General features: G+C 74.4%; 46 protein-coding genes (1 of these 46 running past the window's edge). 29 read left to right on the forward strand and 17 right to left on the reverse strand.

The genetic code is table 11. From position 1 onward, the window contains the following. Window positions 1–285: 285 nt before the first annotated feature. Complete coding sequence (locus WMF28_RS17865; protein ID WP_437603445.1) at window positions 286–3156, reverse strand: serine/threonine-protein kinase; 2871 nt, start codon at window positions 3154–3156, stop codon at window positions 286–288. A gap of 232 nt (window positions 3157–3388) precedes the next feature. After that, complete coding sequence (locus WMF28_RS17870) at window positions 3389–4867, reverse strand: hypothetical protein (RefSeq protein WP_437603446.1); 1479 nt, start codon at window positions 4865–4867, stop codon at window positions 3389–3391. Between the two features lie 498 nt (window positions 4868–5365). Between WMF28_RS17870 and WMF28_RS17875 the strand changes: the two genes are divergently transcribed. Then, window positions 5366–6100 (forward strand): hypothetical protein, encoded by a 735-nt coding sequence (locus WMF28_RS17875; protein ID WP_437603447.1) that lies wholly within the window; start codon window positions 5366–5368, stop codon window positions 6098–6100. Window positions 6101–6121: 21 nt separating this feature from the next. Here the strand turns inward: WMF28_RS17875 and WMF28_RS17880 are convergent, their stop codons facing one another. Together WMF28_RS17880 and WMF28_RS17885 are read right to left on the reverse strand one after the other, a co-directional pair. Then, window positions 6122–7177, reverse strand: coding sequence for an outer membrane protein assembly factor BamB family protein (locus WMF28_RS17880; protein ID WP_437603448.1), 1056 nt, complete (start codon window positions 7175–7177; stop codon window positions 6122–6124). A 520-nt stretch (window positions 7178–7697) separates the two neighbouring features. Next, a complete protein-coding gene (locus WMF28_RS17885) occupies window positions 7698–8324 on the reverse strand; it encodes a CDP-alcohol phosphatidyltransferase family protein (RefSeq protein WP_437603449.1) in 627 nt (208 codons plus the stop codon). Window positions 8325–8556: 232 nt separating this feature from the next. Between WMF28_RS17885 and WMF28_RS17890 the strand changes: the two genes are divergently transcribed. Beyond that, complete coding sequence (locus tag WMF28_RS17890; RefSeq protein ID WP_437603450.1) at window positions 8557–10977, forward strand: PQQ-binding-like beta-propeller repeat protein; 2421 nt, start codon at window positions 8557–8559, stop codon at window positions 10975–10977. Between the two features lie 46 nt (window positions 10978–11023). Here the strand turns inward: WMF28_RS17890 and WMF28_RS17895 are convergent, their stop codons facing one another. Both WMF28_RS17895 and WMF28_RS17900 read right to left on the reverse strand, forming a co-directional pair. Beyond that, the gene (locus tag WMF28_RS17895) at window positions 11024–11596 is read right to left on the reverse strand and encodes a septal ring lytic transglycosylase RlpA family protein (protein WP_437603451.1); all 573 of its coding nucleotides are present in this window, start codon (window positions 11594–11596) and stop codon (window positions 11024–11026) included. Further along, complete coding sequence (locus tag WMF28_RS17900) at window positions 11596–12141, reverse strand: hypothetical protein (protein ID WP_437603452.1); 546 nt, start codon at window positions 12139–12141, stop codon at window positions 11596–11598. The genes WMF28_RS17895 and WMF28_RS17900 overlap by 1 nt, the downstream gene beginning before the upstream one ends. A gap of 363 nt (window positions 12142–12504) precedes the next feature. On the opposite strand from WMF28_RS17900, the gene WMF28_RS17905 reads away from it, so the two are divergent. The 3 genes from WMF28_RS17905 to WMF28_RS17915 all read left to right on the forward strand — a co-directional run bounded on the left by WMF28_RS17905 (window position 12505) and on the right by WMF28_RS17915 (window position 16569). Beyond that, window positions 12505–13146 (forward strand): RNA polymerase sigma factor, encoded by a 642-nt coding sequence (locus WMF28_RS17905; RefSeq protein ID WP_437603453.1) that lies wholly within the window; start codon window positions 12505–12507, stop codon window positions 13144–13146. Between the two features lie 61 nt (window positions 13147–13207). Then, window positions 13208–14095 carry a hypothetical protein gene (locus tag WMF28_RS17910; protein ID WP_437603454.1) on the forward strand — a complete coding sequence of 296 codons (888 nt, stop codon included), beginning with the start codon at window positions 13208–13210 and terminating at the stop codon, window positions 14093–14095. Next, window positions 14083–16569, forward strand: a complete 2487-nt coding sequence (locus tag WMF28_RS17915) for a hypothetical protein (protein ID WP_437603455.1) — start codon at window positions 14083–14085, stop codon at window positions 16567–16569. Before WMF28_RS17910 ends, WMF28_RS17915 begins: the two co-directional genes overlap by 13 nt. On the opposite strand, the gene WMF28_RS17920 is transcribed toward WMF28_RS17915, so the two are convergent. After that, window positions 16570–17355, reverse strand: a complete 786-nt coding sequence (locus tag WMF28_RS17920; protein WP_437603456.1) for a sigma factor-like helix-turn-helix DNA-binding protein — start codon at window positions 17353–17355, stop codon at window positions 16570–16572. It lies immediately after the preceding gene. Window positions 17356–17594: 239 nt separating this feature from the next. After that, window positions 17595–18092 (reverse strand): MerR family transcriptional regulator, encoded by a 498-nt coding sequence (locus WMF28_RS17925; protein ID WP_437603457.1) that lies wholly within the window; start codon window positions 18090–18092, stop codon window positions 17595–17597. A 374-nt stretch (window positions 18093–18466) separates the two neighbouring features. Here WMF28_RS17925 and WMF28_RS17930 point away from each other — a divergent pair, with 374 nt between their 5' ends. From WMF28_RS17930 to WMF28_RS17940, 3 genes are read left to right on the forward strand one after another with little or no spacing between them, the layout of a single operon-like run. Continuing rightward, window positions 18467–19360 (forward strand): alpha/beta fold hydrolase, encoded by an 894-nt coding sequence (locus tag WMF28_RS17930; protein WP_437603458.1) that lies wholly within the window; start codon window positions 18467–18469, stop codon window positions 19358–19360. After that, window positions 19357–22047: an ABC transporter substrate-binding protein gene (locus tag WMF28_RS17935; RefSeq protein ID WP_437603459.1), complete on the forward strand. Its 2691-nt coding sequence runs from the start codon at window positions 19357–19359 to the stop codon at window positions 22045–22047. The genes WMF28_RS17930 and WMF28_RS17935 overlap by 4 nt, the downstream gene beginning before the upstream one ends. Window positions 22048–22100: 53 nt before the next feature. Continuing rightward, entirely contained in the window at window positions 22101–23153 is a 1053-nt protein-coding gene (locus WMF28_RS17940; RefSeq protein ID WP_437603460.1) for an ABC transporter permease, read from the forward strand. A gap of 19 nt (window positions 23154–23172) precedes the next feature. Here WMF28_RS17940 and WMF28_RS17945 read toward each other — a convergent pair whose 3' ends face one another. The 3 genes from WMF28_RS17945 to WMF28_RS17955 all read right to left on the reverse strand — a co-directional run bounded on the left by WMF28_RS17945 (window position 23173) and on the right by WMF28_RS17955 (window position 29418). After that, entirely contained in the window at window positions 23173–25998 is a 2826-nt protein-coding gene (locus tag WMF28_RS17945; RefSeq protein ID WP_437603461.1) for a response regulator, read from the reverse strand. A gap of 181 nt (window positions 25999–26179) precedes the next feature. Next, window positions 26180–27718 (reverse strand): serine/threonine-protein kinase, encoded by a 1539-nt coding sequence (locus WMF28_RS17950; protein WP_437603462.1) that lies wholly within the window; start codon window positions 27716–27718, stop codon window positions 26180–26182. Window positions 27719–28185: 467 nt separating this feature from the next. Beyond that, window positions 28186–29418 (reverse strand): SPFH domain-containing protein, encoded by a 1233-nt coding sequence (locus tag WMF28_RS17955; protein WP_437603463.1) that lies wholly within the window; start codon window positions 29416–29418, stop codon window positions 28186–28188. Window positions 29419–29765: 347 nt separating this feature from the next. Here WMF28_RS17955 and WMF28_RS17960 point away from each other — a divergent pair, with 347 nt between their 5' ends. Then, window positions 29766–30884 carry a hypothetical protein gene (locus WMF28_RS17960; RefSeq protein ID WP_437603464.1) on the forward strand — a complete coding sequence of 373 codons (1119 nt, stop codon included), beginning with the start codon at window positions 29766–29768 and terminating at the stop codon, window positions 30882–30884. Between the two features lie 130 nt (window positions 30885–31014). Beyond that, complete coding sequence (nikR, locus tag WMF28_RS17965; RefSeq protein WP_437492845.1) at window positions 31015–31446, forward strand: nickel-responsive transcriptional regulator NikR; 432 nt, start codon at window positions 31015–31017, stop codon at window positions 31444–31446. A gap of 29 nt (window positions 31447–31475) precedes the next feature. On the opposite strand, the gene WMF28_RS17970 is transcribed toward nikR, so the two are convergent. Then, on the reverse strand, window positions 31476–32303 hold the full coding sequence (locus WMF28_RS17970) for an SPOR domain-containing protein (protein WP_437603465.1): 828 nt from the start codon (window positions 32301–32303) through the stop codon (window positions 31476–31478). 333 nt (window positions 32304–32636) lie between these two features. On the opposite strand from WMF28_RS17970, the gene WMF28_RS17975 reads away from it, so the two are divergent. The 4 genes from WMF28_RS17975 to WMF28_RS17990 all read left to right on the forward strand — a co-directional run bounded on the left by WMF28_RS17975 (window position 32637) and on the right by WMF28_RS17990 (window position 36980). Beyond that, window positions 32637–34040, forward strand: a complete 1404-nt coding sequence (locus WMF28_RS17975; RefSeq protein WP_437603466.1) for a hypothetical protein — start codon at window positions 32637–32639, stop codon at window positions 34038–34040. Between the two features lie 207 nt (window positions 34041–34247). Next, window positions 34248–34865 (forward strand): DUF47 domain-containing protein, encoded by a 618-nt coding sequence (locus tag WMF28_RS17980; RefSeq protein ID WP_437603467.1) that lies wholly within the window; start codon window positions 34248–34250, stop codon window positions 34863–34865. Between the two features lie 92 nt (window positions 34866–34957). Further along, window positions 34958–35302, forward strand: coding sequence for a hypothetical protein (locus WMF28_RS17985; RefSeq protein ID WP_437603468.1), 345 nt, complete (start codon window positions 34958–34960; stop codon window positions 35300–35302). A gap of 43 nt (window positions 35303–35345) precedes the next feature. Next, the gene (locus tag WMF28_RS17990) at window positions 35346–36980 is read left to right on the forward strand and encodes an amidohydrolase (protein WP_437603469.1); all 1635 of its coding nucleotides are present in this window, start codon (window positions 35346–35348) and stop codon (window positions 36978–36980) included. A 219-nt stretch (window positions 36981–37199) separates the two neighbouring features. Here the strand turns inward: WMF28_RS17990 and WMF28_RS17995 are convergent, their stop codons facing one another. Beyond that, a complete protein-coding gene (locus tag WMF28_RS17995) occupies window positions 37200–38249 on the reverse strand; it encodes a helix-turn-helix transcriptional regulator (protein ID WP_437603470.1) in 1050 nt (349 codons plus the stop codon). Window positions 38250–38436: 187 nt separating this feature from the next. On the opposite strand from WMF28_RS17995, the gene WMF28_RS18000 reads away from it, so the two are divergent. Next, window positions 38437–39390, forward strand: coding sequence for an SDR family oxidoreductase (locus WMF28_RS18000; protein ID WP_437603471.1), 954 nt, complete (start codon window positions 38437–38439; stop codon window positions 39388–39390). 55 nt (window positions 39391–39445) lie between these two features. Here WMF28_RS18000 and WMF28_RS18005 read toward each other — a convergent pair whose 3' ends face one another. Genes WMF28_RS18005 through WMF28_RS18015 form a run of 3 tightly spaced genes read right to left on the reverse strand, consistent with a single transcriptional unit; the run spans window position 39446 to window position 42189 of the window. Further along, entirely contained in the window at window positions 39446–39883 is a 438-nt protein-coding gene (locus tag WMF28_RS18005; RefSeq protein ID WP_437492872.1) for a 23S rRNA (pseudouridine(1915)-N(3))-methyltransferase RlmH, read from the reverse strand. Between the two features lie 6 nt (window positions 39884–39889). After that, a complete protein-coding gene (gene rsfS, locus WMF28_RS18010; protein WP_437603472.1) occupies window positions 39890–40819 on the reverse strand; it encodes a ribosome silencing factor in 930 nt (309 codons plus the stop codon). A gap of 59 nt (window positions 40820–40878) precedes the next feature. After that, a complete protein-coding gene (locus WMF28_RS18015) occupies window positions 40879–42189 on the reverse strand; it encodes a glutamate-5-semialdehyde dehydrogenase (protein ID WP_437603473.1) in 1311 nt (436 codons plus the stop codon). Between the two features lie 70 nt (window positions 42190–42259). Here WMF28_RS18015 and WMF28_RS18020 point away from each other — a divergent pair, with 70 nt between their 5' ends. From WMF28_RS18020 to WMF28_RS18080, 13 genes are all read left to right on the forward strand, one after another. Next, window positions 42260–42628, forward strand: coding sequence for a hypothetical protein (locus tag WMF28_RS18020; protein WP_437603474.1), 369 nt, complete (start codon window positions 42260–42262; stop codon window positions 42626–42628). Continuing rightward, on the forward strand, window positions 42625–42897 hold the full coding sequence (locus tag WMF28_RS18025; RefSeq protein ID WP_437603475.1) for a hypothetical protein: 273 nt from the start codon (window positions 42625–42627) through the stop codon (window positions 42895–42897). Before WMF28_RS18020 ends, WMF28_RS18025 begins: the two co-directional genes overlap by 4 nt. Before the next feature lie 78 nt (window positions 42898–42975). Next, on the forward strand, window positions 42976–44550 hold the full coding sequence (gene guaA / locus WMF28_RS18030; protein WP_437603476.1) for a glutamine-hydrolyzing GMP synthase: 1575 nt from the start codon (window positions 42976–42978) through the stop codon (window positions 44548–44550). A 2-nt stretch (window positions 44551–44552) separates the two neighbouring features. After that, window positions 44553–44870, forward strand: coding sequence for a PEGA domain-containing protein (locus WMF28_RS18035; protein WP_437603477.1), 318 nt, complete (start codon window positions 44553–44555; stop codon window positions 44868–44870). A gap of 187 nt (window positions 44871–45057) precedes the next feature. Continuing rightward, window positions 45058–45480, forward strand: coding sequence for a hypothetical protein (locus WMF28_RS18040; protein ID WP_437603478.1), 423 nt, complete (start codon window positions 45058–45060; stop codon window positions 45478–45480). Then, complete coding sequence (locus WMF28_RS18045) at window positions 45477–46304, forward strand: RNA polymerase sigma factor (protein WP_437603479.1); 828 nt, start codon at window positions 45477–45479, stop codon at window positions 46302–46304. The genes WMF28_RS18040 and WMF28_RS18045 overlap by 4 nt, the downstream gene beginning before the upstream one ends. A 55-nt stretch (window positions 46305–46359) precedes the next feature. After that, window positions 46360–46530, forward strand: a complete 171-nt coding sequence (locus WMF28_RS18050) for a hypothetical protein (RefSeq protein ID WP_437603480.1) — start codon at window positions 46360–46362, stop codon at window positions 46528–46530. A 325-nt stretch (window positions 46531–46855) separates the two neighbouring features. Then, complete coding sequence (locus WMF28_RS18055) at window positions 46856–48532, forward strand: serine/threonine-protein kinase (protein ID WP_437603481.1); 1677 nt, start codon at window positions 46856–46858, stop codon at window positions 48530–48532. A gap of 66 nt (window positions 48533–48598) precedes the next feature. Then, window positions 48599–49582, forward strand: a complete 984-nt coding sequence (locus WMF28_RS18060) for a hypothetical protein (RefSeq protein WP_437603482.1) — start codon at window positions 48599–48601, stop codon at window positions 49580–49582. Window positions 49583–49654: 72 nt separating this feature from the next. After that, window positions 49655–51028: a 3-deoxy-7-phosphoheptulonate synthase class II gene (locus WMF28_RS18065; protein ID WP_437603483.1), complete on the forward strand. Its 1374-nt coding sequence runs from the start codon at window positions 49655–49657 to the stop codon at window positions 51026–51028. A 322-nt stretch (window positions 51029–51350) separates the two neighbouring features. After that, window positions 51351–52001: a hypothetical protein gene (locus WMF28_RS18070; RefSeq protein WP_437603484.1), complete on the forward strand. Its 651-nt coding sequence runs from the start codon at window positions 51351–51353 to the stop codon at window positions 51999–52001. Between the two features lie 289 nt (window positions 52002–52290). After that, window positions 52291–52674, forward strand: a complete 384-nt coding sequence (locus WMF28_RS18075; protein WP_437603485.1) for a ribosome-binding factor A — start codon at window positions 52291–52293, stop codon at window positions 52672–52674. Beyond that, window positions 52671–53798, forward strand: a complete 1128-nt coding sequence (locus tag WMF28_RS18080) for an RtcB family protein (protein ID WP_437603486.1) — start codon at window positions 52671–52673, stop codon at window positions 53796–53798. The genes WMF28_RS18075 and WMF28_RS18080 overlap by 4 nt, the downstream gene beginning before the upstream one ends. A 9-nt stretch (window positions 53799–53807) precedes the next feature. Here the strand turns inward: WMF28_RS18080 and WMF28_RS18085 are convergent, their stop codons facing one another. Beyond that, complete coding sequence (locus WMF28_RS18085) at window positions 53808–56417, reverse strand: S8 family serine peptidase (protein WP_437603487.1); 2610 nt, start codon at window positions 56415–56417, stop codon at window positions 53808–53810. Between the two features lie 447 nt (window positions 56418–56864). On the opposite strand from WMF28_RS18085, the gene WMF28_RS18090 reads away from it, so the two are divergent. Continuing rightward, window positions 56865–56976 carry the 5' portion of a class I SAM-dependent methyltransferase gene (locus tag WMF28_RS18090; RefSeq protein ID WP_437603488.1) on the forward strand. It continues 521 nt past the right edge of the window, so 112 of the gene's 633 nt are visible here — the first part of the coding sequence; it begins with the start codon at window positions 56865–56867; its stop codon lies beyond the right edge, outside the window.

Genomic DNA, 56976 nt, shown 5'->3' on the forward strand with positions numbered 1-56976 from the left:
TCGCCGACCAGCCGCCGGCCATGTGGCGACATACCCGCCTGCCTCGCCGACCAGCCGCCGGCCATGTGGCGACATACCCGCCTGCCTCGCCGACCAGCCGCCGGCCATGTGGCGACATACCCGCCTGCCTCGCCGACCAGCCGCCGGCCATGTGGCGACATACCCGCCTGCCTCGCCGACCAGCCGCCGGCCATGTGGCGACATACCCGCCTGCCTCGCCGACCAGCCGCCGGCCATGTCACAGGAGTCGATTGGCCAACCGACAGGAAATGCGCGCGACCTCTCCTACTCGGCCGCCTCGCTCAGCCACGCCCGCACGAGCTCGGTCGTGCGGGCGTCGTCCGCCACACGCTCGATGCGGCCGTCGTCCGCCACACGCTCGAGCAAGCGCGCCTCGCTCTCGACGCGACGGAGCTCGTCCACGACGGCGGGCGCCGGATCGCAGGCGATGCCGCGCGCCGCCCGCGCGAGCGCCGCGCCGGGGTCGTTGCCCCGCAGCGCCTGCCGCGCCGCCGCGAGGTGCGCCGTGGCCGCGCGCGCAGGCTCGCCGCCGCGCTCGAAGTGCTCGGCCAGCGCCCTGGGATCGGCCTCGCCGCGCTCCGCGAGGTAGCCGCCCGCGAGCGCGTGGCCGAGGCGCCGGTCGCCCTCGGTCAGCATGCCGTAGGCGGCCTCCCGGAGGAGCGCGTGGCGGAAGCGGTACGCGGCGTCGCCGTCCGCGCCCCGCACGCCGAGCCGCACGATCGCCTCGCGCCCCACGAGCTCGTCGAGCTCGCGCGCGAGCTCCGCGCGGCCCACGAGCGCGGCGACCCCCGCCTCGGAGAACGCCTCGCCGAAGACGCTCGCGGCGCGGAGCACCCGCCGCGCCTCCGGCGCGATCGCGTCGAGCCCGGCCTGCACCATCGCGAGCACCGTCTCCGGCGGCGACGAGATCCTGCCGCGGGCAGCGGCGTGGATCTGCTCCTCCAGATAGAACGCATTGCCGTCGGCGCGCTCCACGAGCGTCCTCACGAGGTCCGCGCTCGCCCCGGCGCCGAGCGCCTCCCGCACGAGCTGCTCGCCGCCCGCCGGCGGCAGCGGCGGGAGGCAGATCTCCCGCAGCAGATGCGGCTCCCAGAGGCCCGGAAAGCGCTCGCGCACGCCGGGCCGGGCCAGCGCGAGCACCGCGAACGGCCTGCCCCTCAGGCCGCGCAGCGCCGCCTCGACAAGCGCCACGGTCGGCAGATCGCCCCAGTGCAGGTCGTCGAGCACGAGGAGCACCGGCTGCGCGGCGCACTCGGCATCGAGGAAGCCCTCCCAGGCGAGGCGGAGCGCCTCGCTCACGAGGGGCGGACGCCGCCGCGATGCCCCGAGCTGCGCGTCGCCGTCGTCCGGGGACGGCGCGCCCGCGAGCTCGGCGAGCAAGGGCGAGATGCGCGCGCCGGCGGCGGCGCCGCAGCGGCGCTCGACGCGCGCGCGGATCTCGCGGCGCCTCGACGCGATCGGCTCGACGTCGAGCAGGCCGAGCCCGCGGCGGAGCGCGCGCTGGAGCAGGCCGAAGGCGGAGCCCGCGCTCATCGGGTCGGCCTGGCCGATCCACACCTCCAGGGGCTCGCAGCGCGCCCTGAGCGCGCGGACGAGCTCGTAGCCGAGCCGCGACTTGCCCGCCCCGACCGCGCCGGTCACGAGCACCGCCCCCGGGGACCTCCCGCGGATGCAGGCGTCGAGCTCGGCCACGATCAGCCCGAGCTCGCGCTCGCGCCCGACGTACGGCGTCGGCCGGCCGAGGAGCGCGGGCGGCGCCTCGGGCTCCTCGCGGGGGCCGTGCAGCCAGCACCCCGACGCGTCCCGGGTCGCATCGAACCGCGCGCCGAGCAGGCCCGCGGTCATGTCGTCGATCCGGATGGCCGCCGGGCGGAGCGGCTCGCGACCGCCCTGGACGAGCTGCACAAGGCGATCGATCACCGCGCCGACCGGCAGCCGGGCGGCGACCTCGGCCCGGCCGGTGACCAGGGAGAGCCGCGCGCCGCCGAGCAGCTCGCGGAGCGCGAGCGCGCAGCGGGCCGCCTGCGCCGCGAGATCGGTGGGCGCGGCCGACCCCGAGAGCGTGACGAGCTGCCACCGCGCCTCCAGGAGCTCGACCCGGCCGCGGTGGCGCTCGACGATCCCGCGGATCGCCCGCGACCGGCCCTCGTCCGCGGTATCGGAGAGGGTCGCCTCGGCGTCGGCCTCGTCCTCGCGGGCGAGGATGAGGCACATGACCCTCCGCTCGCTGGTCGTGATCTCGCGCGCGCGGTGCGGCGGAGGGTGCGACGACGAGGGCTGCAGCGGGGGCGTCGGACCCCCGTCGAGGCGCGGATCGAGCGCCTCCGAGGCGAGCGCCTCCGCGACCGCGCCGCCGTCGCGCGGCCGGGCCTCGCGGGCCTTCGACAGCATCCGCGCGACGAGCCGCTCGAGCCCGGCCGGGCAGTCGCCGCGGAGCTCCCTGAGCCGCGGCGGCTCCTCGAGGAGGACCTTCATGAGCACCGAGAGCGGGTCGCCGCCGGCGAACGCGGCGCGCCCGGTCAGGCACTCGAAGAGCACGCTGCCGAGCGCGAAGACGTCGGCGCGGACGTCGATCCGAGGCTCGCCGCGGGCCTGCTCCGGGGCCATGTACTGCGGCGTGCCGCGGATCTCGCCGAGCGTCGGGAACTCGTCGTCGTCCCCGGAGAAGCGCGCGGCGCCGAAGTCGATCAGCCTGGCGCGCTGGAGGTCGCCGCCCTCGAGGAGGAGGTTGCCCGGCTTCACGTCGCAGTGCACGAACCCGAGCCGGTGGACGGCGGCGAGCGTCTCGGCCACGCGCGCGGCGAGCATCAGGCTCTCGGCGATCGTGAGCGGCGCGCGATCGAGCCGCTCCGAGAGGGTCTCGCCCTCGAGCCACTCCGCCGCGAGATAGAGCCGGCCTCCCGCGGTCACGCCATGCGCGACGTAGCGGACGACGCCGGGGATCGCGAGCGTCGCGAGGGCGAGCGCCTCGCGCGCGAGGGCGCTCAGCGACGGGGTCGCCGCCGTCTGGAGGAGCTTGAGCGCCACCGGCGCGCCGGACCTCCGGTCGCGCGCGCGGTACACCCGCGCCGTCGCGCCGGAGGCAGCGTGCTCCTCGATCTCGAACCGGTCGTCGACGACCTCTCCTGATTGCATCGACCTGACGCGCTCCTTCCGGGCGCTCTGGCGCTTCTACACAGCCTGCCAGCTGCGCGCGTCCGCCGTCCACTGTCGCCTGCGGCGACGCCGCGCGACGTGACGCGGCGCGCATCCGGCTCGCCGTCGCGGCTCCCTGGCGCCCGCGTCGGTGTCGCGAGCACGCCGGCGCACCTCGGCCGCGCCCACGTCAGCGCCGCATGGACGCTGGCGCACCGCCGCGGCGACCGCGTCAGCGCGGCGCGGCGCCTGCGACCTCCTCCGCGGTGCGCCGCCGCAGCACCACGTAGCGGAGGTGCGGCACGCCGCTCACCGCCGCCGGCGCGAACGCCTCGCCGGCGCCGGGCAGGCGCGCGAGGTGCAGCTCCACCCCGCGCGCGAACCGCGTCGCGGTCCAGGGCGACGCGAGCGCCTGCCCCTCGGCGAGCAGCAGCACGAGCGCGTCCACCCCGCGCGCGTCCAGCAGCGCGCCGGGGATCCGCTTCGTCGTGTGCCCGCCGGGCAGCGCCGCGATGGCCGGATCCGTGACCCCCGCGAGATCCACGAGCGTCGCGCCGGTCGCGGCTCCGAGCCAGCCGATGTCGAGCGCCGCGACGACCTCGGCCCCGGCGAGCGCGCCGCGGAGCTCCTCGACGACGCGCAGGCGGTCGACGCCGACGCGCGCGGCGGTGGGCCCGACCCGGATCATCACGAAGAGCTGCCCCGCGAGCGCGAGCGCGATCCGGAGCGCGGTGGCGCGCGCGTCGGCCACCGAGGCGACGTGGGCCGCCGCGAGGGCCACCGCGGGGAGCGCCGGCACGACGAGGCGCGACAGCGGCATCCAGTCGCCGCCGGCCGCCGCGACCGCGAGGAAGTGCACGGCGATCGCCGCGAGCAGCCCGCGCGGCCACGCCGGCAGCGCCCGCCACGCGACCGGCGCGATCAGCGCCACCGGGCCGGTCAGGAGGAAGCACGCGAGCGCGTACCGGGCCCCGAGCGAGGCGTCCGGCGCCTTCGCGAGGGCGGCGAGCGGCGCCGCCCGCCCGAAGATCGCGAGCCGCGTGACGGCCACCGCGGCGAAGGGCCCGCCCGCGAGCGCGAGCGCGGCGAGCGCGCGGGCCCACGCGGGGCGCTCCGGTCGCGGCGGCGCGCCGCCTGCGCCTTCGGCGCGCGGGGCCGCCTGGGCCGCGAGCGCCACGACGAGCGCGAACGGCAGGAGCTCCGGCCGGAGCGCCGCCGCCGCCCCGGCGCAGGCCGCGCCGGCGAGCGCGCCGCCGAGCGCGGGCAGCGCGACCGAGAGGGCCCCGAGCGCCGCGACGACGCCCGTCTCCATGCCCGCCGCGGACCACGCCGCGAGCGGCGCCGACGCGGGCACGAGCGCGAGCGCCGCGAACCGCACGGGTCGGTCGGACGCCCGATCGATCGCGAGCGCCAGCGCTCCGGCGGCGAGCGTCCACGCGACGACGCCGAGCGCCTTCGCGGCCGCGAGCGCGGCGAGCGGGCCTCCGGCCGCGAACGGCGCCAGCACGAACGCCCACCCGAGCGGCGTCACGCCGTCGGTCACCGGCCCGGCCGCGTTGAAGCGGTAGCCCAGCCCCCGCGCGAGGTGGTGCGCGTAGCGCGCCGTGATCAGCGCGTCGTCGACCGTGAACCCCGAGAGGGCGAGCGCCGGGAGCAGCGCCGCGAGGGCGCCGGCGAGCGCGACGAGCAGCGAGCGCCTCCGCCCCGTCACGCGACCCGTGCGTCCGCGCGACACTGGAACGTGCAGGAGGACCGGACGCGCGACCCGGACCGGCTCCCACGCTCCGCCGCGCGCGCTCCATCGAGGACGCATCGGCGGAGGAGCAGGCGCTCGGGTTGCACGGCCGTCACCACGGCCGGCGATCGTGTGGCAGGCGCACGAGGGACGCAATTGCGCTCGTCCATCCGCGACCGCGTGGACGCGCGGAAGCGGGGCACGCGTCACCGCGGGCACGCGTCACCGCGGGCACGCGTCACCGCGGGCACGCGTCACCGCGGGCACGCGTCACCGCAGGCACGCGTCACCGCGGGCACGCGTCACGAGGAGCCGCGGACGTACGGACCCGGGCGCGCGGACGTCGCGAACGCCCGGGTCCGCCGTGTCGCTCGCGCCGTGTCGCTCGCGCCATGTCGCTCGCGCCGTGGACGGCGACGACGACACGGCGCCTCGTGGCAGCCATACGCCCTCGTGGCCGGTATAGTTGCGCGCATGGCACTTCCCGCCGCGCTCCTGGCCGCCGTCGAGCGGCATTCCTGTTTCACCGGCTGCTATCGCAGCGAATCGGAGGTCCAGGTCTGCATCGATCCCACGCAGGCGCTCGTGCCGACGGTGCCTGTCTGTTGCAGCGATTGCCTGAACTTCCACCCGGCGGCGCTCGTGAGCCTCCTGCCGCTCGGCATGACGTCGTACGCGCTGGCGAACGCGCTGACCGCCCACGTCCGATCGCTGCGCGGGTACAGATGGGCGACCGGCGGCTACCACACCGCGGGCACCGGCTTCTGGCTCAACGCCGCCTACTACGGCAACGGCCTCTTCCTCGTCGACGCCGCGCGCAACCGCAACGCGCGCACCGACGTCGACATGTTGATCGAGGCCTTCCAGCACGGCATCGTCCAGCCCGAGGACCCGCGCATGCTCGATCCGGCGCTCTACACGGCCGAGCTCGCCTACATCAACATGTCGCGACCCATCCTGCCGGTCTGCAGCAAGCAGGATCTCCTGGCGTCGCCGCAGCGCAGCGCCACGCCGAGGCAGGGGTTCTCGCGCGTGTCGATCCTGGAGTTCCAGCCGCTCGCCGTCGCCGGCGTCTCCGCGGGCGCGCAGCCGGCGAAGTCGGCGCCTCCGCCCCGCGAGATCAAGCTCGGCGACACGTGCCCGACGTGCGGCGCCGCCGTCATGGAGCGGCCGCTGTTCTCTGGCACCTTCGTCGGCTGTCTCTGCTGAGCGCGCGGACGCCGGGCCGGATCACGGGGGCTGCGGCGCCGTCGCGCGCCACACGGTGCCTCCGGTCGCCGGGTCGATCGCGCGCAGCGCGGCGCCGCTCACCGCGGCGCCGCTCACGACGTACACGTAGGGGCCCGCGGCCTTCGCCGCCACGAGCCGGTCGCCGAGGTAGCCCGCCGCGCGCTCGTACCGGCTGGCCCCGGACGCGGGATCGAGGGCGAGGATCCGCAGATCGGTGCCCTCCACGACGTCGACGCCGAGGACGATGGCGGCGCCGCCGCTCGCGACGAGGAAGAGATCCGGGCGCCCGCCGGAGCGCGGCGCGCGCGCCGGGAGCTCTCTCTTCCAGAGCGACGCGCCGCCGCGCCGCCCCTCGGCGGTGAGGCGCGGCGGCCCCTCGGCCGGCGTCGTGAGCACGACCTCCACGTCGCCGACGTGGACCACCTGGGGGTTCTTCTTGCGCTCCCAGAATTGCCCCGTGATCGCCGACGGCTGCGGCGCCGTCGGGCAATCGGCCACCGCGCCCCCGTCGAGCTGGACGCCGGTCGCCGAGCCGTCCTTCATCACGACGGTCGCGCAGCCCTCGCCTCCGGCGACCTCGTCGGGGACCCCGGGCAGGCTCGCCGCCCAGCGCGCCTTGCCCGTGCGGGCGTCGAGCGCGTGCAGCGTGGCGCTCTCCCCGCCCGCGAGCACCGTGCCGCCCGCGAGCACCGTGCTCAGGTCCGGACAGGCGAGCGCGTCCGGCTTCTCGAGCTCCTCCGAGGCCCAGAGCCACTGCCCGCTGCGTCCATCGACGGCGACCACCCGCCCGCGCGTCTTGCCGTCCTGCCACAGGACCGGGTCGGGCGCGTCGTCGCCGTTCGCGTCGACGAAGCAGAGCGCGTCGAGCTGTGTCGAGAGGTGGCGCGCTTGCGGCGCGGGATCCCGCGGCGGCTCGACGCGCGCGAAGAACATCACCGCGAAGCCGACCCCCACCGCGACCATCGCCACGGCGAGGAGCACCTTCACCGCCCGGGGCGGCCCCGGCGCCGGCGCGGCAGCGGGGGCGCCCGGCTGAGCGGCCGCCGCGCCTGCCACGCCGGGGTTCTCGGCGCCGCAGCGCGGACACGTGATCCCACGACCGCTTGCCTCCAGCGAGGCACCACAGCTCCTGCAGGGCCGCATCGCGCCAGTCTATCGCCGCGGGGGGCCCGCGATCGAGAGCGACGGCGCTCGATGCGCCGCTGAGCGCGCGGCCAGGCTGCGTTCAGCCCGAGCCGTGACCCGCTGCGGCTACTTTGCCCACAGCAGGGAGAGAGCGAGCTCGATGGCGTCGAAGGGCTCGACGCGAACGCGCGCGGCGTCGCGGTGGACCACCGCGGGTCCCCAGCTTCGGCGGGACGGCCTCGAGATCGGCGTACGTGGCGCGGCGCGGCTCCTCGGCGGGCTGGCCCGTGACCCGAGCCTGCCCGGGGGGGCGCGCGGCGAGGCAAGGCGGGGAGGAGCAGGCCGGGGCGGTGCGCTCACCGGCGCAGGGCTACGACGATGAGCGCCAAGGCCAGCCCGAGGGCGTGCGGGGCCGGCGGTGGGCTCGCCAGCATCGTGGTGAGCCTCGCCGCTACGGCTTCGGGATGCGCAGCGTGCCGCTGACCATCGCGCTGCCGCTCACGACGTAGACCAGGCTGAGCGGGTGGAACGCCCAGGGACCGAGCGCGATGGACCCGAGCCAGAGCTGCTCGTGCACGCGCCCCAGCGCGAAGAGCACCCCGAAGAGCAGCACGATGAGCAGGCTCGTGGGAATGGGCGTGCCCTCGTAGTAACGCACCTTCCCGCAATCGTCCGACAGCTCGGCCGCGGTCACGTTGTACCGCGCGAGGCGGCTGATCCCGCAGGCGACGAAGTAGACGAGCGCGGCGGCGTCCCACGGACCGCGCAGGCCGAGCGCGTAACCGAGCACCGCGGGCGCGACGCCGAACGAGACAACGTCGGCCAGCGAATCGAGATCGGCCCCGAGCGGCGAGTGCCGGCGACGCCACCGCGCGATCGTGCCGTCGAGGACGTCGCACGCGAGCGCGAGCGGCAGGAGCCCGAAGACCACCCAGATATAGATGCGCTCGCGCTCGGCCACGTAGTTCAGGCAGAGCAGGATGCTCAGGGTGCCGCTCGCCGCGTTCGCCAGCGTGAAGAAATCGGCCAGCGCGAACGACCGGAGCATCGAGAAATGGGGCGGTCTTTCGGGAGACATGGCGCTCGGGGGCCGGATTGTTGCACGTCCGGTTGGAATGCCAACCGATCTGCGCGCAGCCCGTTGGCGACCTCGGGCCGTCCTCGCGCCGCGGGGCTCGTCGAGCGGCAGCAGCGGCGGGGGCGCCAGGCGCCGGCGCTGTCTAGTCAGGTGGCACGTGCTTGTCCACTCCGCGGCTATCCGCGCACAAAACTTAGGACCCGGCCCCACGATGCCTAGCATCCCTCGACGGATGCCCGGACTGTCACTTGTCGCCGACACCACCCGATGCTCACCGGAGCTCGAGCGCACGTCGCTGCACGATGTGCTCGACTTCGTCTTGGAGGGGGCGCGCAACGCGCCTCCTCCACTCGATGAAGCGGCGCTGCCGCTACGCGCCGAGGCCGAGGCGCTGCCGCTGCTCTGCGATCTCGCCGAGGCCGCGGCGGAGCTCGCCTCCGGACGCCGCGCGCGCGCCGTCGTGCGGCTGTGCCTCGAGCCCGACCCCTGGGAGCTCGGGCTGGAGCGCGTGGGCCGCGATCTCCTCGTCACCGTCTTCCACGGCGGCGACGTGCCCGAGGTCGCCCTGCACGAGCGGCGCTTCGAGGGCGAAGCGCTCTGCGCGCGCGTCCTCGCGGCCGTCGATCGGTTCGCCTCGCGGAGGGGCTCGGGCGCGCGCCGCGACGCCACCTTCCCCCGCGACGACGCGGGCCACGGCGGGCTCGGCGAGCACCGGCTCCAGGCCGCGCGGAGGTGCCTCGCCGCCGCCCTGCCGTTCTCGCCCGACGAGGCGGGCGGCGAGCCCGCCATCGTGGGCGTCGAGCCGACCGGCGAGATCCCGATCGCCATCGCGGCCGAGGCGCTCCTGCGCACGTCCCCGGGCGCGGCGCTCGCGCAGCCGGCCGTGCTCCGGGCCGACCTCTTCTCGCTCCTCTTCCGGGGCAAGATCCGCGTGCTCGTGGGCGAGGAGGCGCGCGAGCTGCCCGACGTCTTCATCTTCCCGTTCGCCGAGCAGCTCGCGTCGCTGTCGCTCGAGTCGCTCGACGCGTGGGCGCGGCGGCAGCCCTACCACCGGCGGCTGACCGTCGGCGGCGCGATCCTCGGCGTGCGGCTGCACAGCGAGGGGGCGCTCTCGCTCACGCTCGGCGTGCCCCGCGTGGGCCGCGTCCCGCCCGCCGATCCGCGCGCGCTCGGCCGCGGCTCGCCGTTCGCGGGCGCCGAGGAGCGGGCGAAGACCTGGACGTTCCCCGCCGTCGACGTGGCCGCGCTCGCCCAGGGCGTCGTCGCGTTCGGGAGGGCGCTCGCGCGCAGCCTCGTGCGCCGAGATCGCGGGCAGACGTCGAACCTGCGCCTGTTCGAGTTCCGGGCGCGCGTGCGCGAGCTGGCCGAGCGGCTCCGCGAGCTGACGCGCAACGACGCGAAGATCAACGTGGCCCCGGAGACGTACCGCGCCTTCGCGGCGGCGGCGCGCCCGCAGGCCGCGGCCGAGGACACGTTCGGGCGGACGCGGCTGCGCTTCACGGCCCGGTGGGTCGCGGCGATCCCCTCGCTGGATCTCCGCGCCACCTTCCTCTGCGGCGACGTGCTCGTCGTGGGCTCGACGCGCGAGCTCACCTGCATCGATCGGCGCACCGGCGAGTGCCTGTGGCGCAAGCAGGCGCCGCGCGCGGTCTCGGTGATGACGCCGGTCGGCCTCGGGCGGCTCCTGCCCGACGGCACGCTGCAGCTGCACGAGCTGTCGACCGGCGAGGTGGCCTGGTCGGCGCGGCTCTCGCCGCGCGTCGGCGCGAACGCCTCGGGCGCGGTGGTGAGCGCCCCGGGGCTGCCCCGGATGCTCATCGTGAGCGAGGGGACGCGCCACCTCGCGGCGGTGGACCTCTACTCCGGCGAGGTGCGCTGGCGCTACGCCGCGCGGCGCGGCGAGAACTTCCGGCTGCGCCGCGCGGGCAAGCTCGTCGTGGTCGGCAGCGGCGAGCCTGCGCTCGCGGCGCTCGACGTGCTGAGCGGCGAGGTCGTCTGGCGCTTCTGCGACCGGCTGCCGTTCGCGTCGCCGGTGGCGGTCGATCAGGACGCGCTCTTCGCGCTGGCCGGCGACGGGGCGTTCGTCGGCCGCGGCGGGGCGCGACTGCACCACCTCGACCCGTGGTCGGGCGAGGCGCGGTGGACGGTCGACCTGCCGAAGCACGTGGCGCCGGTCGGCGCGCCGCTGCTCGGGCCCGAGACGGTGTGCGTGGTGACCCACGGGCGGCGCGGCACCGGGCTCGTGGGGATCGATCGCCGCACCGGGGCGACGCGCTTCGATCTCACCGCGTGCGCGGCGACGGCCTCGTGCCTCATGGTCGACGACGTGGTCGTGGTGAACAGCGAGACGGGCGAGCTCGTCGGGGTCGGCGCGCACGACGGCGCGGTCCGGTACCGGCACGTCCTCGCGGGCGGCGTCGAGGGGGACCGGCCGCGGCGCCTCGAGCCGGTGCTCCGCTCGGGGGCGCTGTTCGTGCCGCAGAGCGAGGTGCACGTCGTGCGGCCACGCGACGGCGCGCTGCTCGGCAAGGTGCCGACCGACCTCATCCCGGATCTCCTGCGGGTCGACGAGCGGTGCGACGTCTACGTCGCCGAGGAGAGCGGCCACCTCGCCGCCTTCGCCGCGGCCCCGCGGCTCAGCCTCGTCCAGTAGCAGCCCGCAGGTCGAAGCCCCCTGGCCGCCCGGCGCCGCGGCGCGATCAGCGCGACCGCCGCGCCGGCTTCCAGATGAGCTCGAGCGACACGTCGGTGACCCCGTCCTTGATGAGCCCGATCCGCTCGGCGGCCCTGCGCGACAGGTCGATGATCCTGCCGCGCTTGAACGGGCCGCGGTCGTTGATCCGCACGCGCACGCGGCGGCCGTCCCGGCGGATCACATCGACGAGCGTGCCGAAGGGGAGCGTGCGGTGGGCGGCGGTGAGCGCGCGGGGGTTGTAGGGCTCGCCGCACGCGGTGGCGCGGCCCTTGAACTTGTCGGCGTAATAGGTGGCGCGTCCGCGCTGGATCGGGACCCCCTTCGTCGCGGCCCGGGCGCTCGCGGGCGCGATCGGCGTGGAGACGCGGCCGCCCGCCTCGTCCAGGTCGTCGTCTCCGGCCCGACCCGGCCCGGGCCCCGCCAGGGGGCCAGGCGGGCGGGAGACCTCGGTGGACAGGGGCGGCGCGTCGCCGCTCGTCCGGGCCGGGATCGGCTGGTGCGCGGAGCAGGCCGGGGTGCAGAGGAGGAAGAGGAGGCCGAGCGCTCTCGCCGCGGCGCGACGTCCCGCCAGCGTCATCACGTCGCCTCGGGCGCGGCGCGGTCGGCCGACGAGGGGTCGAGGGCGGCCGCGGGCGGGGTCACCGCAGCGACGAGGGCCAGCTCGGCGGGCGCGTTCCCCTCCCCGTCCACGAACAGCCCCGCCTGGGCCCTGGCGTTGGACCGCACGAACCTGGCCAGCTCGCGGAACGGCACGCCGGTCGGGCAGATCTGCTCCTTCTCGGCGAGCACCTCCTCCGGCACGTGCGCCAGCGCGAGCGCCGCGGCGTCGAAGTCCGGCATGCTCCGCGAGGACGCGAGCACCACGGTCATGAGCCCGGGGTAGGCCCCCCTGGAGGCGGCGATGCGCTCGGCCTCGCCGAGATCGCAGCGCCCGCACGCGATGCAGCGGGAGAAGCCGGGCAGCGCCGCGCGCTCGGCGGGCGAGAGCGGCGGCAGGCCATCGGCGTCGTAGTTCTCGCGGAAGAGCGCGAGGCCGCTCGGCCCGTCGAAGAGACGGCGCACCACGACCTTGAGGAGCGACCACGCGAGGACCGCAAGGGCTAGAGCACGGCCGGAAAGCACGCTCGGTCCATAACCCGAAACAGGGCCGCGCGCAGACCCCGATGCGCGCCGGCGTCGCCGGAACGGCGCCGGCCCGGGGAGCGCGGCTGGATCTTTCCATCCTGGTAGCGGGCGTCACCTCCTCGCGGCGGGGGGCGCCGCGCGGCGCACCTCGCCCCGCCGCGCGGCGCACGATCGCGGAACGTCGCTCGTACCCGCGGAGATGCGCTTGAAAGCCGCGCCTGCGCGCTGTCCTCGGCGCGCAGTGAACCCTCGTTAACAGCTCGCGAGGTGCGGTCACAGGGCCACGGCCGCACGCCGCCGACGAGCCGCCCTGCTATCCGCGCTGACGGCGCTGGCACGTCGGGTGCTTTGACCTCCGGCATGCCCAACGACTTGCCTCTCTGCGGTAAGGGATGCTCGGAAGACCTCGGCGACGGCGCCGATGGGGTGCTGGTGAAGGAGATGATCGCAGGGAGCGAGCGCGCCTGGCGCGCCTTCCACGCCCGGTACGACCGGCTGGTCCACCGCTGCATCCGCGGCGTGATCGCCCGCTTCTCCGCCGTGGTGGCGCAGGACGACATCCGCGACATCCACGCGACGCTGCTCATGCAGCTGCTCTCGAACGACATGCGCAAGCTGCGGACCTTCGACGCGGACCGCGGCACGCGGCTGAGCTCCTGGATCGGCACGCTCGCCGTCCACTGCGCCTACGACCACCTGCGGGGGGCGCGGCGCGCGCCGCGCTGCGCCCCGCTCGATGACGCGGCGGTCGAGCTCCCCTGCGAGCGCCCCTCCCCGCAGGAGCACGCCGAGCGCCGCGAGCGCGCCGCGATCGTGGGGCAGGTGCTCCACGATTTCTCGGACAAGGACCGCGAGTTCGTCGCGCTCTACTTCGGCGAGGGCCTGCCCCCGGAGCAGATCGCGGAGCGGATGCACATCAGCGTGAAGACGGTCTACTCGAAGCGGCACAAGATCCAGAGCCGCCTCGAGGCGATGCTGTCCGGCGCGAGCCTCGCGGCCTGAGCCACCCCCTCCCCCGAAGGGGGCTCGGCGGCCGTCGGCCCTGTGGTATGAGCCGGAGAGGATGGGCCCCCCGCTCCGCATCACCACCGCGCTCGCCGCCGCCGCCGCCGTGGCCGCCGTCCCGCTGCTCGCCGGGTGCGGCGGCGGCAACGGAGACGCCCCCTCGATCCCCCTCGCCGACGAGCGCGGCGGCGGCGCCCGCATCACGGATCTCGTCGGCAAGGCCGCGTGGCTCGACGCCGATCCCAGGACCCAGGACAGCGAGGGCTGCGAGGGGGTGCCGGCCGATCGCCGCGTCAGCGTCACGGCCGCGACGCTCATCGCGATCGACCGCTTCGACGAGACCGGCGAGGGGGCGCACGGCAACTACTACGTGCAAGACCGCGCCGACGAGCCGGTCGCCTATTCGGGCATGACGGTCTTCCAGCCCGCGTTCAGCCCCCCGGACCTGCGGCTCTTCCCCGGCGACGTTGTCGACCTGCTCGGCGTGCTCACCGAGTTCCGCGGCCCCTCCTCCGGCCGGTTCCCCGGCTGCCGCACCCTGCCCGAGATCGGCGGGACCATGAGCTTCCGGTTCGAGGACGGCCCCGCGAAGCCGATCCGCGTGCCGCTCGACGCGCTGACGAGCTACGCGACCGCGCGCAGCTACCTCGGCATGCTCGTGCAGATCGAGGGGGTCCAGACCGTCGGCGACCCCACGAGGCGCGACGGCCGGTACACGGCGCGGATCAACGTGGGCGCCGGCGTGCTCGGCGACGACATCCCGAGCCTCTCGAACGAGCTCTACGATCTCGAAGCCGAGGGGCCGCCCCTCGGGGGCGGCGCGTCCTTCGGCTCGGTCACCGGCGTGCTCACCTACTTCCACGGCTTCAAGATCGCCCCGCGATGCCCGGCCGACTTCCAGCTGGAGGGCGCCGCCCTGCCGGCCGACGACGCATGCGCTCCCTGAGGCCCGCGCTCTCGCTGCCGCTCGTCCTGCTCGCCGCCTGCAGCGGCGCGGCGCCCGGCGGCCCGACGGCGCCGGGGCGCGCGCTCGTCTCGACGCCCGAGGGCAGCGTCGGCCGCATCGAGGTGCGCAACCTCGACGCCCGGCCGCGGCTCACGCTCGTCTCCCGCGAGGGCGACCCCGCGCCCGCGCTCGTCGTCTCGGTCGCGACCGATCTCGGCTCGGTCGCGACGACGGCGCTCGCCAGCGTGGTCGAGGCGCGGCTCGTCGCCGCCGGCTTCGACGTGGACGCGCGCATCGACCGCAGCGCCTTCCGCGTGCGCCTGCTCGTCCGGGACGCGGCGCGCGTCGCGCCGTTCCTGCGCGCGCTCTCGGCGGCGTTCGCGCAGCCCATCGCCGCCGGCAGCCCGGAGGTCGCCCGGGCCACGGAGCGGCTCCAGGCGCTCCGAGCGAGCCCCCTCGACGCGCCGGAGCTCTCGCCGGTCGCGGCGTGCACCGGCCGGCTGGGCCTCGCGGGCGCCGAGCCCGTGGTCGACCTGGCGACGCCCGCGGGCGTGCGGGAGCTCGAGGGGTGGCGGACCGCGGCGCTGCACGCCGGGCGCACCTCGATCGCCGCGGTCGGCCCCGCCGCGTTCTGCGCGGAGGCGGCCCGCGCGGCGGAGGGCGTCGACCGCTGGCCCGCGGGCGGCCCGCCCGCGGACGCGTGGCCGGCGGCGGACACGATCGGCGTGTACACGACGAACCAGCTCGATCGGCGGGCCGCCCGCGTCACCGTGGCCGTGCGCGTCGCGAGCCCGCAGGCCGCGGTCGCCGCGGCCGAGCGGCTCGGCGCGCCGGGGTCGCCGCTCCGGGCGCGGCTCTCGGCGCTCCCCTCCCCGTTCCGCACCGTCGAGGTGCTCGGGGTCGCCCGCCCGCGCGGCGGCTGCGTCAGCGTGACCATCGAGGCCTCCGAGCTGCCCGCGGCGCCGCCCGTCGAGGCCTCGGCGGCGCTCGCGGTCGCGGTGGCGCGGCAGGAGATCCGCCGCGGCCTCGCGGCGCCGCCGGGCCCCGCCACCGCCACGCGGCAGATCCTCACCGCGCAGGACCCGCGCGACGCCGGCGCGCGCGCCGCCTGGTGGGCGCTCTCGGGCTCCGCCCCGAACGCGCCGGCCGAGCGGTGGGCGACGGCGCTCGGCCTCCCCCCGCGCGCCGAGCCGCCGAGGCCCGCGGCGCCGGGCGAGGCCGGCGAGCGGCTCTTCGAGACGGAGCTCGGGCGCGCGCTCGCGGCGGAGGCCCAGCCCGCCCTGGAGCGGCGCACGCTGGTCGAGCGCGGGCAAGGCGAGGTCTGGGTCCTGCTCGCGAGCCCGTGCGGCGTCGCGGAGGAAGGGGTGTACGACGCGGGGGCGACGGCGCTCGCCGCGCTCGCCGCCGTGCAGACCCGGCGGCGCGAGCTCGACGTGACGATCGAGCCCTGGGTCACGGCGGACGCCGTCGGAGTCATCGCGCACGCGCCGTTCCGCGACGACCGCGAGACCCCGGCCGAGCTCGGGCGCCGCGTCGCGAGCGCCGCCGCGCGCACGGTCGCGGCGACGACGCCCGGCCCCGAGGCGCTCACGCTGGCGCGCGCCGCGGCGCTCGAGCACCTGGAGCGCCTCTCCGGCGGGCGGGCCGCGGCGCTCGAGGCCTTCGCCTCCGCGATCGCGCCCGACCACCCGTCCTGGGTCGAGCCGTTCGGCGTCTGGGACCGGGTGGCGAGCGGCGCGCTCGAGACGGTGCAGCTCCGCTGGCAGGCGCTCGCGACCGGCCCGCTCCGGCTCGCCGTGCTCGCGAACGCCGACGCGTCGCAGGCGGCGGCAGCGACGGAGGCCGCCGAGCGATGGCTCTCGCCGCGGCTCGCGCCGCGCGGGTGCGCCTCACCGGACGGCGCGGTGGTGCCCCGGCTCGGTCACCACGACGCCCGCCTCCCGGCCGGGACGCCGCTCTCGCAGGCCGTCGTCGGCGCGCGGCTCCCGGCCGCGCGCGAGGCCGCGGCCCGCGAGCTCGCGGAGATCACGGTCGCCGCCCTCAACGGCGAAGGCGGCCTGCTCGCGGCCGCCCTCGGCGCGGCGGCCCTCCCCGCGGCGGACGCCGCGGCCCCGAGGCGGCAGCTCGCGGCCCGCGCGAGCGCGCGCGTCCTCGGCGGCACGCGCGCGGCGGCGCTCGCGGTCGAGATCCGGGCGCCGAGCGCGGAGCTCGACGAGGCCTCGGCCCGCGTGAAGGAGCTCCTCGCTGGCCTCGCGCAGCGGGTGACCGACGCCGACCTCGGTCGCGCCGAGGCCCAGGTCGCCCGGCGCGAGCGCGACGCGCTCGCGGAGCCCCGGCGCCGGCTCATCCACCTGTTCAACGGCCGCGCCCCCCGGACGCCGCCGGCGAAGGCTACGCTGGCCGCGTGGCGCGCCTTTCTGGCGGGCGCGCTCGGCGCGGACGCGATCGTGACCGTGGAGGCCCGGCCCGACTGATCACTCCCCGCTGTCGAAGTCGCCGGCGTCCTCGAGCTCCGCAGTCCGCTCGGGGGGCGTCGCCTCGAGGCTTTCGTCCTCCGCGTCGCCCTCGCCCTCGCCCTCGTCCTCATCCTCGTCGAGCGCGACCTCGTCCTCGTCCTCGTCTTCGTCCTCTTCGGGCTGGGTCAGCACCGGGAGCCGGCGCTTGCCGACCGGGCCCTCGTCGACGAACTCGCGCAGCGCCGACATGTCCTTCAGCGCCTCGAGCTTCGCGAGCGCCTTGACCTCGACCTGGCGGATCCGCTCGCGCGTCAGGTTCATGATCGCCCCCACGTCCTCGAGCGTGGTGCCGCCACGATCCGCGACGTCGAGCGCGCACGTCTCGTTCATGTCCCAGACCTCGAGATCGGGGAAGTTGAGCTTGATGGCGCCCGTCCTGGCCGACACGTCGAGATAGAGGTGGTGCTGGCACGAGACGTACGGGCACGGCCTCGGGCCGTCGACGCACTCGGCGCGGGTCCCCGGCTTGTAGTAATCGGTCTCGGGGTACAGCATCCGGCCGATCTCTAGCTCGCGCTTGGTCATGCGCTTGACGCTGATCGTCCGCGCCCGGATCTCGCGCTTCCTCCGGGACCTGCGCTGCTCGCGCGTGATGGGGTTTCCCGGCGCCGCGGGGTCTGCCTGGAGCGCGAGGGCGCCCTCCACGACTGGCTCACTGGAGCCCGCCGGTTCGCAGTCACCCCCTGCCGCATCCGCTCCGTCCAGGCCGAAGATCTCGAGCTCGCTGTCAGACACCGTCGCCATGCGCTGCCTCCGTTTGGTAGCGTCTCCGCTCTCAAGCGCGCGCGTCTCCCCACGCGCCCGAGTCCCAGCTCGAGCGCAAAGAGATCCCGCTCCTTGCCCGACGTAACGCCGGATGCCGTCCCTAAAAAATCGCGACGAAACGAGCCACGCCCGTCCCGTCGATCGCGTCAACCCCAGGAGGGGCCGCGCTCGCGGCCCCATTCACTTCACGAAGACGAGAGATCCTGCGACTCGGCCCCTCAAGAGGATGCCGCCTGTTTCGTGAGCCGCGCTTGCGCCATCAAGCGCTCTTCTATCAATGCCAGCTTCGCGACGAGCTCCCGCGCGAGCGTCTCCGCGCTCGCGAGGTCCAGGGCGATCGCCCTGCCGCTCGTCTCGCTCCGCCTCTCTTTGGCGGCGTCCCTGAGCGCATTGAAGACCTTGGTCATCGTGCGCTCGAGCTCCTCGATATCACCTCTCACGAACAGGAATTCACGCTGGATCTCTTCGATGGTGTAGTCCTGGGCCATCATCTCTTTGATGCGCTGAACCTGGCGGACTACCGTGGCCGGATACATCCCCTGTGAGCCCTGATGCTTGCCCTTGCGCCCTACCCGCACGCTGCGCGGGAGGAGGCCGAGCTGCACATATTTCCGGAGCGTCGCCTCGCTGAACTTGATGCCATGCGCCGCGAACAGCTCGAGGATATCGCTCGAGGTAATCCCTTGGGCGTGCTCCCGCTCGATGCGATTCAGCACGTCCTCGGGGATCCTTTGCACCGGTCCTCCCATCGATTGCCGGAGGCCCTACCCAACCGACGCGGGCGACTCTATTCCACTGAATGGAATACAGTCAATTGACGCGACTACGATTATTGTGTGGCTGTCGCGGGACGCGGTGCTTTCCCGGGGTTCTTGACACGACTCGGACATTTTTCGTCCGTCGGCACCGGGGGTCGTTCCGCTCCGCACATCGGGAACCCGGGTGCGAGGCGGGAAAATTGCGACGCGGAGCGCAACGGGTGGGAGCGAGGAGGCGCCCGTCCCGCAGCGGGGCTCGTGGAGCGGCATGGCCCTCACCCTGACACACATCGGTCCTTTCAGACAAAAGGGCTGATAGTCTCGTCGCCACCATGGCCAAGGCCCTTGCCAGCGAGGGTCGGGGCGCGGCCTCGCCCGCCGCCCCCCGACCCGTCGAGCGCGTCATCAGGGATGTCACCGCCCGGGGTGTCAGGATGCGGGTCCTGGTCGCCGGGGCCGGCAACGGCCCGGCGCTCCTCTTGATCCACAACTTCCTCGTCAGCCACCTGGAGTTCGACGACGTGATCGACGCGCTGGCCCAGCGCTTCCACGTCATCGTCCCGGACCTGCCGGGGTTCGGCGAGAGCGAGAAGCCGAGCCCGGCGCGGTACGCCTACGGGATCGAGACGTTCGCCGAGGCCGTGGCCGATCTCATCGCCGCCTTCGGCGTGGGCCGGGCGCACCTCGTCGGCCACGCCATGGGCGCGGCCGTCGCCATCACGCTCGCGGCCGACCACCCGGAGCTCGTGCAGCGGCTCGTCCTGGAGGACGCGCTCTGTTACCCGTTCCCGATGAGCTTCCGGATGAAGCTCCCGCTCCTGCCGATCGTCGGCGGCATCGTCTTCAAGCAGCTCCACGGCCGCAGGATGTTCCGGTCGTTCTTCCGCGACGACGTGTTCCGCGCGGACGCGGCGGTGCCGCTGTCGCGCGTCGACCGGCACTACGACCTCTTCAACGCCCCCTCGGCGCGCGAGAGCGCCCACGCGGTCATACGCGCGGTGCTCGACGCGCGCCCCGTCGTCGCGCGCCTCACGCGGATCACGGCGCCGACGCTCGTCGTGTGGGGGCGCGACGACCGCATCTTCCCGGCCGCGAGCGCGCAGCGGCTGGCCCGCGAGATCTCGGGCGCGATGCTCGAGATCATGGACGCCGGGCACTCGCCCCACGAGGAGCGGCCCGAGGAGTTCGTCGCGCTCGTGACGCAGTTCCTCGAAGGGAAGCGGTGACGCCGGCCGCGCGCTGGGCCCGGCTCGCTCGCGACGCGGCGCGCGCGGGCGAGCGCGCGGGCCGGGCCCTCCTCGGCGACGACGCGGCGCGGCGCTTCCTGAGCGACCGGTCGGCGCTGCTCGGTCTCGGGATCGTCGCGCTGCTCGCGCTGTTCGCCGCGGCGGGGCCGGCCGTCGTCGGCCACGACCCCAACGCGAGCGACTTCAGCCTGTCCCGCGACGCCTTCGGCGCGCCGCCCGGGCCGTCGGCCGCCCACTGGCTCGGGACCGACCCGCTCTTCCGCGACCTCCTCGCGCGCCTCGCCCACGGCGCGCGGCTCTCGCTCGCCATCGCGCTCTCGTCCACGGCCCTCGCCACGGGGCTCGGCGCGCTCGTCGGCGTCGCCGCCGGCATGGCCGCCGGCACGCGGGCGGGCGCCCTCGACGGCGCGCTCATGCGGCTCGTCGACGTGATCCTCGCCCTGCCCTACCTCCTGTTCGTGACCGCGATCGGCGTCGCGGTGGGGCGCGCGGACGCGGGGACGATCCTGCTCGTGCTCGGCCTCACGGGGTGGACCGGGGCGGCGCGGGTCGTCCGGGCCAAGACGGTGGAGCTCGCGCAGCGCGACTTCGTGGCCTCCGCGCGCGCGCTCGGCGCGGGGCCGCTGCACGTCGTCCGGCGGCACGTCCTGCCGAACGTCGGCGGGACGCTGCTCGCGCTCGCGACGATCAACGCCGGGCAGATGATCCTCGCCGAGGCCGCCCTCAGCTACCTCGGCGTCGGCGTGCAGCCGCCGACCGCGACCTGGGGCCGCATGCTGCACGAGGCGGAGCCGTACCTCGGGGTGAAGCCGCTCCTCGTCGCGGCGCCGGGCTTCGCCATCCTGCTCGCCGTGCTCGGCTTCCACCGCGCGAGCGAGGGGCTCCGCGACGCGCTCGATCCCGCCGGCGCCGAGCTCCCGCGCGGCCGGCGCCTGCCGGTCGATCTGCTCGTCGCGGGCGCGGCGCTGCTCCTGCTCTCGGGCGGCTCGCCGCGCCGCGTGCGCCCTCCCCTCGGCGACGAGGCGGCCTCCGGCGCGCCGGTGCGGGGCGGGACCCTGCGCCTCGCGACAACGGTCAACGCCCGCACGCTCGACCCGTCGATCGCCTACGACGAGCTCTCGAGCGCCATCGCCGAGCTCGTCTTCGCCCGCCTCGTCACGTGGGACCGGGACGGCCGCCTCGCGCCCGAGCTCGCGCGCGCGATCGCGGTCGAGCGCGGCGGCCGGACGTACGTCTTCACGCTGCGCGAGGGCGTGCGGTTCCACGACGGCGCGGAGCTCCGCGCCGCCGACGTGAAGCGCTCGATCGAGCGGACGCTCCACCCGGGGACGCCAAGCCCGGGCGCGAGCCAGTACGACATGATCGAGGGGTTCGCCGAGTTCCACGCGGGCGCGGCGCCGCACCTCGCGGGCGTGCGGGTGCTCGGCGATCACACCGTCGCGATCGATCTGCGCGCGCCGGACGCGACGTTCCTGCCCCGCATGACGCTCGCGTTCATGGCGCCGGTGTGCCCCTCGTCCGGCGCCGTGGTCGATGCGGCGCGCCCCCCGCCGCCGTGCGGCGCGGGCCCGTTCCGCGTCGCGCGGTGGGACCAGGACGGCAGCATCGGGCTCGCCCGGCACGAGGGGTACTTCCGCCCGGGCCTGCCGTACCTCGACGCGATCGAGTGGCAGACCGGGATGCGCGCGACGACCCAGCGCTACAAGTTCGAGGAGGGCGAGCTCGACTACCTGCGCGATCTGACGGCGATCGACGCGTCGACCTACCGCGCCGATCCCCGGTGGCAGGGGCGCATGCGCTGGGTGAACCGGAACCGGACCAACGCCGTCTTCCTCAACACCGAGCTCGCGCCGTTCGACCAGCTCGCCGTGCGGCGCGCGGTCGCGTTCGCCCTCGACCCCTCCGTGCTCGAGAAGGTGCGCCCCGATCTCGTCGCCCTCGACCGGGTGCTGCCGCCGTCGATCCCGGGCCCCCCGCGCGACGAGCCGATGCGGCGGCACGACCCCGCGCGCGCCCTCGCGCAGATGGCCGCGGCCGGCTATGCGTACGACCCGGCGACCGGGAAAGGCGGCTACCCAGGCGTCGTCGACTACATCGCGATCCCTGACACCCTGGAGCAGGCGATCGGCGAGATCGTCCAGCAGCAGCTCGCGACGATCGGCCTCCGCGTCCGCCTGCGGCTCGTCAGCTGGGCGACCTACCTCGCCGAGGCGTCGCGGCGCCGCGCCGTCCCCATGGGCTGGGTCGGATGGCAGGCCGATTTCCCCGATCCGGCGAGCGTCTTCGAGCCGACGCTCTCCACGCGCGCCATCCGCGACGAGGGCTCGCAGAACTACGCCTTCTTCAGCAGCGACGAGCTCGATCGAACGCTCGACGCCGCCCACGCGGAGCAGGACCGCGCGCGGCGCCTCGCGCTCTACGCCCGCGCCGAGCGCGTCGTCCGCGATCACGCGCCCTGGGTGCCCACGTACACGATGCGCCAGCTCGAGCTCTGGCACCCCTACATGCGCGGCTACGGGCGCTCCGCCGTGATCCCGTGGCACTTCCACGAGGTCTGGCTCGACCCGTCCGCCCGGCCCGCGGCCGGCGGAGGGCCGCGCGCGGGCACGTCCCCCTCCGCCCGGCCGCTCCGCGCGCTGCTCGCGCGCGCCGCCCTTCCGCGATGAGCCCCCCGCACGCGCGCCGCGCCTCCTCGCCTCGATCGGGCCGCGCTCCCGCGATGGGCGCCGCGCTCGCGCACCTGCTCCGGCGCCTCGCGTGGGCGGCGATCCTGATCGCCGGGGTCACCGCCGTCTCGTTCGGGATCGCGTACCTCCTGCCCGGCGACCCGGCGCGGATGCTCGTCGGGCCGCAGGCCTCGGCGGCGGATCTCGAGCGCGTGCGGACGATTTACGCGCTGGATCGGCCGGTCCATGTGCAGTTCGCGCGGTTCGTCCGCCGGCTCGTCCACCTCGGCCCTGCGCGGGGCGACGGCGGCGCCGCTGTACCGCCCGAGGGCGCGCGCGGCGATCCGGAGCACCGGAGCTGCGCGGCCGGGCCGCTCGGCGTGCACCTCGATCTCGGCTACAGCTTTCATTACCGCAAGCCGGTCGTGGATCTGCTGGAGGCGAAGGTGCCGCGCTCCGTCGAGCTCGCGCTGGCCGCGCTGGTGGTGCAGCTGGCGCTCGGCCTCGCGCTCGGGATCGTCGCGGCGGCCCGCCGCGGGACGGCCTGGGAGGACGCGGCGCTCGGCGCCACCCTGCTCGGCGCCAGCGCGCCGACCTTCGTGATCGGCCCCGCGCTGCAGTACGTGCTCGCCTACAAGCTCCGGCTGTTGCCGTACGACGGGTACGGCGCCACGGCGACCGAGCACATGCGCTCGCTCGTCCTGCCGGCGCTGACGCTCGGCATCTTCGGCAGCGCCCTCTACGCGCGCATCGTCCGCGAGGAGCTCCGGACGCTGCTCCGTCAGGACTTCATCCGGACCGCGCGGGCCAAGGGCGCCTCTCGCCTGCGCGCGCTCGTCGTCCACGCGCTGCGCAACGCGCTGCTGCCGCTCGCCACGCTCGCCGCGCTCGACTTCGGCGCGCTCGCGGGCGGCGCGATCGTCACGGAGAAGCTCTTCCGCTGGCCGGGCGTCGGGAGCATGGCGGTCGAGGCGCTGCAGAACCGGGACGGGCCGCTCATCGTCGGGACGGTGCTCTTCGCCGCGGCCGCCATCGTGCTCGCCACCGTGGCGCTCGACCTCGCGGCCCTGGCCCTGGATCCCCGGCTCAGGTCGCGGTCGCGCTGAGCGCGCGCGGCCCGCGCGATCAGGGCATGCCGGCGAGCGCGCGGCACTCGGCGCCGAGCGGGGAATCGGCCGAGGAGAGCTCGGCGCACTTGCGGAACGAGGCCCGGCCGCCGCGCCCTGCGGCCTGCTCCGCGGCGCCGCGCAGGTGCCACGCCGTGGCGCTCCCCGGCGAGGCGGACGTGAGCTGCTGCGCGAGCTGCACCGCCTTGCCGGCCTGCCCCGACTCCAGGGCGCGCATCACGCGGGCCGAGAGGGACCCGCCCTCCTCGTCCGGCGCAGCGGGTGGCGGCGCCGGGGCGCTCGGCGGGGCCGCCCGCGCCGGTGCGGCGGCCTGGGCCGCGGTCGATGGGGCGCCCGGCGGCGCCGCCGGGACGGCGGGCGCGGGCGAGCCCTGCTGGACGGGCGCTCCGGTCGGCGCGGCCGGGCTCGCCGCGGCTGGCGCGGCCGGCGCGGCCGGCGCGAGGTCGGCCGGCTCGCTGGTCGAGGTGTCGGCCGGGGTCGCCGTGGAGAGCCCCGCCGCGGCGGTCGGCTCCGCCTCCGGCGCGGCCGGAGCCGCTTCGATCGTGGCGCTGGAGCTCTGCTCCTCCGCCTGCAGGGGCGCGTCGACCGGAGCCGGGGGCACGGGGTGCCGCGTCTGGCTGATCAGCCAGACGCTGGCGGCCCCGATCGCGAGCGCCGTCACCAGGCCGGCGACGATCCGCGTCATGCGCGCCCGGCGCTCCTCCGGGCGGGATCGCCAGAGCGTGGCCTCGACCGCGCCGGCGGTGGTGTCGGTGTCCTCGGCGGAGCGATGCTCCTGCGTCAGGATCCGCTCCGGCGCGTCCACCCCTCCGCCGAGGAAGAAGCGCTCGCTCTCGCTGATCGGCCCGGGGTCGCTCGGGGGCGCGTCGTCCAGCGCCGCCGCGAGGCCCGCCGGCGGCGCCGCGCCGGTCGGCGGCGCCGCGGCGGCGTCGTCGAACGAGCGCGCCTCCGCGGCCGTCGCTTCGCTGCGCTGCGGCGCCTGCGCCTCGCGTGGGATGGTGACGGCCGGCGGCGCGTCGCTCGGCGGGCGGGGCCGGAGCGTGGGCGTCGTCGGCGGAGGTCCAGCGGCGGCGCGCTCGTCGCCGACGGTCGGCGGCGCGGCGGCCGGCTCCGCCGTGGGCTCGGACGGCGTCGACGCGGACAGCTCGGGCGGCCTGGATCGGGGGCGCTGCTCGGCGGGAGCGGTCGCGGCCGCGGGCCTGTCGCTCCTCGCGGCGCGGTGCATCTGCGCGAAGCTGCGCGGCGTCACCAGCGGTCGCGTGAGCGGGGCCTCGTCGCTGCTGGTGAGCGTGGTGTCCTTGTCGATGTCGATCTCGGCACGCGCGCGCAAAGCCTGGGCGGCCTCGGCGCCCGGTGCGACGCCCCGCGGAGGATCCGACGGCGCCCGGCCCAGTGCTGCGCCGCCCGAGCGCCGCGCGGCGCTCCACGGAGGCTCCGACGGCACGCGCCCCGCCGTGCGCGGAGGCTCCGACGGCGCGCGCCCCGCCGTGCGCGGAGGCTCCGACGGCGCGCGCCCCGCCGCGCCCGAGCGCCCCGCCGTGGCGTTCGCGACGGTCGCCCGGCCGACCGCCGCGGCCCCGTGGACCGCGCTGCGGGCCGTCACCGGACGCCCGGCGGACTCGGCGTCGGGGTCCGCCGCCGGCGCGGGCAGCTCGTGTCCGGGCCGGGAGCGCGGGAGCATCGCCGGCGACAGCCGGGTCGAGAGAGGCGCCGGAACCACGGCGGCATCCCCGAAATCGTCGGAGCCGGCGTTCCCCGGCACGCCGTCGGGAAAATTGGAGCGCCGCGCCCCCGACGGCGACGAGAGCGGCGAGAACTCGTCGTGGAACGCCGCCTCCGGCTCGCTCGGCACCACGTCGTCGGGCGGGAGCGCCGCGGCGGGGACCAGCAGCCCCTCGAAGTAGAGCTTCGAGATGGTGGAGAGCGTCGAGAGATCCTCGAACGGGGACGCGTCGACCACCTGCATCAGCGTCCGCTTCCCGTCGAACAGGCGCAGGATCCCGTTCAGCTCGTCGGGGATCTCGTTCAGCCGCTCCAGGAGCTCCTCGCTGTCGACCTCGAAGACGGTGGCGAGCGACGGCAGCGCCTCGAGGAGCCGGCCCCACTCGTCGACCCGGCGCATGCCCTCCATGAGCAGGCCCTGGGTCGACGTCTCGATCACGTCGGGGTTGTCGACCTTGCAGAACTCGACCTCGAACGTCCCCTCGTTCCACAGGAGCGCGCGGTAGACGGCCTCCTCGCCGCAGAGCCGACCGAGCGTTGCGTCGACGACCTTGCCCTCGCGGAAGTAGACCTGCGCCTCGTTGTCCCCGTGCGACAGGTGGACGATCCCGCTCTTCCGGCTCACCTCGAACGTCTGCAGAAGATCGACGACGTTCATGTCGAGGATCGACCCGGAGAACCTCGTCCGCCCGGTGGTCGAGAAATGGCGCGTCGTGATCCCCTCGCGCGTCCGCCGCGCGAGCAGCAGCGTCACCCGCGCGATGAGCTCGCGCACGAAGATCGGCTTGGTCAGGTAGTCCTCGACCCCGAGCTCCAGCCCGCGGATCTTGTCCTCGATCGACCGCTGGCTCGTGAGGAAGACAACCGGTATCGACGCCCAGTCGGCGTGCTCTTTCATCTTGCGGACGAGCGCGTAGCCGTCCACGTGGGGCAGGCGGGTGTCGCTGAGGACGAGGTCCGGCGTCGAGACCTCTAGCTTCGCGAGAGCGTCCGCTCCATCCGTCGCGGTGGTCACGCTGTAACCGGCCTTCTTCAGGCTGACCTCGAGGACCCGAACGCTGCGTGGATCCGCGTCGACCAGGAGGAGCTGTTGCTTGGCCACTAGAGGTTTCCGCCTCGCGAAGGATGGCGAGCCCGAGCGGACGCTGTCAAGCGCTCCGCCCGGAGCGTCGCCGCTGCCGTCGATCGCTCGTCCCGCCGCCGTGGGCCCGGCGATCGACGGCGCCCATCGTGCGCACAGGACGCCTGCAAAGGCCAGGTTTCGTCGTGGGCCGCCCGCGCGATCAGTGCTTCCAGGGATCGATGATATCGCCGGTCGCCTGCGGCCTGTCGGGGGACGCGGCAGGCGCGGCCGGGCGGGCCGTCGCCGCGGCCGGCTTCGCCGGGCTCGCGGCGGGCGCCCCGTGCGGGCGGGACGGCTCCTGCGCAGGCGGCGCGGCCGCCGCACTCGGGGCCGGGGCCGCTGCCGCCGCCGCCGCCGCCGCGGGCGGCTCGTCGGGCGCCGCGCCGACCGCCGTCGTCGCGTGGACGGCGCCGGCGGCGGCGGCCTCGGGCGGCACCGCGCGGGTCGAGGCGCGGAGCGCGCGAAAGCCGAAGGCGATCGCGATCGGCACGAGGATTGCCGCGAGCGCGATCGCGACGCGCGCGGCCATCGAGAGCGGCTCCGACGGCTCCCTGGGCACCTGGACGGGGCCGAGCATCTCGTCGTGCGCGCGCAGCTTCAGCGGCTCGCGGCGCGGGTGCTCGTCCTGGAGCATGGTGACGGTCGCGCGCCCCGGCGCCTCGACGGCGAGCTCGATGGCCGCGGCGAGATCGGCCATCGAGGCGAAGCGCTCCTCGGGGTTCTTCGCGAGGCAGCGCATGACGATCGGGCCGAACGCGCCGAGCGCGGAGGCGTCGGGCATCACCTGCTCGAGCGGCTCGGGCGACATGTACATGTGCTTGGTGAGCACGCCCATGTACGTGTCCGCCTCGAAGGGGACGCGCCCCGCGAAGCACTCGTACATGAGGACGCCGAGCGCATAGATGTCGGCGCGCGCGTCGATGCGCTTCCCCTCGGCCTGCTCCGGGCTCATGTAGTGCGGCGTCCCGAACACCATGCCGATGCGGGTGAGCCGCTTGCCGCCCGCGACCTTCGCGACGCCGAAGTCGAGCAGCTTGACGAACTCCTGATCGCCGTTGCGCACGAGGTAGACGTTGTCGGGCTTGAGGTCGCGGTGGATGACGCCCGCCGCGTGCGCGGCCCCGAGCGCCGCGGCGCACTGGAGCATGATCTGGCCGACCCGCTCGGACGGCAGCGTCCGCTCGGTGCGCAGCAGCGACGCGAGGGAGGTCCCGGTGAGGAACTCCATGACGAAGAACGGCAGCTCCGGCTGCCCCGGCTCGACCTCGATCGCGCCGAAGTCGCTCACCGCGACGATGTTGGGGTGGCCGATGGCCGCCGCCGCCTTGGCCTCCTGGATGAAGCGGGCGACGAGCTCGGCGTCCTGCGCGATGTCGCGCCGGAGCACCTTCAGGGCGAAGAGGCGGCCGAGCGACTTGTGGCGCACCTCGTACACCGTCCCCATCCCTCCCTCACCGACCACCGCCTGCACGTCGTAGCGGCCGTCGATCGTGCGCCCGAGCAGCGGATCGGCCGACGGGTTCCAGTCGGGCGCGTCGGCGAGCGGGTCGCCGTCGAACGGGCAGAACCGGGAGTCGCCGGAGAAGGTCAGCTTGCAGGTCGGGCAGCGCCGCGCGCGCGGTACCTGCTTCACCTTCCCCCGGCGCGCAGCGAACCCGTCACTGCGCGCCGGCAGCGGCGGCAGGGGCGGCAGCGCCATGTGGGCCTCGCCGCGCGCCGAGGGCGGCGGGAGCGCCGAGCCGCGTGCAGGGGGCGCCGAGCCGCGTGCAGGAGGCGCCGAGCCGCGTGCAGGGGGCGCCGAGCCGCGTGCAGGGGGCGCCGATCTGTGGACTGACGGCGCCTCGCTGCGCGCAGGGGGCGCCTCGCTGCGCGCAGGGGGCGCCGATCTGTGGACTGATGGCGCATCGCTGTGCGGTGGCGGCTGCGAGGCCAGGGTGTCCCCGTGCGGCCGCGGGATGTCGTCCCGATGGAACAGCTCGGCAGCTTCGGACTCGCCGGCGGTCATCTCAGGCTGAGCATCCCCGGCCATGCGGAGCGTGACGGGCACCTCGGCGAGTCTAGCCGAAAGCGCGTGCGGTGTTTCGGATCAGATGGCGTCGGATGGCGAACGCGGGGGGGCGCCCCCCCGCGTTCGCCGGGCGCGGCGGGCGGAACGGCCGGAAGGACTCAGATCTCCTCCAGAATCTTCGCCTTGCGGGCCTGGAACTCCTCGTCCGTGATGAGGCCCTTGTTCTTGAGCTCCGCGAGGCGCTCCAGGCGCTGCTCGATGGACGGCCCCGCGGCCGGGGCGGCCTGCGGCGCGCCCGGGTAGCCCTGCTGCGGCGCGCCCGGGTAGCCCTGCTGCGGCGCGCCCGGGTAGCCCTGCTGCGGCGCGCCCGGGTAGCCCTGCTGCTGCATGTGCGGCGGCACGAACTGGGGCTGCCCCTGCGCCGCGAACGCGGGGTTCATCGCCTGCGCCAGGCCGGCGCCGATCGCCACCTGGGCGCCCAGCCCCGCGACCCCGCTGCCGTCGCCGCCTTGCGCCATGCCCTGGCCGGCCCCCATCATCGCCTGGCCGGCGGCGTAGTTCTGCCAGTTGCCCGCCAGCTGCTGCACGTACCGCGCGTCCTGCTGGAACCGCTGATCGAGCTCGAACTGCTTCGCGCGGGCGGAGTCCTGCGCGACGCCGATGCCCCGGCGCGCCTCGCCGCGCGCCTTGTTCGCCTCGCGGAGGAGCTTCTGGTCCTCGGCCGAGAAGTTGATGTTGAAGTTGCCGATCTCGAGGATCTTGCAGCCGATCTCCTCGAGATTCGGCGCGGACTGCACGATGCGGGCGCCGAGCTCCATGCTCATGCCGCCGAGGTTGAGCAGGCTCTTCTGCTGCTGCGCGCAGACCTGGCCGATCACGGTCTTCACGCTCATGAAGAACTTGCCCTTGATCCAGCTCAGGACGACGTCGTTGTCGCCGCTGCCGCCGCACTGGCCGTGGTAGCCGACGACGAACCGCACCGGGTCGACCACGACCAGCGAGAACTCACCGAAGATGCGCGGCGTCACGAACTCGTAGAGGGTCGGATCCTCCATCGACTCCAGCGGCCCGCCGAAGGGCACGCCGCGGACCGGCTGCGTCTTGACGAAGAAGATCTCGGCGATGAAGACGTCCCCGCCCGTGAACTTGTTGACGAGGTTGTTCAGGAACGGGATGTTCTGCGTCTGGAGGGTGTGGCGCCCCGTCGGCAGGTAACCCACATATCGCCCGTCCTTGAAGAAGAGGGCACACTCATCGCTGTCGACGGTCAGCTGCGACCAGAAGGGGACGTTCTGGTCCGGGTGCTTGTAGACGATGAGATGCTTCGCTGCGTCCGGGCGCGCGATCATCATCTCGCGGACGCCGCTCTTCACGAAATCGAAAATCCCCATGTCGCGCTCCTCTTCGGTGTGCTGGATGTGACGGGCCTGCCGGTACCCTGCCCCCCGGGACCTCGGGCTCATTTCGGCAGATGGCGCATCTCGGCCTGCGCTGTTCGTTCTACGTTGACGATCGCCGCGCCGTTCAGGCACACAGCGGCCTCAGGATAATCCGCAGATCGCAGGGCAGCAATGCCCGCCGGGGAGGACCGCATGTCCGTCGCTTCGCTCGCGCCACCGGCGCAACCGAGGAAACCCGCGCCGCGGGCGCCGGCGCCATCCGAGATCCCGAGCTCCGCCGCCCGAGAGGCGACGCGCTCGCCCCGCTGCAGCACGGCCGCGCCGGGGAGGACCCCGCGATGATTGCGCCGATCGACGTCGGCGCCCTCTCGGCGCCCGCGCAGAAGATGGCGCAGCCGGGGGCGCCGCAGAAGCTCCGCGACATGGCGGCGCGCGGCATCGCCCCCGGGCTCAAGCCGGGCGAGGTGGTCACGCTGCTCGTCCTGCTCGCGTCACGCGAGGAGGAGCCCGCCCGCGCGGCCGCGGACAAGACGCTGTCGGCGCTCCCCGACCCGCTCCTCCAGGGCGCGCTCGGCGGGGAGCTGCAGCCGCTCGTCATCGACCGGCTGGCCCACCTGTACGCGGACCGCCTCCCGGTCGTCGAGCGGCTCTGCGCGATGCCGGGCATCGCCGCCGACACGCTCGAGGAGCTCGCGCGGACCGGGGGCGAGGCGGTGACCGAGCTCATCGCCGTCAACGAGGAGCGGCTGCTCAAGGGCCCGCGCATCATCGAGCGGCTCTACCTCAACAAGCACACGCGGATGTCGACGGCCGATCGCCTCGTCGACCTCGCCGCGCGCAACGGGGTCGAGCTCACCGGCATCCCGGCGTGGCGCGAGGTCAGCATCGCGATCAAGGACGAGCTCATCGCGGAGCCGTCGCCGGAGCCCACGCCGGACGACGTGCTGTTCGCCGAGACGCAGGCGCTCGCGGAGGCGCTCGCGGCCGAGGAGACGGTCGACACCCACGTCGAGGACGAGGAAGGGAAAGAGGAGATCAAGGAGCAGTACGTCCCGCTCTACAAGCGGCTCGCCGACATGACCATGTCGCAGCGGATCCGGCGGGCGATGCTCGGCTCGCGCGAGGAGCGCATGCTGCTCGTGCGCGACTCGAACCGCCTCGTGGCCAGCGCCGCCGTGCGCAGCCCGCAGATGCAGGAGGAAGAGGTCGTCCTCATCACCCGCAACCGGAACATCTCGGACGAGGTGCTGCGGATCATCGCGACCACGCCGGAGTGGATGAAGAGCTACACGGTGAAGCGGAACCTCGTGGAGAACCCGAGGACGCCGGTGCTCGTCGCGACGCGGCTCGTCCAGCACCTGCGCGAGTCGGACCTCCGGGGCGTCTCGAAGAGCAAGAACGTGACCTCGCCGGTGAAGGACGCCGCGAGGCGGCACCTCGAGCGGCGCAAGAGCTGAGCGGCGCAAGGGCCGAGCGGGCGGCCGAGCGCTCGGCCGGCGCGGCGCTCGCCCTGACGCCGGCCGAGCGCTCTCCGGGTGGCGAGCCCCCTTCCCGCCCGGACCCATGCCCCGCTAGCCTGCGCCCACGATGAGCGACCTGGTCCGCTTCGGCGTGGCGATGGATCGAGCGCTGCTGGCCGAGTTCGATCGGCGCATCACCGCGCAGGGATACGAGAACCGCTCGGAGGCGCTGCGGGATCTGGTCCGCGCGGACCTGACGCGCGCCGCCTGGGACGAGGGCGCCGAGGTGGCAGCGACGCTGACCGTCGTCTACGCGCCCGAGGTGCGGGAGCTCGTGCAGCGCATCTCCGCGCTGGAGGAGCAGCACGCCGGGTCGGTGGTCTCCAGCCTGCTGGTCCGCCTCGACGAGGGCCGGGTGCTCCAGGTCATGGTGCTGAAGGGCCGCGGCGCGGCGCTGTCCGGGCTCGCCGGGCAGCTCGCTGGGGCGAAGGGGGTGCTGTCCTGCGCGCTCACGCCGGCCGCGGCGCTCTCGGAGGCGGCGCGCCGGCCGCGGGGCTGACGCGGCGGGCGCCGTCCCGAGCCCCTGCTCTATGCGTCGTCGCCGGGGCTCGCCGCCACTTTCACCGTGGTCTTCGGCGGATCCACGATGAACGTCACGAGGCGCTCCTTGGCCTCGAACTCCTGCCGGTAGATCACGGCCGAGCGCTTGTACTTGAAGGGACCGATCCGCACGCGGTGCCAGAGGCCGCGGCCCTTCACGTACGCCGGCTCAACGTACGCCTTGTGGCCACGGCGGCGCAGCGCCGCCGCGAAGCCCTCCGCGTCGGCGGGCTCCTTGAACGAGCTCACCTGGAGCTGGTAGCTGCCCGGCCCGCCGTGCTCGATCTCGGGCCCTTCCTCGCGGGAGACGTGGCGAGCCATCGCGGTGAGCGTGTCGTTCGGAGCGACCTCGCCCCCCGAGGGCCCGAGGACGTGCTGCGCCGGCAGCGAGACCACGGGGAGCCGGTCCGCGGCGAGCGGCGGACCGGCGTCAGCGGCCGGCAGCCGATCAGCGGCGGCCGCCTTGGCCGCCCGCGGGTCGCGCACGGCCTCGAGCGCCGTCGTCGGGTGCTCCGCGTCCGACAGGATCGCAGGAAAGGTCACGTCCGCCCCGATCGTGGCGCGGCGCGGGGCCGGCTTCACGCCGGCCGGATGAGCGCGCGCGACAAGATCGCCGAGCGGATCGGCGCTGACCGGCTTCTCGCGGTGCGGCGCGCGCAGGAGCGCCACCGCCGCGAAGACGATGCACGCCCCGCCGAGCGAGGCCAGCACGAGGGCGCCCGCGCGCGACGGGCGAGCCCCGGGATCCTCCTCCTGGATCTCCTCGAGGTTCCGCACCGCCCCGGTGTCCATGCTCTCGCCTTTGCTGCGCCTCATGCTGCCTCCTCAACCCGTCTACCCTGCCCGGCCGATACGCGACAACTTTCGTGTCTTACTTTATCCTACATCCGCCGGAGGGGTCCGATCGCTGCACGAGCGCGCGCTGGATGGAGCGCGCCCGGCGGTGAGCCCGCGCCTCGGCTCGGGCCGGGCAGCCTCGCACGCGTGGCGGCTGCGGGAAAAATTCTCGGCCGGCGACGGGGCGCGCGTGAGCGTCCGGCTCCGCGAGCGTCCGGGGTGCCCAGGGCCGCCTCACTTGCGCGCCGCCACGGGGCCGTCCGGCGCCTCCGCTGGCCTTTCGCGCGGCCGAGGCGCTAAGACTCCGCCTTCATGAAGACCCTGCGCATGGGCCGTGTCCTGCCCGCGATCGGCCTGCTGCTCCCGAGCTGCGCCGACGGGCCGCGGACGCTCACGATCGAGGTCGTGCCAGGGCACGAGGCGGCCGCCTTCCAGGACGACCCGCCCGTCACCCGGATCGAGGTGATCGCGAAGGCGGTCGAGGGGGACGTGGCCGTGTCCGCGTCGGCGGCGCCGGGCGGGGAGCTCGATCTCGGCGAGATCCCGGCGGAGCGGGCGTACACGTTCGAGGTGCGCGGCGTCGACGCGGGCGGGGCGACCGTGGTGCGCGGGCGCTCCGCGTCGGGCATCTACCTCGCCGGGCTGACGGGCGAGGTGCTGCCGCTCTTCGCCCAGCGGATCGGCGGCTGGGCGCGGCCGCCGGGCGAACTCGCGGCGTCGCGCGTCGGCGCGCCCGGCGCGGCGCTGGCGGAGCGTTACCTGATGCTCACCGGCGGCGCCGTCGCGGGGGGCGCCGCGGCGGATGACGTCGATCCGGCGCGGATCGACGGGTACGACCTCGCGGCGTGGGGCGGGAGCGCATCCGGCGGCGCGCTCCCGCGGGCGGCGCGATCGCTCGTCGTCCGGGCGAACCTGCTGCTCACCCTGGACGACGAGGGCGCGACCTGGACCGATGTGGCGTCGGGGCAGAGCGCCGAGGCGTCGCTGCCCGCGGGGCTCGGCTCGTTCGCGGAGGTGGCGGGCGGCCGGACCGTCGAGGCCGCGGACGGGCGCTCGTTCGTGGTGGGCGCGGCGCGCGCGGGGCAGACCGCGGAGGCGCCGGGCGAGCCCTCGGACGCGGTGCTGGTCGTCGGCGCGGACCAGGCGCTCTCGGTGGCGAGGCTCCGGCACGCGCGGGCCGGCGCGGCGGCCGTGTGGGTGGAGGGCGTGGGCCTGGTCGTCGCGGGCGGGGGCGCGGACGTCGCCGGGCTGGAGGTGCTCGGCGACGGCGCGACCGCGTTCGAGCCGCGGCCGTTCCCGCCGGACGCCGCGCGGGGCGCCGGCGCCGCGGTGACGGTGCCCGGGGAGATCGTGCTGGTCGGCGGGGTGCGGGGCGGCGCCGCGGCGCCGACCCGCCGGCTCGCGCCGGGGTGCGTCGGCGCGTGTGCCGCCGTGGAGGTCGCGGGCGCCGCGCTGCCGGCGGCGGTCGTCGACGTCGCGGCATTCGCGCTGCCCGGCGGGCGCCTCCTCGCCGTGGGCTCCGAGGCCGGCGCGGGCGGGCTGACCAGGAGCTTCGTGGTCGACCTCGCGGCGGCGCACGTCGAGGAGCTGCCGCTGCGGGAGCCGCGGCGCGGCGCGACCGTTGTGCCCGCGCCGAACGGGACGCTCGCGCTGCTCGGCGGGGTCCACGCGGAGGGGACGCCGGCGCTCACGGTCGAGACGTTCTTTCCGGAGTGAGCGGCCGACAGGCGGGCTCGCCGGTCCGGAGCAACGGTATCTCGGGCTGCTGCGGTGGTGTCGACGTCGTCGCAGGTGACAGAAGCAAGCGCCGGAGGTGGACCGCGCCAGAGGCGGAGGCGACTCCGACGTTCTGCATTTATCCACGAGGTGCCTTGTTCGTTTGCCCGCATTGACGAGCCCGGCGATGCCGGAGTATCACACGGCATGGGATTGACCCAGGACGCGGTCTTCTTCGACGCCCTCGCCGAGCACGCCCAGAAGAGCGTCATCGCGAGCAAGCTCCTCCTGGACATGCTCGACCGGCTGGAGGACGCCCCGACCATCGCCAGGAAGATCAAGGAGATCGAGCACGAGGGGGACCGGATCACGCACCGCTGCCTCGCCGCGCTGCACAAGACCTGGATCACCCCCCTCGATCGGGAGGAGATCCACGCGTTGATCACCCGGCTCGACGACGTGCTCGATTGCATCGAGGCCGCCAGCGAGCGAATCGTCCTCTTCGAGATCGAGACCACGATGGCGGAGGCGCGCCCCCTCGCGGAGTCGGTGGTGGCCGCGTGCGTCACCATGAGCGCGGCCACGAGCTCGCTCCGCGACGTGAAGGACGGCGCCCGGCTGCTCGAGCTCTGCGTCGAGATCAACCGCCATGAGAACGCCGCCGACACGCACTACCGCGGGGCGCTGGCGGCGCTCTTCAAGCAGGGCACCGACCCGCTGCTCGTGCTGAAGTGGCGTGACATCTACGATCAGCTCGAGAACGCCAGCGACCGCTGCGAGGACGTCGCCAACATCATCGAGGGCGTGGTGCTCGAGCACGCATGACGCCGCGCGTCATCGTCCGGCCCCCGTGAGCGTCGACGAGCGCCGGGGCGACCGTCCAGACCGCCTCCCAGATCTATGGTGAAGAGGACTGGATGGGAGACGCCTTCGAGGCGTTCGGCAACAGCAACGTGAACAAGCTGCCCATCGACCAGCCCTTCGACGCGGCCAAGTGGCAGGACGGCGACATCCCCACGCTGGATCAGGTCGGGTCCTGCTTCGAGCCCAAACGCCGAAGCCAGAAGGTTTGGGCACCGGAGCTTTTCGAGACTGCAAGCGACGTTCCGGGGCCGCGCGCTCGTGGGGTCCTGTTATTCATACCGGATGAGCTGCTGCAGCAATGCATCGTGGAAGCATCTGGTCTCGACCGGCGCGATCACCAGGGAGGCGATAGGTGCGGCGGGGGCGCGCCGGCAGGCGCCGGCCCCATCGACCGCTGATCTGATCTTCGTCAACGGCACCTTCCTGCTCGCCGAGCCGACCGTGGCCGGCGAGCAGGTCACCGCGGTCGCCGTCACTGGCGAGACGATCGTCGACGTCGGCGACGCCGACCGGATCACCCGCGAGGCGAGGCCCGGCGCCGTCACGATCGATCTCGGCGGCGACACCCTCGCGCCCGGCTTCGTCGAGGCCCACGCGCACATCGTCGCGGCGACCCAGACGACGTACAGCGTCGACCTGCGTCACTCACCGGAGCTCGACACCTACGAGAAGGTGCTGGAGAAGATCGCCCGCGAGATCGCGCAGCTGCCGACGGGAGCCTGGAAGTTCTTCATGAACTTCGATCCGTCGCTGCTCGCGTTCAACAAGGAGCTGGGCTTCCCGCAGCTCGGGTTCGATGTTCTCGACGCGCTGCCCAACTCGCAGAACGTCAACGTCTTCGTCGAGAACGCGTCGGGCCACATCGCCTACGCCAACTCGAGCGCGTTCGCGACCTGCAAGATCACCGACGCGGACCACCCGCCGCCCATCGACGGCGGCTGGTACGACGCCAAGGGCGGCAAGCTCACCGGCGTGATGTTCGAGCCGCCGACGTTCAAGCCGTTCCTCGACCATGCCGGCCTCGACCCGCTCGCGGCCATCGACGCGATGTTCGGCTTCCTCCACACCGCGCACATGAGGGGCGTCACCACCGTCGCCGATCCAGCGGTCGGCATCGGCGGCAAGCTCAAGGAAGAGCTCGAGGTCTATCACCTGATGGCGGCGCTGCCGATCTCGACGGACATCGTCGGCTCGATCGATCTCACCAGCCTCTATCCGCCCGGCGGTGAATCGCCGCAGATCGACGGGCTCTTGATGCCGGCCCGCGCCGGCGCGACCGGCTCGTACGGGGCGCTGGTGATCCCGGCGGTGAAGCTGTGGGCCGACGGCTCGACGCAAGGTTACACCGGATACCTCACCGAGGACTATCTGGCGCCGGTGACGCCGGAGGGCCTCCGCCAGCAGACCACGAACGGCGAGGCCGACTGGAGCCAGGACGACATGAACACGCTCATCGGGCGAGCGCGCAACGACAACTGGGGGGTGCTGGTCCATGCGAACGGCGACCAGGGCCTCGACATGGCGCTCAAGGCGATCAAGTACGCCTACGGCGAGGGCTCGGGCTTCCGCAACCGCATCGAGCACTGCACCGTCACGAAGCCCGAGCAGTACAACACGATGATGTCCCTGGGCGTCACACCGACGTACCTCACGAACCACATCGCTATCTGGGGCGACACCTTCCGCGACAACATCCTCGGCGCCCCGCGCGCCGAGCGCCTCGACGCCGTCCGCGACGCGCTCGACCGCGGCATGCCCTTCTCGTTCCATTGCGACTACGCGACGTCACTGCCGGACCCTCTGATGTACATGCAGACCGCGATCACCCGGCAGACCGCCACCGGCGCCGTGCTCGGGGAGGACCTCGCGATCGACGCGCTCGAGGCCCTGAAGGGCGTGACGATCTACCCGGCGCGGCAGCTCGGCATCGACGACACCATCGGCACGCTCGCCGCCGGCAAGCGCGCCAACCTGGTCCGCCTCGGCGCCAACCCGCTGACCACACCGGCCGACCAGATCAGGTGGATCCGGATCGTCGGGACCTGGGTGCGCGGCCGCGCGGTGCCGATGGATTGACCTCGCGGGGATCCAGGTGAGTCACCAGGACTCAGGCCTTGCGTCCGGCGAGGCCTGGCGCGGCTCACCACAACGAATGCCAGGGGGAATCTCTCCATGAGAAACGAGTGGACGCTCTCCCCTTCACGCTCGCGCACCGAAGCCCTGTCCCCTGACCCGCTCCGCCGGCATCGCGTGCGCTGATCGCTCCTCGATCACCCACATCCCCTCCGCGCGCTTCTACATCGCCGCCTTCCGGCGTCGCAGCCTCCGCGGCGGCGCCGCCACCCCGGCGCTCGCCTGCGCCCGCGCCGCATCGCGCGCCCCGTACACCGCGCGGAGGTCCGCCGCGATCGCCTCGAGCCGCGCCCGCAGCGCCGCCGGCTCGAGCACCTCGACGCCGCGGCCCAGCCCGATGATCTGCGAGACCGCGATCGCCTCCCGCTCGAAGTCGACCGTCACGGTCCTCGCCCCGTCGCGCCCGCACCTCCCCTGCCCCCACCGCTCGTGCTCGCCGCTGGGCCGGATCCGCCGGAGCGCCGCTTCCCCCTCCTCGGTCACGCGCAACGTCGCCACGTAGCTCGCCCTGCGCTCCGCGAACCGCTGGCACCACGCCCTCCAGCACGCGGCCAGATCGAACCCCTCCGGCCGCGCAAACCCCTCGTCCAGGAGCCGCGCCCCCTCGACGCGCGCCCCACGGAACACGCTCGGCCCCCGCTCCGTCCCGGCCACGAGGTACCAGCGGTCGGCCTTGATCACGAGCCCGTACGGGTCCACCACCCGCTCGCTCGCCACGCCGTCGAAATCCCGGTACGCGAGCCACACCTTGCGATCCTGCCAGACCCCCTCCCGCAGGACCTCGAGGTGCGGCACCACCTCCCTCCCCTGGAACCACCCCGACGAATCGACGTGGAGCCGCTGCCGCGCGTGCTCGGCCGCCGATCGCTGCACCACCGGCAGCGCCGCCGACAGCTTGATCAGCCCGCTCTGCAGCGCCGCCGACAGCCCGATGTCCGCCAGGGCCCCGGGCGCCGCGATCGCGGAGAGCGCCTGCACCTCGGGCTGCGTCAGCCCCGTCAGGCTCGTCTGCCACCCCTCCAGCAGCGCGATCCCGCCGTTCGGGCCGCGGTGCGCATAGACGGGCACGCCCGCGGACGACAGCGCGTCGAGGTCCCGGTAGATCGTCCGCGCCGAGACCTGCAGGCGGCGCGCGAGCTCCTCGGCCGTCAGCTGCCGGCTCTTCGCCTGCTGGAGGAGCAAGAGCAAGCTGAGCAGCCGGTCCGCGCGCATGACTGACCTTCCGTGGCCCCCGCGTGGCGCCGGATACCGATCCGACCCGGCACCGAGGTTACGCGCAATTCATGACAGGAGGTGTCAGGAATCGTCCCGTAGCGTCCCCGGACGACCGAAGCCGCAGCGCCGCACCGCAAGGATCCCGCGCCGCCGCGAGCCCCGGCGCTCAAGGAGGAGACAGCGAATGAGACCGCTTGAAGGACAGATCGCCCTCGTCGCCGGCGCCACGCGCGGCGCGGGGCGCGCCATCGCGTGCGCGCTCGGCGAGGCCGGCGCGACGGTCTACTGCACCGGCCGCAGCGTCCGCGGCCGCCCCGCCACGGGGCAGCGCCCGGAGACCATCGAGGAGACCGCCGAGCTCGTGAGCGCGCGCGGAGGACGCGGCATCGACGCGCAGGTCGACCACACCGACGAGGAGCAGGTCGAGGCGCTCTGCGCCCGGATCCGGCGCGAGCAAGGGAGGCTCGACGTCCTGGTCAACGACGTCTGGGGCGGCGACGAGCTCACCGAGTTCGGCCAGCCGTTCTGGAAGCTCTCGCTGGCCAAGGGCAAGATCTTGCTCGAGCGGGCCGTCACCTCGCACATCATCACGAGCCGCCACGCGGTGCCGCTCATGCTCGAGCGCGACCGCGGCCTCCTCGTCGAGGTCACCGACGGCGACAACTTCGGCTACCGCGGCAACCTCTTCTACGATCTGGCGAAGATGTCGGTCATCCGCCTCGCCTTCGCCATGGCCTGGGAGCTGCGCCGCCACCCCGCCATGACGGCGCTCGCGATCACGCCCGGCTTCCTGCGCTCGGAGGCCATGCTCGACGGCTTCGGCGTGACCGAGGAGAACTGGCGCGACGCGACCGCCAGCGACCCGCACTTCATCGCCTCGGAGACCCCGTTCTACGTGGGCCGCGCCGTCGCGGCGCTCGCCGCCGACCCGAACGTCGCGGCGAAGGCCGGCCGCGTCTTCAGCTCGTGGGATCTCGCCCGGGAGTACGGCTTCACCGACGTCGACGGCCGAAAGCCCCACTGGGGCGAGTACTTCGAGGAGACCTTCGGCGAGTACAAGAAGGCCGACGAGGCCGCCTACGCGTCCTGGTTCAACGGTCCGATGGACCTCGCGTCCCCCGACTGGCCCAGGGAGTGACCGGCCCGAGGGCCGCGGCGCCGGCGGCCGCCGCGGGCCGCCGGAACACCGCGCGTCAGTGGGCGTACGGCTCGCCGCGCAGCAGCGTCATCGCGCGGTAGAGCTGCTCGATCAGCACGAGCCGCGCGAGGCGGTGCGGGAACGTGAGCGGCGACAGGCTCCACCGGTCGTCGGCCGCGGCGGACACGTCGGCCGGCAGGCCGTCCGCGCCGCCGATCAGGAACGTGACCACCCCCTTGCCGCGCGAGCCCCACCGCTCCACCCCGGCCGCGAACGCCTCGCTGCCGAGCGCCTTGCCGTTCACCTCCATGGCGATGACGCTCGCCCCCGCCGACGCGCGCGCGAGCAGCGGCCCGACCTTCGCCGGCGGGCCGTCCGGGATCTCGATCTCGTCGCACGCCACGTAGCGGCGGATGCGGCCGAGGTACTCATCCATCGCCGCGCGCAGCGGCTTGTCCTTCACCCGCCCGACGGCGGCGACGACCAGTCGCATGGGCGCTCAGTCCGGATCGAACCGAGGGGCAGGCTGCGCCCCCGGCGGCAGGCTCTCCTCCGGGACCGGGACGCGGCCCGCGTCGATCCAGAGGCCCTCGATGTCGTACAGGCGGCGCGTCTCTTCCTGGAACACGTGCACCACCACGTCGCCGAAATCGATCAGCACCCAGGTCGCCGCGGCGAGGCCCTCCATCGACAGCGGGGCGAGCTTCTCCTTGCGCACGGCCTCCTCCAGGCCCGTCGCGATCGCGTGGACGTGCCGGTCGGAGCGGCCAGTCATGATCACCAGGTAGTCCGCGTAGTCGACGCGCCCGACGACCTCCAGGATCTCGACGCCGATCGCCTTCTTGTCGAGCCCCGCCGCGGCCAGCGCCAGCGCGAGCTCGCGCGCCGCCGCCGACGGCTCGGGGGCCGGCGGCGGCGCGCTCCGGCGCGGGCCGGAGCGCTTCGGGCCGGCGAGCGGCGACTTGCCCCGCGCCGGCGACCGCCCCGCGAGCGGCAGCATCGCCTTCGCGCCGCCCTCGCCGCCTCGCGCGGGCCGCGGCGCGTCGCCCTCGTCCCGCGCCGGACGCCGCGCCCGCGTCGCCGGCCGATCCGCCGGGATCGGCCGCGCCCGCGTCGCCGGCCGATCCGCCGGGATCGGCCGCGCCCGGCGCTCCAGCGGCTCGACCTCGTCGCCCGCGCCGGCCGCGCGGCGCGCGCGCGCCGCCTTCTTCGCGGCGGCGTCCCCGACGCCCGCGTGCGAGGCGCGGATCCGGGGCGACGCCGGCCGCTTCGTCTTCGCCGTGGACGACGCGCGCCCGGCCGCGCCCGCCTTGGCCGTGCTCGCCTTCTTCCGCGCCGGAGGGCGAGGCTCCGCGCTCTCGTCCGCCTTCGACCCCGACTTCGCCCGCGGCTTGCTGTTCGCCTTGCCTGCGTCCTTCTTCGTCGCCAACGTTCTCTCGCTTTCTTCTGCGCCTGCTCGGTCGCCGGGCGCCCATCGTCTCGCCCGCGTCAGCGGGTCTGGCCCTCGCCGTATGCAATCCACTTGAGCGCCGTCAGGCTCGCGAGCCCCATCGGGCCGTAGGCGTGGAGCTTCGTCGTGGAGATGCCGATCTCCGCGCCGAGACCGAGCTCGCCGCCGTCGTTGAACCGGGACGACGCGTTCACGAGCACGCAGCTCGCGTCGACCTCGCGCAGGAACCGCTGCGCGTGTTCGTAGCGCGGCGTGCAGATGACCTCGGTGTGCAGCGACCCGTAGCGGCCGATGTGCTCGATCGCCTCGTCGAGCGACCGCACCACCCGCACCGCGAGGACGGGCGCGAGGAACTCCTGCCCGTAGTCGTCCTCCGAGGCCCTGCGCGCCGACGGCACGAGCGCGCAGGTGGCCTCGTCGCCGCGCAGCTCGAGCCCGCGCTCCGCGAGCGCGGCGACGCGCCCGAGCAGCGGCGCGGCGACGCTCTCGTGCACGAGCAGGCACTCGAGCGCGTTGCAGACGCCGGGGCGCTGGAGCTTGCCGTTCTCGACGAGGCGGCAGGCCATCTCGACGTCGCACCCGGCGTCGGCGTAGAGGTGGTTCACGCCCTTGTAGTGCTGGATCACGGGGACGCGCGCGTTCTCGGCCACGAACCGGATGAGCCCCTCGCCGCCGCGCGGGATGGCCAGATCGATCATGCCGGTCATGCCGAGCAGGATGCGCGTGGCCGCGCGATCGAGCGAGGGGACGATCTGCACCGCGTCGGCCGGCAGCCCGACCGAGCGCAGCGCGTCCGAGAGCAGCGCGCCGAGCGCCGCGTTCGAGCGCGACGCCTCCTTGCCGCCGCGGAGGATCGCGGCGTTGCCGCTCTTCAGGCAGAGCACCGCGGCGTCGACCGTCACGTTGGGGCGCGACTCGTAGATCATGGCGATCACGCCGAGCGGGACGCGCACCTGCCCGACGAGGAGCCCGTTCGGCCGCCGCTCCATCCCGACGACCTGCCCGACCGGATCGCTCGCGGCGGCGACATCGAGCACCGCGCCGGCGATCGACGCGAGCCGCGCCTCGTCGAGCACGAGCCGGTCGACGAGCGCCTCGGAGAGGCCCGCGGCGCGCGCCGCGGCCACGTCCTCGGCGTTCGCGGCCAGCACGGCGGAGCGCTTGCCCTCGCCGGCCTCGGCGCGCAGCCGCTCGGCGACGGCGCGCAGCGCGCGGTCCTTCTGGGCCCGGTCCAGCGGGGCGAGGGCCCGGGCAGCCGCCCGGGCGCGCACGCAGAGGGCGCGCAGCGTGCTCTCAAGATCGACGTTGCCGAGATCGACGTTGCCGAGATCGACGTTGCTCTGTTCCACAGCGGGAACCTAGCTCGCCTCCCTGCGCGGGCCAACCGTTCTCCTTCGCCTCCGTGCTAGCGTACCCGCCGTGTCCGGCGATCTCCGAAGCTCGAGCCAGGCGTCCTTCGCACCCCGCTCCCGCCCGGCCTGTCGCACGCCTGCGCGGCGCTGGGCGGCGCTCTTCGCCGCGCTCCTCGCGGCGCTCGCGCCTGCGGCGTGCGGCGGCGCGGACGCAGCCGAGGACGCGCCCGCCCCGCCGAGCACGGGCATCCCGCTCGCGGCGCCGAACGCGCGCGGCGCGCCGCTCGAGGCGGCGCCGCCGGCACCCTCCATGCCCTCCTCGCCGTTCACCGATCCGGAGGGCCTCCAGATACCGCCCGATCCGTTCCATGTTCCCGAAACACCGCCGGATCCGGCTCCTTCCGGGAACGCCGGGGGGAGCGGAGTGGAGCTATGACACGCCCTCACCACGCCTCGCAGATCGCCGCGATCGCCGCGCTCCTCGCCGCGGCGTGCTCGTCTTCCGCACCCAAGCCGCTCCCCGCCGGTCCGCCGCCCGAGTACGAGCGCCCGCGCGCCTTCGACGGCGGCGCGCCCGCCGACGGCGCGCCGGCGACGCCCGTTGCTCCGCCGGACGAGCCGGCGGCGACGCCGGGCGCGCCGCTGCTCGCCCCGTCGCCGGACGCGCCGCCGTCGCCCACCCCGCCGCCGCCCACGCAGCCGTGACGCCGGCGCGGCGGGCGGGCGCGCGTTCAGCGCCTCGCAGCGCCTCGGCCGTCCGACTCTGGCGGATCCAGCCCCGCCATGCTAGCGGCAGCCATGCTCTCACCCCGGCGGGACTTCGTCGTCATCCTCGATTTCGGCTCCCAGTACACGCAGCTCATCGCCCGGCGCGTGCGCGAGTCTGGCGTCTACTGCGAGATCCACCGCTTCGATGTGCCCGTCGCCGAGCTGCGCCGGCTCGCCCCGCGCGCGCTCATCCTCTCCGGCGGCCCCGCCAGCGTGTATGGAGACAGCGCGCCCCACTGCTCGCGCGAGGTGCTGGAGCTCGGCGTCCCGACGCTGGGCATCTGCTACGGGCTCCAGCTCATGGCGCACCACCTCGGCGGCAAGGTCGAGCGCGCACACACGGGCGGCGAGTACGGCCCCGCCACGGTGCGGGTCGAGCGCTCGGCGGGCATCTTCTCCCGCCTCACCGAGGGCGACTCCATCGACGTCTGGATGAGCCACGGCGATCGCCTCACGGCGATGCCGGAGGGGTTCGTCGCGCTCGGCACCACGGCCGGCAGCCCGCTCTGCGCCGTCGCCCGCGAGCGCGACAAGCTCTACGGCCTCCAGTTTCACCCCGAGGTCGTCCACACCCCGCGCGGCAAGGAGATCCTCCACGCCTTCCTCTTCGACGTCGCCGGCCTCTCCCCGACCTGGACGCCCGCGTCGTTCGTGGAGGAGGCGATCGCCGCGGTCCGCGAGAAGGCCGGCCAGCACGATCGCGTCATCCTGGGCCTCTCGGGCGGCGTCGACTCCTCTGTCGCCGCGGTCCTCTGCCAGCGCGCCCTCGGCGACCGGCTGACGTGCATCTTCGTCGACAACGGCCTCCTGCGCGAGGGCGAGGCCGAGGCCGTCGAGCGGACGTTCCGCGACCACTTCCACATGAACCTCGACGCCGTCGACGCGTCGGCGCGGTTCCTCGAGGGGCTGCGCGGCGTCGTGGATCCCGAGCAGAAGCGCAAGGTGATCGGCCGCCTCTTCATCGAGGTGTTCGAGGAGGAGGCGAAGCGCGTCCAGGGCGCGAAGTGGCTCGTCCAGGGCACCCTCTACCCCGACGTGATCGAGAGCGTCTCGTTCAAGGGGCCGAGCGCCGTCATCAAGAGCCACCACAACGTCGGCGGCCTGCCCGAGCGGATGAACCTCGGCCTGATCGAGCCGCTGCGGGAGCTCTTCAAGGACGAGGTGCGGGCCGCCGGCGAGGCGCTCGGCATGCCGCGCGAGATCCTCTACCGCCAGCCGTTCCCCGGCCCGGGCCTCGCGGTGCGTTGCCTCGGCGAGGTGACGCCGGAGAAGCTCCGCGTGCTCAGGGAGGCCGACACGATCTTCGACCAGGAGATCCGCGCCGCCGGGCTCTACGAGTCGCTCTGGCAGAGCTTCTGCGTGCTCCTCCCGGTCCGCTCGGTGGGCGTGATGGGCGACGAGCGCACCTACGACGAGGCGATCGCGCTCCGCGCTGTGCACTCGACCGACGGCATGACCGCCGACTGGGCGCGGCTGCCCTACGACCTCATCGCGCGCGCGAGCTCGCGCATCATCAACGAGGTGCGCGGCGTGAACCGCGTGGTGCTCGACGTGTCGTCGAAGCCGCCCTCGACCATCGAGTGGGAGTGACGATGGCCGCCGGGAACGCGAGGCGGACGCGCGCCGCGCTGGCGCTCGTCCTGCTCGGGCTCTCCTCGTGCGTCGCGCGGACCCCGGCGACGGTCTCGCTGCGAGTGCAGGGGAACGTGCCCGACGCGTCGGTCACGATCGACGACCAGTACATCGGCGCGCTCGCCTACGTCGCCGCCCGCGGCGTCGCGCTGCCGCCCGGCACGCACCGCATCACCGTGGAGAAGGCCGGCTACTTCGCCTGGGACCGCCTCGTCGAGGCAAGGAGCGGCGCCCCGCCAATCCAGCTCCAGGTGCAGCTGACGCCCGTGCCGGATTGACGATCTCGCGGACGGACACCGGCCGGTCCATCCCGCCGTCATCGCCGCCACCGCCCGCCGCTCCACTGCCTCGCGGGCGCGCGACAGCACAAGACGAAATCATCTCCAGGCGCTCTCCGTAATCCAGGGAGATGGATGCGCGCAGCACGCATTCATCGTCAACCCCAGGCTGATGGTGGACAGGAACATGCCGAATCGGAGCCCTCCGAAGGCGCTGTCGCGCGCGTCTTCCACGAAGAACATGGCCCGGCGCGCCCGCCGGTGCGCCACCCTCGATGTGTGCGGTCCCGGGAGCTGTCGTCCGGGAGGCCGCCTGTTTCATGCCCTGTGCGATCTCGCCGATCGCTTCCTGCAGCGCCGGGGAGATCCGCGGGCGATGCAGCTCGGCACCGTGTTGTTCTATGTCGCCTTCCACAGCGCTCGCGCGGCCGAGGACGACGACTTCCGCCTCTCACTCCGGACCTCCCTCGACATGCTCGTCGAGCTCGAGCCGATCGAGCGCTGGCTCCGCCCGCCGCCGGCGTTCGATCCGCCGGCCGGTCGGCCCGCGCCGCGCCCCTACCCCACCTGCGCCGGCGCGGATTTCCCGGCGGTACGGGGCGACGGATGACGCCGCCCGCCCCGCCTTCCCCTCCGGCGCGGCCGTCGTTCGAGACGGTCTATGCCGTGGGCCTTCCGTTCCTGCACCGCTCGCTCCGCTGGCTGGGCGTCGAGACGAACGATCTCGACGACGTGCTCCAGGAGGTCTTCCTCGCGGCCCACCGGAGCCTGCCGAGCTACGAGCCGTGGCGCTATCACGCGGCGCCTGCGCCCGGGGCCCCCACGGACGGGCCGCCGCCCCTGCGCATCACGCCCGAGGCGGCGCTGCAGCGGTGGCTGTTCGGCATCGCGTGGCGAAAGACGAGCCACTACCACGCACGCGCTCACCGGCGCCGCGAGATCCCCTCCGGGGCCGGCGCGTCCTGGCCGTTCGACGGGCGCGACCCGACGCCGACGCCGGAGCAATCGCTCGCGAGCGCCGACCGCGCCGAGATCGTGACGGCGCTGCTCCTGAAGGTCGCGCCCGAGCGGCGCGTGATCCTCGTGATGTACGACCTCCTCGGCGTCGCGGTGGCCGACATCGCCCGCGAGCTCCAGCTCAAGGAGAACACGGTCCGCTCCCGCCTGCGCCTCGCCCGCGAGGACTTCCGCGCGGCGGTCGCGCGCCAGTCGTCCGAGCGACGGAGCGCCCTGCGCGCCCTCACCGCGTCGGAGCGCCCCCACCACGCCGCGGCCGCGTCCCTGCTCCGCGCCGCGCGCGCGTTCCCGCCCGTCCCCGCGCCCGCCGCGCGCGCGCTCTGGCTTCGCCTCCAGCTGCGGATCTCGCGAGCGACCGACGTACCGACGTTGACGAGCGCGGGAAATACGCAGCGGGCGACCCCACTGACAGCTTGACGCCCCCGCACGTTTGTGTAGTCTCCGCCCCCCTCGCAGAGAAAGTCCTACCATCATGGCCAATACCCCGAAGTGGAATGTCCGTCTGCGTCACGAATGGCTCGCCACCCCGCTCAAGAAGAAGCGCCTGAAGCGCTGCCAGAAAGCGCGGATCGGCCTTCTCGACGCGGAGAAGCGCAAGGCTGCCAAGCAGAAGCCGGCTCCGGCGGAGCAGTCCACGGGCTGACCCTCCGACCACCGTGCGGCGATAACCGGACCGGCCGCGCCAACGCCTCGACATCGCGTGCCGAACACGGTCCGGCATGTCGGCGCCCTCGCGCGGCGCGATCCATGATAGCGTCGCTGTGCGGTGTTCGCCCGCGCGTTGGCGACGAATCGTCGGTCCCCGCCTCCGGCGAGGATCGACCCGGATCCATGGGAGCGAGGCCCTGAGCGTGTCGGATTCGAGCTTTTCGCCCGGTCGCTCGGGCAGCCCTGCCGTACCCTCATCCCGCTCGGCCGGAGGCGCGCCCTCGTCGGCGCCCGAGGAGGGCGATGGACCCACCCGCGTCATGAGCGACACAGAGCGGCAAGCCGCTCTGGCCGCCGTTCGCGCAGCGCAGGCCCAGGCCGCCGCGGCTGCATCCCCCTCCACGACCGCGGAGACGGTCCGTCCTCCTCCTCCTCCCCCTGCGGGGAACGCGGCGGAAGACGACCCGGCCCCGGTGACGGTCCGACCGCATGCTGTCTCCATGGGGCCCGCGGCGGCGGCGCACTACGCGACCGCCGACACCGTCCGTCCACCGCCTCCCTCCCCGGCGGGCGCGGCGGGCGACCCGCCGGTCGAGGCGGACCCGCTCGTCGGCACCACCGTGGCGGGCGCGTACCGCATCATCCGCCTCCTCGGAGAGGGCGGCATGGGCCGCGTCTACGAGACGCACCACACCCGCATCCCGGGCAAGCGCTTCGCCCTGAAGACGCTCCACCCCGAGCTTGCCCAGCAGGCCACCGTCCTCGCGCGGTTCCAGCGCGAGGCCGAGGCGGCGGCGTCGGTCCGGAGCCCGCACATCGTCGAGATCTTCGACGTGAACCGGCTGGACGACGGCCGGCCGTGCATCGTCGCCGAGTACCTGGACGGCCAGGGGCTCGGCGAGCTCCTCGCGGCGTCCGGGGGACGGCTGCCGGTCGGCACGGCGGTGCGGATCGCGCGCGAGGTCTGCGATGGCATCGCGGCCGCGCACGCCGCGGGCGTCGTGCATCGGGACATCAAGCCGGAGAACATCTTCCTCACGGGCGACCCTGCGTGTCCCACCGTGAAGGTCCTCGATTTCGGCATCTCGAAGACCTCCGCGCCGTCCGCGCTCACGAGGACCGGCATGGTGCTCGGAACGCCGGCCTACATGGCCCCGGAGCAGGCGAAGGGGGACGAGATCGACGCCCGGGCCGACATCTACGCCGTCGGCGCGGTCCTCTACCACGCGCTCACCGGGCAGCGCCCCTTCGAGCGCAGCGACCCGACGGCGATGCTGCTCGCCGTCATGACCGAGGAGCCGCCGGGGCTGGGGACGCTGAACCCGGAGATCCCGCCGGCCCTGGAGCTCGTCGTCCAGCGCGCCATGGCGAAGGAGAAGGAGGCGCGCCACGCCTCGATGAGCGAGCTCGCCGGCGCGCTCGCGCCGTTCGAGGAGGCGACCCCGCCGGGGGGCCCGTCCAGCGCGCCGCTCGCGCGCGCGTCCGTGGTGCTCGGGAAACCTTATACGCTCTCGCACGCCTTCGGTCTGCCCGGCTCGGCCGCGTCCGAGGCGTACCTGACGCGGCAGATGGTCTTCCTCTCGGCGAGCCTGGGCCTCGGGTGGCTCGGCGCCGGCCTCGTCAGCTGCCTTGCCGGCCTCGCGCGCGCGGCGCGGAGCGACGCCGCCGCGCTGTCGGGCCAGGGCGCCACGCTGCTCACGCTCGGGATCCTGTGCGCCCTGTTCGGCGTCGGGCTGCTCGGCGGCTTCTACGTCTTCCGCCACGTCTGGCGCGACGACACGAGGCTGAGCACGCTCGCGCCGCGGCTCACGACGCCCGTCGTGCTCGCCCTCGTGGCCTACGGGGTCGCGTCGCTGCTGGTGCGGCTGCTCGAGGCCGTGTTCCTGCAGCGCGCCATCGGCATCGCGTGGCCGGTCTGGGACGCGCTGCTCTTCCTGATCAGCGTGGGCGCCGCGCTCGCGGCCGCCCTGTTCCAGTGGCGAGCGCAGCGGCGATGAGCCCGCGGCGGGGCTGCGCGACGCCGCCCATGGGCCTCGGCCAGCGCCTGTGTTAGGGGAGCGAGCATGGCACCGCAGGCACCCGGGACGAGCGCCAGCCGGGCCAGCCCTCCCGACCGGCCGGGCTCGCTCCCCGGGACAACCGCCGTGCTCGCCGCGGGCGGCAGCGCCCCGGGATCGCGCGCCGCCCTGCTGACGCGGGCGCCGGCCGCGGCGCAGTGGCTGGGCGCCGGCGCGGCCGTCCTCGTGGCCGTCGTGCTCGCCGCCGCCCTGGTGCGCGACGGCGACGCGCTCGCGCGGCTCGAGGAGGCCGCGAGCGCCGAGCGCGCCGCGCCCGCGGCCTCGACGCTCCGGCGTCCAGTTGTCCCGCGGCCGAGCGATGCGGTCCCCGCCGACGAGCTCGCCGCTGCGACCGCGGGCGGCGTGCTCCCGCTCGAGGCGCTCGCCGTGCGCTACCCCAAGGATCCAGCGATCTTCCGCGCCCTCATGCTGCGCCACGCGCTCCCGCCGCCCTACCACGCCGCCGCGCTCGCCGCGGCGAAGCGGCTCCTGGAGCTCGATCGGGGGGCGGCGTCGGACGATGACGTGAAGCGCGTCCTCTCGAGCGCCGCCGGCGGACCTCCCGAGGCGGCGTCGGCCGCGCTCGAGCTGATGGCGAGCAGCATGGGGAGCCACGGGGCGGATCTTCTTTACGAGCTCTCGGTGGGCACCTCTGCGCTGAAGGAGCGCGCCGCACGGCGGTTCGCGGAGGCCGCGGTCCTGGAGCGGGCGACGCCCGCGCTGCGCATCGCGCACGAGCTCCGCGTCGCCACCTCCTGCAAGGCGAGGCAGGCGCTCCTGGAGCGCGCGGCGGCGGACGGCGATCGGCGCGCGATCGACGTCCTCACGCCGCTCACCTCCGGCAAGAGCAAGGGGTGCGGCTTTCTGGGAATGAGCCGCTGCGCGGCGCCGTGCGCCTCGATCGCGAAGGAGATCAAGGCGGCAATCCAGGCGATCGAGGCGCGCACCGGGCCATCGCCCGGGGCGGCCGACGCGCCGGCGAGCCGGTGATCGCGCCGGCGGGCCGATCCCGTTGACCGAGGGTTGCGCGGGTGGGAGCCTTGCCATATCAGGGCTCAACTCATGTACGTTCCTGCTCAATCCTGGTCGCCAGATTCATGGCGTGAACGTCCCAACGCAGCGCCGCTCCCTTATGACGATTCCGACGCTGTCGAGGCGGTCGTCGAGAGGCTCCGGGGGCTGCCGCCGCTCGTGACCTCGTGGGAGGTCGAGCGGCTCAAAGGCCATCTGGCCCAGGCGCAGCTCGGCCACCGGTTCGTGCTGCAGGGGGGCGACTGCGCGGAGACGCTCGACGACTGCCGCCCGAACATCGTCACGAACAAGCTGAAGATCCTGCTGCAGATGTCGCTCGTGCTGGTGCACGGCGCCCGCCGGCCGGTCGTGCGCCTCGGGCGCTTCGCCGGGCAGTACGCCAAGCCGCGATCCAGCCAGGTCGAGACGCGCGACGGCGTGAGCTTGCCGAGCTATTTCGGGGATCTCATCAACCGTGCTCCCTTCGAGGCCGCCGCCCGCCGCCCGGATCCGGGCCTGATGATCGCGGGATACCAGCATGCGGGGCTCACCCTGAATTTCATCCGTTCCCTGTCGGAGGGTGGCTTCGCCGATCTGCACCACCCGGAGTACTGGGATCTGAGCTTCCTCGAGCGGGCGGATCTGCCCGGCGAGCTGCGCGAGCGTTACCAGCGGATGACCGATCAGGTCGGGGAGGCTCTCCGGTTCATGGAGGCGCTCGCCGAGGTGCCTGTCGGGGAGCTGTCGCGCGTCGAGTTCTTCACGAGCCACGAGGGGCTCAACCTGCACTACGAGTCGGCGCAGACGCGGAAGGTCGCGCGCCGCCCCGGCTACTACGACCTGACGACCCACCTGCCCTGGATCGGCGAGCGCACGCGGCAGCCCGACGGCGCGCACGTCGAGTTCTTCAGCGGGGTCCAGAACCCGGTGGGCATCAAGCTCGGCCCGAAGACGCTCCCCGCCGAGCTGATCCGCCTCCTCGACCGGCTGAACCCGGCGGACGAGCCGGGCAAGATCATGCTCATCGTGCGCATGGGCGCGGGCCGCGTGCGCGAGGGGCTCCCGGCGCTCATCGAGGCGGTGCGCTCGGCAGGGCGCAAGGTGCTCTGGATGTCCGACCCGATGCACGGCAACACCCAGACGACGGCCGGCGGGATCAAGACACGAAGTTTCGAGGACATCCTCACCGAGATCGAGGCGAGCTTCGAGGTGCACGAGGCGCTCGGGTCCCACCTCGGCGGGGTCCACTTCGAGCTCACGGGCGAGGATGTCACCGAGTGCATCGGGGCGGGTCTCACGGAGTCCGATCTCGACCGGCGCTACGCGAGCCTGTGCGATCCGAGGCTGAATTACCGCCAGTCGCTGGAGATGGCCTTCCGCATCGCCCACCGCATGGCGGAGTCCTCCCGGCGCGCGAGGGGCTGAGCACCGGCTCCCCCACGAGCGGTGCTCGGTCAAGAAGGAGACGCGCCGCCAGGGCGCCAGTGACGCCAAGAGAGAGAGAACTCTCAGCTCTCCTGGCGGCTTTTCTTTCGTCGAGAGCACAGAGCTTTTGCCGTGATTCCCACCGTGGTCTCTCTCGCCGCGTTTCGCCCGTAAAGCGTGCTCCACGCGCTCATCGCCGGGAGCAGGAGACACCCGCTGGCGATCCGTCGAGGCTGCCCCAATGAATCATCGCAGGGGGTAGTTCGCCATGCAGAACATCTCGACAGAACAGGGTGAGAACCGACAGGGAGAGGGACAGGCCATGACGGAGAGCTCCTTCCAGGGACAGCAGCGATCCGCCGCCGGCCCGACGCTGCTCGAGTCTTTCCTGCCGGAAGCCGACATCGTCGTGAACGAGGAAATCGTGGTCATGGCGACGCCGGAGGTCACGTACGCCGCGCTGAAGAGGGTGGATTTCGCGAGGAGCCGCTCTCTCCTGCTGCGCGCGGCCCTCGCGCTCCGCGTGGCCGAAGCGCGCCGCGCCCGGCGCAGGCTGCGCCTCGCGCCGCTGCCCGCGCCCGCGCGCGTGTCGCTCCAGAACGTCGAGGATTACGGCCAGATCAAGCTCGCCGAGAAGGAAGGCTCCGAGATCGTCGTCGGCGCGATCGCGCGCCCGATGAGCACGGAGAGCCTGTTCGCGAGGCGAACCGCCGCCGAGTTCAAGGCGTTCGACTGCCCCGGCCACATCAAGGCGGCGGCCAGCTTCGTCGTGACGCCCTACGGCCAGCGCCGGACGATGCTCTCGTACGAGGTGCGGATCCGCGCGACCGACACGCGGACGCGGCGGCAGCTGTTCTTCTGGGACGCCCTGACGGCGCCGCTCATGAGGGTCATCACGCGCCGGGTGCTCCGCTACGCCGCGAAGGTCGCCGAGCGTCAGTGCGCCGCGCAGACGTATCGCCAGGCCACCTAGCCTCGCCCGCCAAGAGTCCGGCCAGGGACGGCCGGACCTCCGAGCGCCGGAGAGGCAGGCGCGCACGGCTCGCCGCAGCGCGGCCGGGGCGCGCCTTGCGCGCCTGCCCTCGCTCGTGCACCCTACGCGGCGAAGGAGGCCCGCCATGCACCCGATTGCGTCGACGAGCCTCGGTCTGACGCGCCGCTGAGCGCGCCAGCGAGGCTCACATCCCCGAGCTCATCTCGCGTGTCGCTGGAAACCGCGCGGCCGACGCGTTGGTGTGTCGCCGCGCCCTCGGGAGCATGGCATGGGCAAAGATCGATCGCGGAGCCGCGAAGGCGCGGGCTCCGTCGTGGATGCAGGTTCGTTGTTCGGTGGGACGGCGGCGCGGAAGGCGCAGCGCAAGGAGCGCCAGCTCTGCCGTCAGGTGCAGGAGGCGGTGAGCGACGCGCTCGCCGCGCTCCACGATGACGTCCTGCAGGACGTCTGGGTGGTGGAGGTGGAGCCGGCGCCCGACGCGAGCCGGCTCGCGGTGGTCGTGCAGGTCGGGCCGGGCACGCCGCCGGACGTGGCGGCGGCGCGGCTGGAGCGGGTGGCCGGCTACGTGCGCGCGGAGGTGGCGGGAGCGATCACGCGCAAGCGCGCGCCGACGCTCGCCTTCCAGGTGCTGCCGCCGGAGGGAGAGCTGTGAGCGCGCGCATCGCCGCGTGGCTCCCGGACGGCGCGGGCGCGGCGCTCGACGCGTCGCTCGCGCGGCTCGCGCGCACCGAGGACGTCGCGCACATCGCGGTCATGCCCGACGCGCACGTGGCCGACGACGTGTGCGTCGGCACGGTGACCGCCACGACCCGCCGCCTCCTGCCGGCGGCGGTCGGCGGCGACATCGGGTGCGGCATGGTCGCGTTGCGGCTCCACGCGGACGCCGATCTTCTCGCGGATCGCGACCGCGCGGCGCGGCTCCTCTCGGCGCTGTACCGCCGCGTCCCGTACGTCCTGCACGCGGCCGCCAGCGCCCCGCCGCTGCCGGACGATCTCGCCGAGGCCCGGCTCGGCGCGCCTCGGCTCGAGGCGATGAAGCGCCGCGACGGCCGGATGGAGCTCGGCACGCTCGGCCGGGGCAACCATTTCCTGGAGGTGCAGCGCGACGAGGAGGGCGCGCTGTGGCTGCTCCTCCACAGCGGCTCGCGCGCCATGGGGCCGGCGATCCGGCAGCACCACGAGGCGCTCGCGGCGCGCGATCCCTCGGGGGTTCGCTTCCTCGAGGCCGACAGCGAGGCCGGGCGCGCGTACCTCGCCGACGCGGCCTGGGCCGCGGGGTACGCGCGGGCGAGCCGCCGCCGCATGGTGGCCGAGGCCGCGGCGCTCTTCGCCGAGCTGTTCGGCGTCGAGGTCGACGCGCCGTCGCGCATGGAGGTCGATCACAACCACGTCCGGCGCGAGGAGCACGGCGGACGCGCGCTCTGGGTGCACCGCAAGGGCGCGATGGGGCTCCGCGCGGGAGATCTGGGCGTCGTGCCCGGATCGATGGGGAGCCCGAGCTTCCACGTGGAGGGGCGCGGCCACCCCGAGGCGCTCGGCTCGTCAGCGCACGGCGCCGGGCGCGCGCTGCCGCGGGGCGAAGCGCGCCGCCGGATCGGCGCGCGGCAGCTCCTGCGAGAGGCCGAGGGCGTGTGGTTCGATCATCGCCTCGCCGACCGGCTGCGCGAGGAGGCGCCCTCGGCCTACAAGGACATCGGCGCGGTCATGCGGGCGCAGCGCGAGCTCGTGCGCGTCGTTCGTCGGCTCTGGCCGGTGCTCGTCTACAAGGCGCCGTGAGCGCGCCCCTCACGGCCGGTCCAGGGTGACGACAGGCGACGTCCACGTGTCCCAGTGCGCCTCGTTGCCCGGATCCCCGAGCGCCCTGAGCGCGCGGAGCATGATCCGATAGCCCCCGTCCGGCACGACCGTCGCCCGCCCGTTCAGCTTCGTCGTGCCCTTCCACCCATACCGCGTGAACGCGGTCGTCGACGCGCTCTGACCGACGCGCGAGAGCGAAACCGCGCGCCCCCACGGCTTCGCGGTCGCGGCCTCGATGATGTCCAGGGTCAGACGCTCGGCGCCGTGGTCGAGGTGGACCATCACGTACGGGACATCGCCGGACGCCAGCGTGTAGGTCGCGCCGCTCCGCTGCGGGGTCATGCTCGTCCCGCTCAGCTTGCCGAGCCACGGCGCCTCCTGACCCGACAGCTTGAGGGCGGGCACGCTCTGGTAATCGCCCTTGAAGCCCGCGTACGGCACCCGCAGCGCGCCGTCGGCCGCGCCGCCCCGCGGGGTGAACACGAGGTAGCCGCCGAACAGGCTGCCGTCCGGGAGCGCGTCGCTCGCCCTGACGGTGGCCGAGACGGTCACCCTCCCGCGGGCCGGCACGGTGACGCTCGCGGCGCCGAAGTCGACGCGCGCGGCGCCGGTCGTCGCGCTCGCCGGCCTCCAGTGATCGCGCCCTGTCGCGCACGCCGCGGGCGCGTGCGACAGGTCGTAGGTGACGTCGTGCGCGCTCGCGTTCTCGAGCGTCAGCGTGCGCGCGGCGGGGCCGGCCTCGCTCTCGCCGAGCGCGAGCTTGCCGGGGCTGATCACGGTGCTCGCGCGGATCGACCGGTCGACGCGGATCACCCCCGCCCCCTGCCGGTGCGCGCTCTCGGGCACCCCGGCGCTCAGATCGCCGCTCCACGGCGCGGGGACGGCGCTGTTCTGCAGGACGTCGCGCACGCGCGGCGCGGAGAGCTCCGGGCGCGCGTCGAGCAGGAGCGCGACGGCTCCCGCCACGTGCGGCGCCGCCATCGACGTGCCGCTGAGCGTGTCGTACGAGCCTTGCTCGACCGGGATCGTCGAGTAGATCGCCCCGCCGGGCGCGGCGAGGTCCGGCTTGAAGGAGAGCGTCGCGCTCAAGCCGTGCGAGCTGAAGCCGGAGATGAGGCCCGCGGTGCGGCTCTCCGCGGCCACGGCCCGGTCGGTCCAGCTGTGGGTCAGCGGCCCCGCGTCGAGGCGCGCGTTGAGCAGCTCGCCGTCGGCCTGCGCGATCCCCACGACCGGGATGGTGATCGAGCCGTCCGCCTCGACCGACGGGCTGAGCACCCCGGCCCTGTCGTCGTAGATCACGACGCCGACCGCGCCGGCGGCCTGCGCGCGCGTGGCCTTCTGGTGGAAGGGGCAGCCACCGCGCCGGACGAGCGCGATCTTGCCTGCGAGGCTGCCCGCGGGGAGCTCGTCGCAGGCGTCGCGCGCGCTGGTGGGCGTCCCGGTGCGCTCCAGCGGGGCGCTCCCCGAGAGCGGCGGGGGCGGGCTCCCGACCGCGCGCGCATAGCCGATCGCCGCGCTGCCAGGCGCCACGGTGAACGACAGGCGGGTCACGCGGGTGCCGTCGACGGACGCGGTGCCGATGACCGCCTCGCCCACGCCGGGCGCGCCCGCGCCCCAGAGCCCCTTCTCGCCGCTGTTGCCGATCGACGCGACGACCACGACGCCGCGCGCGACGAGCGCGGTCGCCGCGGTCGCCGTCGGGTAGTCCGGCCACTGGAACGGTGTCCCGATGCTGATGTTGACGACGTGCATCCCGTCGTCGGCGGCCCGCTCCATGGCCTTGACGATGATGTCGGAGCGCGAGCCGCCGCGGCAGCCGAACACGCGGTAGGCGCCGAAGGTCACGTCCGGCGCCACGCCCTGCACGATCCCGTTCGCCCCGATGATGCCGGCGACGTGCGTGCCGTGGCCCAGGCAATCGTCGGGGTCGCCGTCGGGCGCCGGCTGCTTGCTCGCGTCGCCGGCGACGAAGTCGTCGCCGACGAAATCGTAGCCGAACGCCACGCGGCAGCCCGGCCCGAAGCAGCCGCCGAGATCGGGGTGATGGTAGTCGACCCCGCTGTCGATCACGCCGACGCGGATGTCCGCGCCGGTCACGCCGAGGTCGCGGCGCACGAGGTCCGCGCCCGACATGTCGCTCGCGACGGCGAGATCCGGGTCGACCGAGGTCACGACGCGCGTGGTGTCGAGCTCCACCGGCACGACGGGGTAGACGGCCTTGACCCCGGGCATCTCGGAGAGCGCGGCGGAGCCCCCGCGCGCGACGCGGACGGAGAGGCCGTTCCAGAGCTCCTCGAACGAGAATCGTACTCTGTACCGGAGCCCGCGTTCTTCGGCCGCGCGCCGGAAGCGCACCAGCTCCTCGCCCGCGAGGCCTTTGACGCGCGCGCCCCCGCCGCTCCTCGCGGCCGGCGCGCGCTCGAGCTCCACGAACCAGAGCTCCGTCGGCTCATCCGGCGCGAACGTCGCCTCGCCCGTCTCTGCGCCGTCCTGAGGGGCGGTGTTCTGGTCCGTCGCCTCGCCTCCAGATTCTCCGCTGCACCCTGAAAGAGCGATGTAGAGGGAGGCCAGACCGAACCAGCGCACACCAGCTTTCATGAGCCCTCTTCCGCGCGTGCCGATCATCGAGTCAGCTATGTTCGATGGCGCGAATCGGTCAAGCGCGAGCGGGGCGAGAACGGCTCGGGGAGCGAGCCTCACGACGTCATTGTCGTAGACCCTGGAAGAGTGGCTGTTTCACGGCAGCTCTCCTTTCGGGCCGGGCATAACGAGGTGCGCGCCGCCGGCCTCTGTTGCCACCGCGGGAGCGCGCTGGCCCCGGAGTCCAGGGCACCTTGCCGGTCGTCCTGGAGAGGTGTTGTTTTCGTGATCTCGCCGCTGTCCTGTCTGGCCACGGCCTCTCGGCTCCCCGCGCGTCAGAGCGCCGGAGGCGGCCCGCGCCACGCGCGTCGAGCGCGGCGTGGCCCCGGGCGTTGCCGGTCCTCGCGCGCTCGACTAGCGTGGCGCCGTTCTCCGGCGCGTGCGGCGCCGGGGCTCGGATGTGGAATGACGGTCCTCGCGCGCGGCTTGTTCTCCTTGCACCATCGCCTGGTCCACGTGCCTCGCGTGGGCCGCGTCGCGCGGGCGCTGGCCGCGCAGGTGGGCCGCGCGGCGTCGC

This window comes from Sorangium sp. So ce590, assembly GCF_051521365.1.
GTDB lineage: Bacteria > Myxococcota_A > Polyangia > Polyangiales > Polyangiaceae > Sorangium.

Excerpts from the sequence above, each read along its gene's own strand:
- WMF28_RS17865 (WP_437603445.1), bottom strand. The coding sequence starts at position 3,156 with ATGCAATCAGGAGAGGTCGTCGACGACCGGTTCGAGATCGAGGAGCAC.
- WMF28_RS17875 (WP_437603447.1), top strand. The coding sequence starts at position 5,366 with ATGGCACTTCCCGCCGCGCTCCTGGCCGCCGTCGAGCGGCATTCCTGT.
- WMF28_RS17885 (WP_437603449.1), bottom strand. The coding sequence starts at position 8,324 with ATGTCTCCCGAAAGACCGCCCCATTTCTCGATGCTCCGGTCGTTCGCG.
- WMF28_RS17890 (WP_437603450.1), top strand. The coding sequence starts at position 8,557 with ATGCCCGGACTGTCACTTGTCGCCGACACCACCCGATGCTCACCGGAG.
- WMF28_RS17895 (WP_437603451.1), bottom strand. The coding sequence starts at position 11,596 with ATGACGCTGGCGGGACGTCGCGCCGCGGCGAGAGCGCTCGGCCTCCTC.
- WMF28_RS17905 (WP_437603453.1), top strand. The coding sequence starts at position 12,505 with ATGCCCAACGACTTGCCTCTCTGCGGTAAGGGATGCTCGGAAGACCTC.
- WMF28_RS17910 (WP_437603454.1), top strand. The coding sequence starts at position 13,208 with ATGGGCCCCCCGCTCCGCATCACCACCGCGCTCGCCGCCGCCGCCGCC.
- WMF28_RS17915 (WP_437603455.1), top strand. The coding sequence starts at position 14,083 with ATGCGCTCCCTGAGGCCCGCGCTCTCGCTGCCGCTCGTCCTGCTCGCC.
- WMF28_RS17920 (WP_437603456.1), bottom strand. The coding sequence starts at position 17,355 with ATGGCGACGGTGTCTGACAGCGAGCTCGAGATCTTCGGCCTGGACGGA.
- WMF28_RS17930 (WP_437603458.1), top strand. The coding sequence starts at position 18,467 with ATGGCCAAGGCCCTTGCCAGCGAGGGTCGGGGCGCGGCCTCGCCCGCC.
- WMF28_RS17940 (WP_437603460.1), top strand. The coding sequence starts at position 22,101 with ATGGGCGCCGCGCTCGCGCACCTGCTCCGGCGCCTCGCGTGGGCGGCG.
- WMF28_RS17950 (WP_437603462.1), bottom strand. The coding sequence starts at position 27,718 with ATGGCGCTGCCGCCCCTGCCGCCGCTGCCGGCGCGCAGTGACGGGTTC.
- WMF28_RS17955 (WP_437603463.1), bottom strand. The coding sequence starts at position 29,418 with ATGGGGATTTTCGATTTCGTGAAGAGCGGCGTCCGCGAGATGATGATC.
- WMF28_RS17960 (WP_437603464.1), top strand. The coding sequence starts at position 29,766 with ATGATTGCGCCGATCGACGTCGGCGCCCTCTCGGCGCCCGCGCAGAAG.
- nikR (WP_437492845.1), top strand. The coding sequence starts at position 31,015 with ATGAGCGACCTGGTCCGCTTCGGCGTGGCGATGGATCGAGCGCTGCTG.
- WMF28_RS17970 (WP_437603465.1), bottom strand. The coding sequence starts at position 32,303 with ATGAGGCGCAGCAAAGGCGAGAGCATGGACACCGGGGCGGTGCGGAAC.
- WMF28_RS17975 (WP_437603466.1), top strand. The coding sequence starts at position 32,637 with ATGAAGACCCTGCGCATGGGCCGTGTCCTGCCCGCGATCGGCCTGCTG.
- WMF28_RS17980 (WP_437603467.1), top strand. The coding sequence starts at position 34,248 with ATGGGATTGACCCAGGACGCGGTCTTCTTCGACGCCCTCGCCGAGCAC.
- WMF28_RS17985 (WP_437603468.1), top strand. The coding sequence starts at position 34,958 with ATGGGAGACGCCTTCGAGGCGTTCGGCAACAGCAACGTGAACAAGCTG.
- WMF28_RS17995 (WP_437603470.1), bottom strand. The coding sequence starts at position 38,249 with ATGCGCGCGGACCGGCTGCTCAGCTTGCTCTTGCTCCTCCAGCAGGCG.
- WMF28_RS18000 (WP_437603471.1), top strand. The coding sequence starts at position 38,437 with ATGAGACCGCTTGAAGGACAGATCGCCCTCGTCGCCGGCGCCACGCGC.
- WMF28_RS18005 (WP_437492872.1), bottom strand. The coding sequence starts at position 39,883 with ATGCGACTGGTCGTCGCCGCCGTCGGGCGGGTGAAGGACAAGCCGCTG.
- WMF28_RS18025 (WP_437603475.1), top strand. The coding sequence starts at position 42,625 with ATGACACGCCCTCACCACGCCTCGCAGATCGCCGCGATCGCCGCGCTC.
- guaA (WP_437603476.1), top strand. The coding sequence starts at position 42,976 with ATGCTAGCGGCAGCCATGCTCTCACCCCGGCGGGACTTCGTCGTCATC.
- WMF28_RS18035 (WP_437603477.1), top strand. The coding sequence starts at position 44,553 with ATGGCCGCCGGGAACGCGAGGCGGACGCGCGCCGCGCTGGCGCTCGTC.
- WMF28_RS18040 (WP_437603478.1), top strand. The coding sequence starts at position 45,058 with ATGCCGAATCGGAGCCCTCCGAAGGCGCTGTCGCGCGCGTCTTCCACG.
- WMF28_RS18045 (WP_437603479.1), top strand. The coding sequence starts at position 45,477 with ATGACGCCGCCCGCCCCGCCTTCCCCTCCGGCGCGGCCGTCGTTCGAG.
- WMF28_RS18050 (WP_437603480.1), top strand. The coding sequence starts at position 46,360 with ATGGCCAATACCCCGAAGTGGAATGTCCGTCTGCGTCACGAATGGCTC.
- WMF28_RS18055 (WP_437603481.1), top strand. The coding sequence starts at position 46,856 with ATGAGCGACACAGAGCGGCAAGCCGCTCTGGCCGCCGTTCGCGCAGCG.
- WMF28_RS18060 (WP_437603482.1), top strand. The coding sequence starts at position 48,599 with ATGGCACCGCAGGCACCCGGGACGAGCGCCAGCCGGGCCAGCCCTCCC.
- WMF28_RS18065 (WP_437603483.1), top strand. The coding sequence starts at position 49,655 with ATGTACGTTCCTGCTCAATCCTGGTCGCCAGATTCATGGCGTGAACGT.
- WMF28_RS18070 (WP_437603484.1), top strand. The coding sequence starts at position 51,351 with ATGACGGAGAGCTCCTTCCAGGGACAGCAGCGATCCGCCGCCGGCCCG.
- WMF28_RS18075 (WP_437603485.1), top strand. The coding sequence starts at position 52,291 with ATGGGCAAAGATCGATCGCGGAGCCGCGAAGGCGCGGGCTCCGTCGTG.
- WMF28_RS18085 (WP_437603487.1), bottom strand. The coding sequence starts at position 56,417 with ATGAAAGCTGGTGTGCGCTGGTTCGGTCTGGCCTCCCTCTACATCGCT.